Annotated in this window: 49 protein-coding genes and 2 tRNA genes (1 of these 51 running past the window's edge); 41 read left to right on the top strand and 10 right to left on the bottom strand. The window is 64.9% G+C overall.

Translation table 11 applies throughout. The features are described from left to right. Positions 1 to 113 precede the first annotated feature (113 nt). Positions 114 to 497 carry a Co2+/Mg2+ efflux facilitator ApaG/CorD gene (gene apaG, locus AC6H0N_RS13270; protein WP_497574587.1) on the bottom strand — a complete coding sequence of 128 codons (384 nt, stop codon included), beginning with the start codon at positions 495 to 497 and terminating at the stop codon, positions 114 to 116. A 92-nt stretch (positions 498 to 589) separates the two neighbouring features. Here apaG and purB point away from each other — a divergent pair, with 92 nt between their 5' ends. After that, positions 590 to 1,957 (top strand): adenylosuccinate lyase, encoded by a 1,368-nt coding sequence (gene purB, locus AC6H0N_RS13265; protein WP_497574586.1) that lies wholly within the window; start codon positions 590 to 592, stop codon positions 1,955 to 1,957. 26 nt (positions 1,958 to 1,983) lie between these two features. After that, positions 1,984 to 2,301, top strand: coding sequence for a DUF2322 family protein (locus tag AC6H0N_RS13260; protein WP_497574585.1), 318 nt, complete (start codon positions 1,984 to 1,986; stop codon positions 2,299 to 2,301). Positions 2,302 to 2,363: 62 nt separating this feature from the next. On the opposite strand, the gene secF is transcribed toward AC6H0N_RS13260, so the two are convergent. From secF to queA, 5 genes are all read right to left on the bottom strand, one after another. Next, the gene (gene secF / locus AC6H0N_RS13255; protein ID WP_497574584.1) at positions 2,364 to 3,296 is read right to left on the bottom strand and encodes a protein translocase subunit SecF; all 933 of its coding nucleotides are present in this window, start codon (positions 3,294 to 3,296) and stop codon (positions 2,364 to 2,366) included. A gap of 24 nt (positions 3,297 to 3,320) precedes the next feature. After that, complete coding sequence (gene secD, locus AC6H0N_RS13250) at positions 3,321 to 5,159, bottom strand: protein translocase subunit SecD (protein ID WP_497574583.1); 1,839 nt, start codon at positions 5,157 to 5,159, stop codon at positions 3,321 to 3,323. 99 nt (positions 5,160 to 5,258) lie between these two features. Beyond that, positions 5,259 to 5,579: a preprotein translocase subunit YajC gene (gene yajC, locus AC6H0N_RS13245; RefSeq protein ID WP_497574582.1), complete on the bottom strand. Its 321-nt coding sequence runs from the start codon at positions 5,577 to 5,579 to the stop codon at positions 5,259 to 5,261. Positions 5,580 to 5,640: 61 nt separating this feature from the next. After that, a complete protein-coding gene (gene tgt, locus AC6H0N_RS13240; RefSeq protein WP_497574581.1) occupies positions 5,641 to 6,768 on the bottom strand; it encodes a tRNA guanosine(34) transglycosylase Tgt in 1,128 nt (375 codons plus the stop codon). Then, positions 6,758 to 7,798 carry a tRNA preQ1(34) S-adenosylmethionine ribosyltransferase-isomerase QueA gene (gene queA, locus AC6H0N_RS13235; RefSeq protein ID WP_497574580.1) on the bottom strand — a complete coding sequence of 347 codons (1,041 nt, stop codon included), beginning with the start codon at positions 7,796 to 7,798 and terminating at the stop codon, positions 6,758 to 6,760. Before queA ends, tgt begins: the two co-directional genes overlap by 11 nt. Before the next feature lie 49 nt (positions 7,799 to 7,847). Here queA and AC6H0N_RS13230 point away from each other — a divergent pair. From AC6H0N_RS13230 to tilS, 5 genes are all read left to right on the top strand, one after another. Further along, positions 7,848 to 7,934: transfer RNA gene (locus tag AC6H0N_RS13230), tRNA-Leu, on the top strand. Positions 7,935 to 8,021: 87 nt separating this feature from the next. Further along, positions 8,022 to 8,858, top strand: a complete 837-nt coding sequence (locus AC6H0N_RS13225) for a DMT family transporter (protein WP_497574579.1) — start codon at positions 8,022 to 8,024, stop codon at positions 8,856 to 8,858. 100 nt (positions 8,859 to 8,958) lie between these two features. Further along, the gene (locus tag AC6H0N_RS13220) at positions 8,959 to 9,624 is read left to right on the top strand and encodes a Bax inhibitor-1/YccA family protein (RefSeq protein ID WP_497574578.1); all 666 of its coding nucleotides are present in this window, start codon (positions 8,959 to 8,961) and stop codon (positions 9,622 to 9,624) included. Between the two features lie 198 nt (positions 9,625 to 9,822). Then, positions 9,823 to 10,791 (top strand): acetyl-CoA carboxylase carboxyltransferase subunit alpha, encoded by a 969-nt coding sequence (locus AC6H0N_RS13215; RefSeq protein ID WP_497574604.1) that lies wholly within the window; start codon positions 9,823 to 9,825, stop codon positions 10,789 to 10,791. Continuing rightward, positions 10,760 to 12,085, top strand: coding sequence for a tRNA lysidine(34) synthetase TilS (gene tilS / locus AC6H0N_RS13210; protein WP_497574577.1), 1,326 nt, complete (start codon positions 10,760 to 10,762; stop codon positions 12,083 to 12,085). Before AC6H0N_RS13215 ends, tilS begins: the two co-directional genes overlap by 32 nt. Here the strand turns inward: tilS and AC6H0N_RS13205 are convergent. Next, positions 12,082 to 12,687 (bottom strand): response regulator transcription factor, encoded by a 606-nt coding sequence (locus AC6H0N_RS13205; protein ID WP_497574576.1) that lies wholly within the window; start codon positions 12,685 to 12,687, stop codon positions 12,082 to 12,084. The two genes, tilS and AC6H0N_RS13205, sit on opposite strands and share 4 nt — an antisense overlap. Then, complete coding sequence (locus AC6H0N_RS13200; protein ID WP_497574575.1) at positions 12,684 to 14,669, bottom strand: sensor histidine kinase; 1,986 nt, start codon at positions 14,667 to 14,669, stop codon at positions 12,684 to 12,686. Before AC6H0N_RS13200 ends, AC6H0N_RS13205 begins: the two co-directional genes overlap by 4 nt. 74 nt (positions 14,670 to 14,743) lie before the next feature. On the opposite strand from AC6H0N_RS13200, the gene AC6H0N_RS13195 reads away from it, so the two are divergent. The 17 genes from AC6H0N_RS13195 to AC6H0N_RS13115 all read left to right on the top strand — a co-directional run bounded on the left by AC6H0N_RS13195 (position 14,744) and on the right by AC6H0N_RS13115 (position 31,258). Further along, a complete protein-coding gene (locus tag AC6H0N_RS13195; protein ID WP_497574603.1) occupies positions 14,744 to 15,739 on the top strand; it encodes a TRAP transporter substrate-binding protein in 996 nt (331 codons plus the stop codon). Between the two features lie 114 nt (positions 15,740 to 15,853). After that, positions 15,854 to 16,279 carry a nucleoside-diphosphate kinase gene (gene ndk, locus AC6H0N_RS13190; RefSeq protein ID WP_497574574.1) on the top strand — a complete coding sequence of 142 codons (426 nt, stop codon included), beginning with the start codon at positions 15,854 to 15,856 and terminating at the stop codon, positions 16,277 to 16,279. Between the two features lie 42 nt (positions 16,280 to 16,321). Beyond that, positions 16,322 to 17,437, top strand: coding sequence for a dual-specificity RNA methyltransferase RlmN (gene rlmN, locus AC6H0N_RS13185; RefSeq protein WP_497574573.1), 1,116 nt, complete (start codon positions 16,322 to 16,324; stop codon positions 17,435 to 17,437). 11 nt (positions 17,438 to 17,448) lie between these two features. Continuing rightward, positions 17,449 to 18,267, top strand: coding sequence for a type IV pilus biogenesis/stability protein PilW (gene pilW, locus AC6H0N_RS13180; protein WP_497574572.1), 819 nt, complete (start codon positions 17,449 to 17,451; stop codon positions 18,265 to 18,267). Beyond that, a complete protein-coding gene (locus AC6H0N_RS13175; protein WP_497574571.1) occupies positions 18,264 to 19,241 on the top strand; it encodes a RodZ domain-containing protein in 978 nt (325 codons plus the stop codon). The genes pilW and AC6H0N_RS13175 overlap by 4 nt, the downstream gene beginning before the upstream one ends. A 3-nt stretch (positions 19,242 to 19,244) precedes the next feature. Beyond that, positions 19,245 to 20,510, top strand: a complete 1,266-nt coding sequence (ispG, locus tag AC6H0N_RS13170; protein WP_497574570.1) for a flavodoxin-dependent (E)-4-hydroxy-3-methylbut-2-enyl-diphosphate synthase — start codon at positions 19,245 to 19,247, stop codon at positions 20,508 to 20,510. Continuing rightward, positions 20,507 to 21,808 carry a histidine--tRNA ligase gene (hisS, locus tag AC6H0N_RS13165; protein ID WP_497574569.1) on the top strand — a complete coding sequence of 434 codons (1,302 nt, stop codon included), beginning with the start codon at positions 20,507 to 20,509 and terminating at the stop codon, positions 21,806 to 21,808. Before ispG ends, hisS begins: the two co-directional genes overlap by 4 nt. Next, on the top strand, positions 21,795 to 22,442 hold the full coding sequence (locus tag AC6H0N_RS13160) for a YfgM family protein (protein WP_497574568.1): 648 nt from the start codon (positions 21,795 to 21,797) through the stop codon (positions 22,440 to 22,442). Before hisS ends, AC6H0N_RS13160 begins: the two co-directional genes overlap by 14 nt. A 3-nt stretch (positions 22,443 to 22,445) precedes the next feature. Further along, positions 22,446 to 23,588 carry an outer membrane protein assembly factor BamB gene (gene bamB, locus AC6H0N_RS13155; RefSeq protein ID WP_497574567.1) on the top strand — a complete coding sequence of 381 codons (1,143 nt, stop codon included), beginning with the start codon at positions 22,446 to 22,448 and terminating at the stop codon, positions 23,586 to 23,588. 20 nt (positions 23,589 to 23,608) lie between these two features. Continuing rightward, a complete protein-coding gene (der, locus tag AC6H0N_RS13150) occupies positions 23,609 to 24,937 on the top strand; it encodes a ribosome biogenesis GTPase Der (protein WP_497574566.1) in 1,329 nt (442 codons plus the stop codon). Positions 24,938 to 25,024: 87 nt separating this feature from the next. After that, complete coding sequence (hfq, locus tag AC6H0N_RS13145; RefSeq protein ID WP_497574565.1) at positions 25,025 to 25,261, top strand: RNA chaperone Hfq; 237 nt, start codon at positions 25,025 to 25,027, stop codon at positions 25,259 to 25,261. 20 nt (positions 25,262 to 25,281) lie between these two features. Next, positions 25,282 to 26,415: a ribosome rescue GTPase HflX gene (gene hflX / locus AC6H0N_RS13140; RefSeq protein ID WP_497574564.1), complete on the top strand. Its 1,134-nt coding sequence runs from the start codon at positions 25,282 to 25,284 to the stop codon at positions 26,413 to 26,415. Positions 26,416 to 26,444: 29 nt separating this feature from the next. Further along, positions 26,445 to 27,713, top strand: a complete 1,269-nt coding sequence (hflK, locus tag AC6H0N_RS13135; RefSeq protein WP_497574563.1) for an FtsH protease activity modulator HflK — start codon at positions 26,445 to 26,447, stop codon at positions 27,711 to 27,713. Then, the gene (hflC, locus tag AC6H0N_RS13130; protein ID WP_497574562.1) at positions 27,713 to 28,594 is read left to right on the top strand and encodes a protease modulator HflC; all 882 of its coding nucleotides are present in this window, start codon (positions 27,713 to 27,715) and stop codon (positions 28,592 to 28,594) included. The genes hflK and hflC overlap by 1 nt, the downstream gene beginning before the upstream one ends. Positions 28,595 to 28,597: 3 nt before the next feature. Next, a complete protein-coding gene (locus AC6H0N_RS13125) occupies positions 28,598 to 28,780 on the top strand; it encodes a DUF2065 domain-containing protein (protein WP_497574561.1) in 183 nt (60 codons plus the stop codon). A 5-nt stretch (positions 28,781 to 28,785) separates the two neighbouring features. After that, the gene (locus AC6H0N_RS13120; protein WP_497574560.1) at positions 28,786 to 29,943 is read left to right on the top strand and encodes an ATP phosphoribosyltransferase regulatory subunit; all 1,158 of its coding nucleotides are present in this window, start codon (positions 28,786 to 28,788) and stop codon (positions 29,941 to 29,943) included. A 4-nt stretch (positions 29,944 to 29,947) separates the two neighbouring features. After that, positions 29,948 to 31,258: an adenylosuccinate synthase gene (locus tag AC6H0N_RS13115; RefSeq protein ID WP_497574559.1), complete on the top strand. Its 1,311-nt coding sequence runs from the start codon at positions 29,948 to 29,950 to the stop codon at positions 31,256 to 31,258. A 140-nt stretch (positions 31,259 to 31,398) separates the two neighbouring features. Here the strand turns inward: AC6H0N_RS13115 and AC6H0N_RS13110 are convergent. Continuing rightward, positions 31,399 to 31,483, bottom strand: a tRNA-Leu gene (locus tag AC6H0N_RS13110). A 38-nt stretch (positions 31,484 to 31,521) separates the two neighbouring features. Between AC6H0N_RS13110 and rnr the strand changes: the two genes are divergently transcribed. The 14 genes from rnr (at position 31,522) to AC6H0N_RS13040 (ending at position 48,707) form a co-directional block, all read left to right on the top strand. After that, complete coding sequence (gene rnr / locus AC6H0N_RS13105; protein WP_497574557.1) at positions 31,522 to 33,942, top strand: ribonuclease R; 2,421 nt, start codon at positions 31,522 to 31,524, stop codon at positions 33,940 to 33,942. After that, the gene (gene rlmB, locus AC6H0N_RS13100; protein WP_497574556.1) at positions 33,942 to 34,703 is read left to right on the top strand and encodes a 23S rRNA (guanosine(2251)-2'-O)-methyltransferase RlmB; all 762 of its coding nucleotides are present in this window, start codon (positions 33,942 to 33,944) and stop codon (positions 34,701 to 34,703) included. Before rnr ends, rlmB begins: the two co-directional genes overlap by 1 nt. An 88-nt stretch (positions 34,704 to 34,791) precedes the next feature. Continuing rightward, complete coding sequence (locus tag AC6H0N_RS13095) at positions 34,792 to 36,066, top strand: nitrate- and nitrite sensing domain-containing protein (protein ID WP_497574555.1); 1,275 nt, start codon at positions 34,792 to 34,794, stop codon at positions 36,064 to 36,066. 128 nt (positions 36,067 to 36,194) lie between these two features. Further along, complete coding sequence (locus AC6H0N_RS13090; protein ID WP_497574554.1) at positions 36,195 to 36,476, top strand: hypothetical protein; 282 nt, start codon at positions 36,195 to 36,197, stop codon at positions 36,474 to 36,476. Between the two features lie 340 nt (positions 36,477 to 36,816). Then, positions 36,817 to 38,790 (top strand): FAD-dependent oxidoreductase, encoded by a 1,974-nt coding sequence (locus AC6H0N_RS13085; RefSeq protein WP_497574553.1) that lies wholly within the window; start codon positions 36,817 to 36,819, stop codon positions 38,788 to 38,790. A 9-nt stretch (positions 38,791 to 38,799) separates the two neighbouring features. Then, positions 38,800 to 40,242 carry a cytochrome c3 family protein gene (locus tag AC6H0N_RS13080; protein ID WP_497574552.1) on the top strand — a complete coding sequence of 481 codons (1,443 nt, stop codon included), beginning with the start codon at positions 38,800 to 38,802 and terminating at the stop codon, positions 40,240 to 40,242. 24 nt (positions 40,243 to 40,266) lie between these two features. After that, entirely contained in the window at positions 40,267 to 40,836 is a 570-nt protein-coding gene (locus AC6H0N_RS13075) for a Tll0287-like domain-containing protein (protein ID WP_497574551.1), read from the top strand. 11 nt (positions 40,837 to 40,847) lie between these two features. After that, positions 40,848 to 41,192: a c-type cytochrome gene (locus AC6H0N_RS13070; RefSeq protein ID WP_497574550.1), complete on the top strand. Its 345-nt coding sequence runs from the start codon at positions 40,848 to 40,850 to the stop codon at positions 41,190 to 41,192. Between the two features lie 24 nt (positions 41,193 to 41,216). Further along, positions 41,217 to 41,591: a group I truncated hemoglobin gene (locus AC6H0N_RS13065; protein ID WP_497574549.1), complete on the top strand. Its 375-nt coding sequence runs from the start codon at positions 41,217 to 41,219 to the stop codon at positions 41,589 to 41,591. 397 nt (positions 41,592 to 41,988) lie between these two features. Beyond that, the gene (cobA, locus tag AC6H0N_RS13060) at positions 41,989 to 42,741 is read left to right on the top strand and encodes a uroporphyrinogen-III C-methyltransferase (RefSeq protein ID WP_497574548.1); all 753 of its coding nucleotides are present in this window, start codon (positions 41,989 to 41,991) and stop codon (positions 42,739 to 42,741) included. A 35-nt stretch (positions 42,742 to 42,776) separates the two neighbouring features. Next, positions 42,777 to 45,524 carry a nitrate reductase gene (locus AC6H0N_RS13055; protein WP_497574547.1) on the top strand — a complete coding sequence of 916 codons (2,748 nt, stop codon included), beginning with the start codon at positions 42,777 to 42,779 and terminating at the stop codon, positions 45,522 to 45,524. Between the two features lies 1 nt (position 45,525). After that, the gene (locus tag AC6H0N_RS13050) at positions 45,526 to 46,719 is read left to right on the top strand and encodes a methyl-accepting chemotaxis protein (RefSeq protein WP_497574546.1); all 1,194 of its coding nucleotides are present in this window, start codon (positions 45,526 to 45,528) and stop codon (positions 46,717 to 46,719) included. A 9-nt stretch (positions 46,720 to 46,728) separates the two neighbouring features. After that, positions 46,729 to 47,628, top strand: coding sequence for a nitrate- and nitrite sensing domain-containing protein (locus AC6H0N_RS13045; RefSeq protein WP_497574545.1), 900 nt, complete (start codon positions 46,729 to 46,731; stop codon positions 47,626 to 47,628). A 62-nt stretch (positions 47,629 to 47,690) separates the two neighbouring features. Further along, positions 47,691 to 48,707, top strand: coding sequence for a zinc-binding alcohol dehydrogenase family protein (locus tag AC6H0N_RS13040; protein ID WP_497574544.1), 1,017 nt, complete (start codon positions 47,691 to 47,693; stop codon positions 48,705 to 48,707). Between the two features lie 38 nt (positions 48,708 to 48,745). Here the strand turns inward: AC6H0N_RS13040 and AC6H0N_RS13035 are convergent, their stop codons facing one another. Then, positions 48,746 to 49,168 carry a hypothetical protein gene (locus AC6H0N_RS13035; RefSeq protein WP_497574543.1) on the bottom strand — a complete coding sequence of 141 codons (423 nt, stop codon included), beginning with the start codon at positions 49,166 to 49,168 and terminating at the stop codon, positions 48,746 to 48,748. A gap of 107 nt (positions 49,169 to 49,275) precedes the next feature. Between AC6H0N_RS13035 and AC6H0N_RS13030 the strand changes: the two genes are divergently transcribed. The 3 genes in view from AC6H0N_RS13030 to AC6H0N_RS13020 are tightly spaced (at most 56 nt apart) and all read left to right on the top strand, a layout consistent with a single transcriptional unit that may run on beyond the window. Next, entirely contained in the window at positions 49,276 to 49,746 is a 471-nt protein-coding gene (locus tag AC6H0N_RS13030) for a hypothetical protein (RefSeq protein ID WP_497574542.1), read from the top strand. Between the two features lie 38 nt (positions 49,747 to 49,784). Further along, the gene (locus AC6H0N_RS13025) at positions 49,785 to 50,357 is read left to right on the top strand and encodes a hypothetical protein (RefSeq protein ID WP_497574541.1); all 573 of its coding nucleotides are present in this window, start codon (positions 49,785 to 49,787) and stop codon (positions 50,355 to 50,357) included. A gap of 56 nt (positions 50,358 to 50,413) precedes the next feature. Beyond that, a protein-coding gene (locus tag AC6H0N_RS13020) for a hypothetical protein (protein ID WP_497574540.1) crosses the window boundary here: on the top strand, positions 50,414 to 50,733 show its 5' portion. It continues 166 nt past the right edge of the window; the window shows 320 of its 486 coding nt (coding positions 1-320); the start codon lies at positions 50,414 to 50,416; the stop codon falls past the right edge of the window.

Raw genomic sequence — 50,733 nt, 5'->3', positions numbered from 1 at the left:
GATGATAGTGCAGATACCTGTGTGAAAGTAGGTCATCGTCAGACTAACCCCATATGCAAAAAGCCCGCTCAAATCGAGCGGGCTTTTTTGCGTCCACCGCAACCGAAACACAGTCAGTTCAGCGCCCGTGGCATCGCAAGCGTGAAGACCGGAATCACGCCAGCGAACGAAACACCGTCTGATGAAAGGAACTGGTAGCTTCCGCGCATGCTGCCAACCGGAGTTTCGAGTACCGCTCCGCTGGAGTATTGGTAGTGCTCGCCGGGCGCCAGTTCAGGCTGTTCGCCGACGACGCCATCGCCCCGCACTTCTTCGACCTGACCTCCGCCGTCGGTGATGATCCAGTGACGACTGAGAAGTTTGGCCGCTTGTGTGCCGGTGTTGGTGATCGTGATGTGGTACGCGAATGTGTAGCGCTTCGCATCTGGATTGGACTGGCCGGGAAGGTACTCGGCTATCACGGAAATCTGCATCGAATGCGTGTTCGAATTGCTCATCGCTTCATGTGGTTCGGGACCGGTCAGTGGATTGCCTGCCGAAGTGGAGGCATTGGGCTGTAAAATACCAGCTTTTCTCCGGAAGTACCGTCATGTCCGTTTCCCCGCTGACCGCGCTGTCTCCGCTGGATGGCCGCTATGAAGGCCGCGTCGCCGCCCTGCGTGAGCATTTTTCCGAGCACGGTTTGATCCGCAATCGCGTGCGCGTTGAGATCGAGTGGCTCAAGGCCCTTGCGGCAGAGTCCAGTCTGGTGGAGATTCCTGCCTTTTCGGCTGCAGCCGTCGATGAGCTAGATGCCGTGATGGCTGTTTTCTCGCCGGCTGACAGTGAAGCCGTGAAGGACATCGAAGCGGTGACCAACCACGACGTGAAGGCGATGGAGTATTGGCTCAAGCGTCGTCTCGCGCACAACGACGAAGTGATGAAGGTGTCTGAGTTCATTCACTTCGCCTGCACTTCGGAAGACATCAACAATACCTCGCACGCGCTGATGCTGCGTGAAGGGCGCGACCTGGTACTGCTTCCGGTGCTGGATCGTGTCACGGCTGCGCTGCGGGCGCACGCTCATGCATTGGCGGACGTGCCGATGCTGTCGCGTACGCACGGCCAGCCGGCCAGCCCTTCTACCATGGGCAAGGAACTCGCCAACATTGTGGCCCGACTCGAGCGTGCACGTCGTTCGATTGCGGCGGTTTCGCTGACGGCGAAGTTCAACGGGGCGGTTGGCAACTACAACGCTCACCTGTCGGCCTGGCCCGAGTTTGACTGGGAAGGCTTCAATCAACGCTTCATCGAATCTCTGGGCCTGGAGTTCAACGCCTACACCATCCAGATCGAACCGCATGACGCGATGGCCGAGTTGTTTGATGCCATTGGCCGCTGCAACACGATCCTCATCGACGCTTGCCGTGATATCTGGATGTACATCGCTCTGGGCTACTTCAAGCAAAGGCTGAAGGAGGGCGAGGTCGGCTCTTCGACCATGCCACACAAGGTCAACCCGATCGACTTCGAGAACGCCGAGGGCAACTTCGGTGTCGCAAACTCAGTGTTGCGCCATTTTTCGGAGAAGCTGCCGATTTCGCGCATGCAGCGCGATCTGACCGATTCGACGGTGTTGCGCAACATGGGCGTCGGCTTCGGCCATACGGTGCTGGCGCTCGACAGCATGCTCAAGGGCATCAGCAAGCTTGAGGCCGATCCGGCGAAGATTGCCGCGGATCTGGACGAGAGCTGGGAAGTGCTCGCTGAGCCGGTGCAGACCGTGATGCGTCGTTTTGCCATCGAGAACCCCTACGAACAACTCAAGGCCATGACCCGCGGCAAGGGCATCACGCGCGAAGCGCTGCAGGCCTTCATTGCGCAGCTGGCTATTCCGGAGTCGGAACGCCGCCGCCTGCTTGAAATGACTCCGGCCAGCTATATCGGCAAGGCTGCCGAGTTGGCTCGCCGGATCTGATCCAGAACCAGGTTACGGACGCACAAATGAGTTTTGCAGAACACCTCAAACAAATGCCCAAGGTGTCGCATCTGGCTTCGATCGAGTTGCTGGATGACAACGACGATGTTTTGGCGCTGATCGAGAACAAGCCCGGCCAGGCGGGTTCTCTCGTGGTTTTCAACCATCTGGCGCAGTTGCATGGCGCGATTACGCCCGATGCGGCGCGCAAGGGGCTGGAACTGTATGCCGAGCACACCGAAGACGCGCGTGCGAACCCAGGCAAGCACCCAAACATCGACAGGCTGTTCGGCCTGATCGAGCGCAATGAGACCTTGCGGGTGAAGCACCACTTCGCGGTCTGAACTGCACCACGCCAACAAAAAGCCCCGCATGCGGGGCTTTTTGTTGGGTGAGCGTCCTGCGCTCAGACGACCGCTTCTTCCTTGTCCTTCTTGGGCTTCACGAACTGCTCACGTGACACGCCAAGCCACATCACGAGCGGGCTGGAAACCAGCACCGACGAGTAGATGCCGAACACGATGCCGATGGTCAGCGCCAGCGCGAAGTAGTGCAGTGTCTCGCCGCCGAAGATCAGCATCGACAGGACCACCATCAAGGTGCTGCCGTGCGTGATCGCAGTGCGCGACATGGTACGCGTGATGGCGTGGTCGATGACTTCCGGTGTGCTCATGCCGCGGCGCTTGCGGAAAGTCTCGCGGACACGGTCGAAGATGACCACGGTCTCATTCACCGAATAGCCCAGCACGGCAAGCACTGCAGCCAGCACGGCGAGCGAGAACTCCCACTGGAAGAATGCGAAGAAGCCGATGATGATGATCACGTCGTGCATGTTGGCAACGATGGCCGACAGCGAGAAGCGCCATTCGAAACGCATTGCGAGATAGGCCATGATGCCGACCAGCACGAAGAGCAGCGCCATGCCGCCGTCCGCAGCCAGTTCTTCGCCGACCTGCGGCCCGACAAATTCGGCGCGACGCAGATTCGGCTCAGGCCCGTCGATGCCTTTGAGCGTCGCCAGTACTTGCTCGGACACCCGATTGGTGTCGAGGTCGTCGCGGTTGGGCAGGCGCACGAGGATGTCACGCGAGCTTCCGAAATTCTGCACCTGGGCATCGGGGTAGCCGTCCTGGGCCAGCGCCTGACGGATTTCCTCGATGCGCGGGGGCTCCGCGTAATTGACCTCGACCAGCGTGCCGCCGGTGAACTCCACCGACAGGTTCAGCCCGCGCGTCACGATGAACAGCACGGCCAGCAGGAAAGTGACCAGCGAAATGATGTTGAACTTCAGCGCATGGCGCATGAAGGGGATGTCGTTCTTGATTCTGAACAGTTCCATGACTACGACCTCTGCTTGTCCGGGTTAGCCGATCGCCAGTTTGTCGAGCTTGCGACGGCGGCCGTAGATGAAGTTCACGAGCATGCGCGAAACCAGAATGGCGCTGAACATCGACGTCATGATGCCCAGACAATGCACCACGGCAAAGCCGCGCACCGGTCCGGAACCGAAGACCAGCAATGCGATGCCTGCGATCAGTGTGGTGACGTTGGCGTCGAGAATGGTGCCGAAGGCGCGCTCGTAACCGGCGGTGATGGCCGCCTGCGGGCTCACCCCGTTGCGGATCTCTTCGCGAATGCGCTCGTTGATCAGCACGTTGGCATCAATGGCCATGCCCAGCGTCAGCGCCATGGCGGCGATGCCGGGCAGCGTCAGGGTGGCCTGCAGCAGTGACAGCAGCGCAATCAGCAGGCCGAGGTTCGCCGTCAGGGCAATCACCGAAACCAGACCGAACAGCGTGTAGTAGATGATCATGAACACGGCGATGGCGACGAAGCCCCACAGCACCGAATTGAAGCCCTTGGATATGTTTTCGGCGCCGAGGCTGGGGCCGACCGTGCGTTCCTCGATGATTTCCATCGGTGCGGCAAGGCTGCCGGCGCGCAACAGCAGCGCGACGTTGTTGGCTTCATCAACCGTCATGCGGCCGGAAATCTGAACGCGTCCGCCGCCGATCTCGGTGCGAATCACCGGCGCAGTCACGACTTCACCCTTGCCCTTCTCGATGAGCAGGATGGCCATGCGTTTGCCGACGTTGTCGCGAGTCACGTCGCGGAAGATGCGCGAGCCGGCCGAATCGAGCGTCAGGAACACCGCCGGTTCATTGTTCTGGCCATCGAAGCCGGGCTGGGCGTCGGTCAGCCGGTCACCGGTCAACACAACGTCGTTCTTGACCAGCAGCGAGCTGCCGCCGCGTTCAGTGTAAAGCCCGGTGCCGAAGGGCACCTGACCGGCGAGCGCATCTTCGAGCGCGCCGGGTGAGTCGTCCACCATGCGGATTTCCAGGGTCGCAGTGCGGCCCAGGATGTCTTTGGCGCGCGCGACGTCCTGCACGCCCGGCAGCTGAACGACGATGCGGTTGGCGCCTTGCTGCTGGATGATGGGTTCGGCGACGCCGAGTTCGTTGATGCGGTTGCGCAGCGTGGTGATGTTCTGCGTCATCGCGAACTCGCGAATCGTCTGCTCGGCGGTCGGCAGCAGGGTGGCCACCAGGCGCAGATCAGTTTCGCCAAGATCGCGGTCTGAAAGTTGCAGGTCCCTCAACTCGGAGCTTATTGCGCGGCGGGCGGCTTCGCGTTGATCTGCGTCGCGGAAGCTCAGGACCACGCTGTTGCCCTCGCGGCCGATGCCGGCGTGACGTACGCGCTCGGAGCGCAGCAGCGTGCGCAGATCACCGGAGGTGGAGTCTAGGCGGTTGGTCACCGCACCTGCCATGTCGACTTCCATCAGGAAGTGAACGCCACCGCGCAGGTCCAGGCCGAGGTACATAGGCAGGGCGTTGATGGAGGTGAGCCAGTTCGGTGTGGCCGGCAGCAGGTTGAGCGCGACGATGTACGACGGGTCAGACGGATCCGGATTGAGCTGCCGCTCGATCACGTCGCGCGCGCGCAGCTGATCTTCAGTACCGCCGAAGCGGAAGCGGATGCTGTTCTCGTCGGCAAAGGTCGCCGTCGGCGGGATGCCGGCGGTGGTCAGCGTCTCGGTCAGGCGCGGGATCAGCGAGCTGTCGAGCTGAACCGTGGCCTTGCCGCTGGAGACCTGAACGGCGGGCACCTCGCCATAGAAGTTCGGGATGGTATAGATCAGGCCGAACAGCAGCACCAGGCCTATCAGGATGTTCTTCCAGAGCGGGTAACGGTTCATGAGGTGGTCAGGACTCGTGTCGGAAGCTTGGCGCGGCGATGTAGGCCGCAGCGGAGAGCGCCGCGCGCGGCGATTGCCCGCGCGCGGCGTGATGCGGCATCAGACTGCGCGCAGCGTGCCCTTGGGCAGAACGGTGGCGATGGCGCCACGCTGGATGACGATGTCGACCTTGTCGGCCACTTCGAGGTGCACGAAGTTCTCGTCGATTTCGGAGATACGGCCGGCCATGCCGCCCTGGGTGATGACTTCATCGCCTTTGGCGAGCGCGGCAACCATGGCCTTGTGCTCCTTCGCGCGCTTCATTTGCGGGCGAATCATCAGGAACCAAAGGATCAGGAACATCAGGACGAGCGGCAGCAGGCCCATGAGGCCGCCGGTGGCCGACTCGGCCGCCTGCGCATATGCGTTGGAAATGAACACTCTAGTCTCCGGGTGAGGTTGTCGAACGGGGCATTATAGCAACATGAATTTGCGCGGGACGTCAGGGGATTCCGGGGGATCCGGCGCCTCGCCCACGTTCGGTGTGGAAGCGCAGCGTATAGCCGGCCAGATCGTCCTGCTCGATCGCTTCGCGCAGTTCGCGCATCAGCGTCTGGTAGTAGTGCAGGTTGTGCACGGTGTTGAGCATGCTGCCGAGGATTTCGCCGGTGCGATGCAGGTGGTGCAGATAGGCTCGGCTGAAGTTGCGGCAGGTGTAGCAGTCGCAGCTTGCGTCGAGCGGGCTCGTGTCGGCCTTGTGGAAGGCGTTCTTGATCTTGACGTCGCCAAAACGCGTGAACAGCCAGCCGTTGCGAGCGTTGCGGGTGGGCATCACGCAGTCAAACATGTCGATGCCGGCGGTGACGCTGGCGACCAGATCTTCCGGCGTGCCGACCCCCATCAGATAACGCGGCTTGTCGGCAGGCAGGCGCGGCGCCGTGTGGGCCAGGATGCGACGCATGTCTTCCTTGGGCTCGCCGACCGACAGGCCGCCGATGGCGTAGCCGGGAAAGCCGATCGCTTCGAGCCCGGCCAGCGACTCGTCGCGCAGGTCTTCATACATGCCGCCCTGGACGATGCCGAACAGCGCATTGGTGTTGCCGAGCGCGTCGAAAGAGTCGCGCGAGCGACGTGCCCAGCGCTGCGACAGCTGCATGGATTTGGCAGCCTCGTCGCGCGTGGCCGGATAGGGCGTGCATTCGTCGAAGATCATGACGATGTCGGAATTGAGCACCGTCTGGATGCGCATCGACTCTTCCGGCGTGAGGAAGAGCTTTGCGCCGTCGATGGGCGAGGCGAACTTCACGCCTTCTTCGGTGATCTTGCGCAGCGCGCCGAGGCTGAACACCTGGAAGCCGCCCGAATCGGTGAGGATCGGCTTGTCCCACGCCATGAAGCGGTGCAGGCCTTCGTGCGCCGTGATCACCTCCAGGCCGGGGCGCAGCCACAGGTGGAAGGTGTTGCCGAGGCAGATCTGCGCGCCGATGTCGTTGAGCATCTGCGGCGTCATGGCCTTGACCGTGCCGTAGGTTCCGACCGGCATGAATACCGGCGTTTCAACCGTGCCGTGGGCAAGCGTCAGGCGGCCGCGGCGGGCTGCGCCGCTGGTGGCGAGAAGATCAAACTGCATCGTTGCGGTGGGCGATGAACATGGCGTCGCCGTAGCTGAAGAATCGGTATTCATGGGCGATGGCATGAGCGTAGGCGCGGCGGATTGGCTCCATGCCGGCAAAGGCCGACACCAGCATCATCAGCGTCGATTTGGGCAGGTGAAAGTTGGTGATCAGTGCATCGACGACCTGAAAGCGGAAACCCGGCAGGATGAAGATGCCGGTATCGTCCGCGCCTGCGCACAGCGTGCCGTCCTGGGCCGAACCTTCCAGCGCACGCAGGCTGGTGGTGCCGACCGCGATCACACGCTTGCCGGCGGCGTGCGTGCGACGAATTGCTTCCACCGTGTCGCGCGGGATGACGTAGCGCTCGCGGTGCATGCGATGCTCGCCGAGGTCGTCCACACGCACCGGCTGGAAGGTGCCGGCGCCCACGTGCAGCGTGACGTAGGCAATGCCGGCGCCGCGTTCGCGCAGGCGTTCGAGCATGGCTTCGTCAAAATGCAGGCCGGCGGTAGGCGCCGCCACCGAGCCTGGCTCGCGGGCATATACAGTCTGGTAGCGCGATTCGTCCGTGTCGTCGGCGGCGCGTTCGATGTAGGGCGGCAGCGGCACCTTGCCGTGACGTTCGAGCAGCGTGAACAGATCTTCATCCGCCGGAAAGCGCAGATGAAAGAACTCGCCGACGCGGCCCACGACGGTGACGTCAAAGGCGTCGGCCAAATTCAGAACGGTGCCCGCGGCGGGGGATTTGCTTGCGCGCACCTGGGCCAGCGCCTCGTGCGTGCCGATGGCGCGCTCCACCAGCACTTCCACGCGCCCGCCGGTATCGCGCTTGGTGCCGAGCAGGCGTGCATGGATGACGCGCGTGTCGTTGAACACCAGCAGGTCGCCCGGTTCGATCAACACGGGTAGGTCGCGGAACATGCGATCTTCAAGCGCGCCGTCGTCGAGCAGCAGCAAACGGCTGGCCGAACGGTCGGGCAGCGGTTGCTGCGCGATGCGTTCCGGCGGCAGCGGATAGTCGAAATCTTCGAGAGTCAGTGGCATCGTATTGCCGCTCGGGGCTGGGGCATGGATAATACGCGGCTCTTTCCCGGCCGGGATGGCGGAATCGGTAGACGCAGCGGATTCAAAATCCGCCGCTGGCAACAGCGTGAGGGTTCGAGTCCCTCTCCCGGCACCACTCGAATTCATTTCATCAGGCCCGGCGCTGCAGGGGCCGGATGATAGCATTCGCGGCAACAGGCATCACGCTTCCCCCGGAGGTCGCATGGCTCGCATCCTTGCGCTGACCGCGTTGGCGATGGCCGCTTTCGCTGCGAACTCCCTGCTGTGCCGTCTGGCCTTGCGCGACACGGCCATCGACCCCGCTTCCTTCACGTTGATCCGCATGCTTTCCGGCGCCTTGATGCTGTGGGTGATCCTGCGTTTGCGCACTTCCGTGGCCCATCAGTCACATGGCGACTGGCGCTCCGCGGCAGCGTTGTTTGCCTACGCGATTGCCTTTTCATACGCGTACGTCGGCCTGTCGGCCGGTGCCGGTGCGCTGCTGTTGTTCGGTTCCGTCCAGGCCACGATGATTCTTTACTCGCTGTGGCGTGGGGAGCGTTTCGGCTCATGGCAATGCCTTGGCTTCGCGTTGGCGATCGGTGGATTGGTCGCGCTGGTGGCGCCCGGCGCCACGGCGCCGCCGTGGCTGGCAGCGGTGTTGATGGTCCTGGCCGGCATGGCCTGGGGTGTGTACTCACTGCGCGGGCGCGGCAACACCGACCCGCTGGCCACGACCGCCGGCAATTTCCTGCGCAGCGTGCCGATGGCGCTGGTTGCAGCCCTGCTGGCCCTGCCGTGGCTCGCCGTCGATGGGTTTGGGGCAGTGCTGGCCGCGCTCTCCGGTGCGCTGGCGTCGGGCGTCGGCTACGCCATCTGGTATGCGGCGCTGCGTGGCCTCAGCGGTACGGCAGCGGCGACCGTTCAGCTCAGCGTGCCGGCGCTCGCCGCGCTCGGCGGCGTGGTGTTGCTCGCCGAGCCGTTGAGCTTGCGCCTGGTACTGGCCTCGGTTGTCACACTGGGCGGCATTGCGTTGGTCATCCACGGGCGGCGAGCGTAGAAATGACGCGGAACTCGGTTATCATCGCTCGGTCTTAGTGAGCACATGGCCGACCCCGTCGCGCCAGCAGAACTGACTAACATCAGGAGGAAGTGATTCCATGATCGATCGCACCATTCCGGGCAACCGCAGCGAAACGTCGGTGCTTGCCACCAACAAGGTCATTCGCAATACCTACATCCTGCTGTCGCTGACGCTGGCTTTCTCGGCCGTCACTGCCGGCATGTCGATGGCGCTGGGCCTGCCCCATCCGGGCATGATCCTGACGCTGGTCGGTTACTTCGGTCTGCTGTTCCTGACCACCAAGCTGCGCAACAGCACCGGCGGCATCTTCGCCGTGTTCGCGCTGACCGGCTTCATGGGCTACACCCTCGGCCCCATCCTGTCGTACTACCTGGCACTGCCCAACGGCGGCATGGTTGTGATGCAGGCCATGGGCGGCACGGCTGCGATCTTCCTCGGCCTGTCGGGCTATGCGCTGACCACCCGCAAGGATTTCTCCTTCATGGGTGGCTTCCTGATGGTCGGCATCCTGGTGGCGTTCCTGGCCGGTCTGGCGGCGATTTTCTTCCAGATGCCGGCACTGTCGCTGGCCGTTTCGGCGATGTTCGTGCTGCTGATGTCCGGCCTGATCCTGTATCAGACCAGCGCCATCATCCACGGCGGCGAAACCAACTACATCATGGCGACCGTCACGCTGTACGTTTCGATCTACAACCTCTTCACCAGCCTGCTGCATCTGCTGGGCGTGATGAACAGCGACTGACGCCTGTTCGCGCCTCCAATGGCGTGAAACGGCAGGACACAACGGGCGCCGATGGCGCCCGTTGTCATATCGGCAGGGTGCTCGCAGCATGCGTGCATCGAAGCGATGTGTTTACAATGCGAGGTTTCACGGTCATGCGCGCTGCCGACTCGGGCAGCTCGATGCAGGCCGCCAACCGGACATGCTGGGGCAGCAATGATGAAAACCACCTTTCTGGAGTTCGAACGGCCGATTGCCGAACTCGAAGAAAAGATCGCGCAACTGCGTTTCGTGCAGGACGATCCCGCGGTCGACATCTCGGGGGAGATCGCGCGGCTTGAGAAGAAGAGTGAGTCGCTCACCCGCGAGCTCTACGCCAAGCTGCAACCCTGGCAGATCTCGCAGGTCGCCCGTCACCCGCAGCGGCCGTATACCTTCGATTACGTGCAGCACATGTTCACCGACTTCCAGGAGTTGCATGGCGACCGCGGCTTTGCCGACGACAAGGCCATCGTCGGTGGTCTGGCGCGCTTCAATGGTCAGGGCTGTGTCGTCATCGGCCACCAGAAGGGGCGTGACACCAAGGAAAAGATTGCGCGCAACTTCGGCATGCCGCGCCCCGAGGGCTATCGCAAGGCCTTGCGTCTGATGCGACTGGCCGAGAAGTTCGGGCTGCCGATCTTCACCTTCATCGACACCCCGGGTGCCTACCCGGGTATCGGCGCCGAAGAGCGTGGGCAGTCCGAGGCCATTGGCCGCAATCTGTATGTGATGGCAGAGCTCAAGGTACCGATCATTTCCACCGTGATCGGTGAGGGCGGTTCGGGCGGAGCGCTGGCCATCGCGGTCGGCGATCAGGTGCTGATGCTGCAGAACGCCACATATTCCGTGATCTCGCCCGAAGGCTGCGCTTCCATTCTGTGGAAGAGTGCGGAGAAGGCCTCGGTTGCGGCCGAAGCCATGGGCATTACCGCGGATCGTCTGCTCGGCTTGGGTCTGATCGACACTGTCGTGCCGGAGCCGGTCGGCGGCGCGCATCGCGACCACGTTGATACGGCTTCGCGTCTGCACAAGGCGCTGCAGGAGGCCCTGCGCCAGGTCGCCGACCTGACTGCCGAAGAGCTCGTCGAGCGACGTTTCGAACGCCTGATGAGCTATGGCCGCTTCAAGGACGCAAGCGCCGCCTGAGGCCCCGCTCGCCGCACGCGTTGCGGCGGTGCTGGGTGAGGCCGGCATTGTTGCCGGCAGCCGGTTGTGCGTCGCCCTCTCGGGCGGTGTCGATTCCGTCGTCCTGCTGCATGTGCTGGCCGGCCTGCGTTCTGCGGCCGGCTTTTCTGTTTCTGCCGCTCACGTTCATCACGGCCTCAGCCCGCATGCCGATCGCTGGCTGACGCATTGCGCCGCGCTGTGCAGGCAGCTTGAGATTCCGTTTTCGGCATTGCACGTTACGGTCGAGCGCGATCACCCGGATGGCCTTGAGGCAGCGGCGCGCACGGCGCGCCATGCCGCCCTTGCGGGGGTATCGGCTGACTGGCAGGTGTTTGGCCATCATCAGGATGATCAGGCCGAAACGGTGCTGTTTCGGCTGCTGCGTGGCGCCGGCGTGCGCGGTGCGGCGGCAATGAGCGCCATCGAGGCAAGGCGGTTGCGGCCGCTGCTCGGTACGCGCCGGACGGAGATCCTCGATTACGCGCGGGCGCATGCCCTGCAGTGGGTTGAGGACGAGAGCAATGCCGATCCGCGCCACACCCGAAACTTCCTGCGTCACGACATCCTGCCGCGCATCGAATCGGCGTTTCCGGCCGCCTCGGCCATGCTTGCGCGCTCGGCCGTCAATTTCCGCGAGGCCGATGCCCTGCTGGCGGAACTCGCTGGCCTGGATGCTGCCGCCTGCGGTGGTGAGCGGCTGCGCATCGATGCCTTGCGGGCCTTGCCCGAGCCGCGGCTGCGCAATCTGATCCGCGTGCGCATCCATGCACTGGGTCTCGAAGCCTCGTCGCGCGCACGTCTGGTCGAGACCGCGCGCCAGCTGCGTGAAAGCGCCGCAGGCTCGCTCTATCTGCCGTTGGGCGAGGCTGCGTGCTGCGTGCACCGAGAAGAGGTGTGGATCGAGCCGGGGCTGGGCGCAGAGCCAAGTGCCGTGCGCTGGCTTGGCGAGAGGGAGCTGCCGTGGGGTGCGGGCCGGTTGCGGTTGCTTGAGCGACCTGGCGAGGGGCTGAGCCTGTCGCGTCTGCATGCCGCGTCCGAGGTGCTGTTCGATGTGCGTCGCGAAGGGCTGCGCATGTGCAGCGCCGCAGGCCGGCCGCGACATACCTTCAAGAACCTGTGCCAGGAAGCCGGCGTGCCGGCCTGGTTGCGAGGGCGGCTTCCGGTGCTGTATCTCGACGGCGACCCGGTGTGGATCGCCGAGATCGGCTTCGCGCCGGAAGCCGCTTGCGCGGCGGGAGAGGCCGGTCTGCTACCGGAGTGGGTGCGAGGCTAGAGCGCCGCGCCCTTGAGCATCTGCGCCAGCTCTACCGCCGAGCGCACCGACATCTTCTCGAAGATGCGCGAGCGATGGGCCTCGACGGTACGCATCGAGATGTTCAGTTCGTCCGCGATGACCTTGTTGTACTTGCCTTCGAGAATCAGCGTCATGACTTCACGCTCGCGCGTGGTGAGCAGCGTGAGCCGCTCGCTCACGACCTGACTGGCGCTCTGAGCCTGGCGGTGCTCGGCGTCGATTTCCATGGCGCGCTGGATGACCGCGATCAGATCGCCATCGTTGAAGGGCTTCTCGATGAAGTCGTGGGCGCCGTTCTTGAGCGCAGCCACCGCCATCGGCACGTCGCCGTGGCCGGTGATGAAGATCACCGGCAGGGTGTTGCCGCGGCTTCGGAGTGCGTCGAAGCACTCCAGGCCGCTCATGCCCTCCATGCGGATGTCGAGCACCACGCAGCCGGCCCAGTCGTGGCCGATGGCGCCGAGAAACTCTTCGGCGCTGGCCCATGTGGTGCAGGGCATCTTGCGGGTCTTGAGCAGCCATTGCAGGGCGTCGCGGATGGCTTCGTCGTCGTCAACGATGTGTGCGCAGGGTGTATTCATGCCGGGGCGGGTTCCAGTTCGACGGGTAGGGTGAGGACAAAGACGGCGCCGCCGTCTGTGCCGGCCTCGAAGGCGAGACGGCCATGATGCAGTTCGGCAATGGAGCGGCAGATGTTGAGCCCCATGCCCATGCCTTCCTGCTTGGTCGAGAAGAATGGCTCGAACAGGCGCTTGGCGTGGTCAGGGTCGATGCCGGGGCCGCGGTCGGCCACGCGCATGATCAGGTTGCCGTTCTTTTCCTGAGTGGTCACGGTGATGCTGCGGCGCTCGGCCGGCAGGCCGGCGACGGCGTCCATGCCGTTGCGCACGAGATTGACGACGAGCTGCTCGATCATCACCGGGTCTGCGGTGAGCGTGGGCATGCCCGGCGCCAGATGCAGCACGATGCGCATCTGGCGCTTGCGGGCGTCGGCGTCCATCAGCTCGATGGCTTCGCGGATGACCTCGTTGAGGGTGATGCGCTCGCGCTTGGGTTCGGAGCGGCGCACGAAGTCATGCACGCGATGGATGATGGCGGCCGCGCGATAGGCCTGACGGGCAATCTTCTCGTGCACCTCGCGCAGTTCCTCGATGTCGGCATCGCCTTCGGCCAGGCGGTTTAGGCAGCCGCTGTTGTAGGTGTTGATGGCGGCTAGCGGCTGGTTCAGTTCGTGGGCCAGGGTCGAGGCCATTTCGCCCATGGTGATCAGGCGCGAGGTGGCCTGCAGCCGGTCGTCCTGCTGGCGCGCGAGTTCCCGGGCGCGCTTGCGCTCGGTGATGTCCATGATCGAACCCATCCAGCCAGTTTGCCGCCCGGAAGCGTCGATCAGCGGCGCCTCGAAGATCAGGGCGTCGATGTCTTCACCGTTCTTGCGCCGCAGCTTGACCTCGACGCCGGCGCGCGGGCCCTGGCCCGACAGGATCATGTCGTGGATCTCCTGCAGGCGTTCGATGTGATCCGGGTGCCAGTAGGGCATTGGCGGGCGCAGGCCGATGAGTTCCTGCGCGCTGAACCCGACCATGTTGCAGAAGGCCGGATTGACGTAGGTGATGCGCCCGGCGAGGTCGCGCGCGCGCAGGCCGGTAAGGAGTGAATCCTCCATGGCCTTGCGGAACAGCGTCTCGCCGCGCAGCGCCTGTTCGGCGGCGAGTCGGCGCTTGAGCTGCAGCCGAAGTTGCCAGAAGCTCCACAGCAGGATGATGGCCAGCGCGAGTATCGAGCTGATCAGAATGACCGGAATCCAGCGGATATCGCCTTTGTAGGCCGTGATCTGCAACATCAGCCCGTGACCCGGCGGGTCGAACGGCATGGTGTAGGAATGGGTGTCGGAGAGTGGTGCTACGCGGGAGCGCGCGGTGATTTCGCGGCCTTCCGAATCGGAGACGCTGACCCGGTATTTTTCCGTGAACCACCACGGCAGTTCGCGCGCGAGCAGGCCTTCGAGCGAGTACACTCCGACGCTGATGCCGAGCAGGCCGGAGTCGGAGAACGCCGGGATATGCACTTCAAACTGGTGACCGCCGCCTGCTGACGAATAGACTGGCCCGTAGACCGGGCGCCCGATGGTGCGGGCGAGGCGGGATAGGTCGGGGTCGATGACGGCTTGCAGGCCGATGCTGGCACTGCCGTCCGGCGCTTCCGATAGCGGTGGCAGGACGCCGAGGATATTGCCCGCTTCGTCGAGCCAGACCACGCGGGTCAGACCGTTTTCGGCGCGCAGCATCTGGCGCAGGCGGGCATCGGTCTGGGGGGCGATGTCGCTGACAACCAGCTCCGGGCCAAGCTGTGCGAGTTGCGCGGCGTTGCGGTCGAGCTGGAACTGCAGGCTCTGTTCCATCCACAGTACGTCGCTGATCAGCGTGTGACGCTGACTGTCCACGTCGTGCATGCGGGTGAGCCAGATGAGGGCGCCGATCAGCAGCACGAACAGCACCAGCGCCGCATAGGGCAGGCGTGCTGCCCAATGATGGGCGGGGCTGACAGACGGCGTGCTGGTGTCCATGTATCCGGGGCGCTTCGGTATCGTGGTCATTGTGCGGCCTGACGGCCGCAGGAGGCAAAGCAGTGAGATATCTCATGCCGCTCTTGTTGTCCATGTGTTTCGGCGCCCTGGGGGCGTCGGCATGGGCGGAAGAGCCGATCATCATTCGGTTCAGTCATGTCGTTGCGCCCGATGCGCCGAAAGGCAAGGCGGCTGAATTCTTCGCGCGTCGCGCGCAGGAGCTGACCGAGGGCCGCGTAAAGGTCGAGGTCTATGCCAACAGCTCGCTGTATGCGGACCGTGAGGAAATGGAAGCCTTGCAGCTTGGCGCCGTGCAGATGCTGGCGCCGTCGCTGGCCAAGTTCAGTGTCCTGGGTGCAACCGCATTCGAAGTTTTCGATCTCCCTTATATCTTCGAAAACCGCGAAGCCTTGCGTGCGGTGACCGAGGGCGATATCGGCGAGCGCCTGCTCGAATTGCTGGAAGTCCGTGGCATCAAGGGGCTGGCGTTCTGGGATAACGGTTTCAAGTCTTTCTCGGCCAACACGCCGATCCATACACCGGCTGATCTGGTCGGAAAGCGTATGCGCATCCAGTCGTCGCGCGTGATCGAGGAGCAGATGCTGGCGCTTGGTGCGGTGCCGCACATGATGGCCTTCTCCGACGTGTATGAAGCACTGCAGGTGGGAGTCGTCGATGGCACTGAGAACCCGCATTCCAACCTCTACACGCAGCGCATGCATGAGGTGCAGGAGCATCTGACGCTGACCGAGCACGGCTATCTCGGCTATGCCGTGATCGTGAACAAGCGTTTCTGGGACAACCTGCCGCGCAGCCTGCGACGTCAGCTCGAGCGCGCCATGCGCGAAGCTACCTACTACGCCAACCACATTGCCCGCGAGGAAAACATGGCGGCGCTGGCGGCCATCCGCGCGGCTGGCACGACCCGGATTTACGAATTGTCGGCGGCCGAGCGCGAAGCTTTCCGGCGTGCCTTGCTGCCGGTGCACCGTAGCGCGGCACAGCGGATCGGAGCGGATCTGTTGCGCGACATCTATCAGGCGACCGGCTTTCATGCAGAGGGCGGTTGACGGGGTCGCGCTGGCGCCGAAAGCGCGTGAGAAAGCGAGGCTTCGCTGTTAAACTACAGGGCTTTATCCACACCCTCTGTCCACGACGACAGACCAGCTCACCGGAGATTCCGCATGGCCATCGAACGCACTCTTTCCATCATCAAGCCCGACGCCGTTGCCAAGAACGTGATCGGCCAGATCTACCAGCGCTTTGAAGGCGCCGGCCTGAAGGTTGTGGCTGCCCGCATGATGCACCTGTCCGAGCGTGAGGCTGCCCAGTTCTACGGTGTGCACAAAGAGCGTCCGTTCTTCAAGGACCTGGTGTCGTTCATGATTTCCGGTCCGGTCATGGTGCAGGCTCTGGAAGGTGAAGGCGCCATCGCCAAGAACCGCGACCTGATGGGCGCGACCGATCCGAAGAAAGCCGACGCCGGCACCATCCGCGCCGACTTCGCCGACTCCATCGACGCCAACGCTGTGCATGGTTCTGATGCGCCGGAAACGGCCGCGGCGGAAATCGCCTTCTTCTTCCCGGGCCTGAACGTCCACAGCCGCTGAGGATGCTGGCCGGCACCCGCAGGGGTGTTGGCCTCGCCACTTATGAGTACGCCGGTCAACCTTCTCGATTTTGATAGCGACGGCCTCGTCGCCTGGTTCGCCGAAATGGGCGAGAAGCCCTTCCGCGCGCGTCAGGTGATGCGCTGGATTCACCGCGAAGGCTGCGATGATTTCGACGCCATGACCGACGTTGCCAAGTCCTTGCGCGCCAAGCTCAAGGATCTGGCGGTGATCGGTGCGCCGCAACCGGTGCGCGACAGTGTGTCGACCGATGGCACGCGCAAGTGGCTGCTCGATGTCGGTAATTCCAACGCTGTCGAGACGGTGTTCATCCCCGAGACCAGCCGCGGCACGCTGTGCGTGTCGTCGCAGGCCGGCTGCGCGCTCGACTGCGCGTTCTGCTCGACCGGCAAGCAAGGCTTCAACCGCAATCTTTCGGCGGGCGAGATCATCGGTCAGCTGTGGCTGGCCAACCGCCTGCTCGGCGCAGCCCGTGATGCCGCGCCAGATCTGGATGCGGGGGAGAAGGACAACGGCCGCATCATCAGCAACGTCGTGATGATGGGCATGGGCGAGCCGCTGACCAACTTCGACAACGTGGTCACCGCACTGCGTCTGATGCTCGACGACAACGCCTACGGCCTGTCGCGCCGTCGCGTGACGGTGTCGACTTCGGGCATCGTGCCGGCCATGGATCGTCTGCGCGATGAGTGCCCGGTGGCGCTGGCGGTGTCGCTGCATGCGCCCAATGACGCGCTGCGCGACCAGCTGGTGCCGATCAACAAAAAGTATCCTCTGGTCGAACTGATGGCTGCCTGCCGCCGCTATCTTGAGCGTGCGCCGCGCGATTTCATTACCTTCGAGTACGTCATGCTCGATGGCGTCAATGACGACGAGGCGCACGCCCGCGAACTCGTCGAGTTGGTGCGCGACGTGCCCTGCAAATTCAATCTGATACCGTTTAACCCATTCCCGGGTACGGATTTCCGACGCTCGTCGGCCGACCGTATCCGGCGTTTTGCGGCCATTCTGATCGACGCCGGCATCGTCACCACTACGCGTCGCACGCGTGGGGACGATGTCGATGCCGCTTGCGGTCAGCTCGCCGGGCAGGTGCAGGATCGTACGCGGCGCACGTTGCGACTGATCAATACATGAGGGGGTTCGGGATGAAGCGCACTTGGGCGGTGATGGCGGTGTCGGCAGTTGTGCTGTTGGGCGGTTGCGCGACCGGCGGTGGGGGTGGAGACAGCAGCGGTTTCGGTGGCGGCTCACCGGTAGCGGCGCGTCCGGTGCTCGACTTGCCGCCCACCTCCGAATCCGAGCGTGGCGCGATGGTGCACGTCGAGCTCGGCACCGCTTATTTCGATATCGGCCGCTACGACATCGCGCTCGACGAGGCGCGAGTCGCCTTGGCCCATATGCCCAGCTTTTCTCCTGCGTTTCATCTGATGGGCATGGTCTATATGTTTCTGGGCGACGACGGCGCTGCTCGTGAGAACTTTCGACGTGCCCTCAGTGCCGCTCCGGACGACCCCGATTTCAACAACAGTTACGGCTGGTTTTTGTGCGTGAACGGCGAGGAGCAAGAGGGGTTGCGGCGCCTCGACGTTGCCGCGCGCAATCCGTATTACCGTTTCCCGGTGCGGCCGCAGATCAATGCCGGCTTGTGCCATCTGCGGACCGGCGAAGTCGAGGCCGCGGAGCAGCGCTTCCGGCGTGCGTTGGCCTTGCAGCCCGACAGCCTTACGGCGCAGTACGGCATGGCCGAGGTCGCGTATCGCAAAGGTGCGTTTGCTGAAGCACGGCGATTGCTGATCGCCTTGCATCAGCAGGCAGAGCCGACGGCCGAGTCGGTGTGGCTCGGCCTGCGCGCCGAGCGCAAACTGGGCAATCGCGCGGCCGAGGCCAGTTATGCGGCCCAGCTGGAAGGCCGCTTCAAGAGTTCGCCGCAATACCTTTTGATGAAGAAGGGTGACTACGAGTGAGTGAGTACGATACGGACGGCAACGAGATCGGCGAACAGACGGGGAACGAGGTTCCGCCGCTGGGCGCCGTGTTGCGCGCTGCACGCGAGTCGCGCGGCGAGTCGCTGTCCGATGTTGCGAGGGCGCTGAAGCTGTCGGTGCGGCAGCTTGAAGCGATCGAAGACGAGCGTTTTGCCGAACTGCCCGGACCGGCTTTCGTAAAGGGCTTCGTGCGCAATTACGGACGGCACCTCGGCGTCGACGTCGACTCCATGGTGGCTGCGCGCTGGGGCGCCGGTGCGTCGGTGATCGAACTGGCGCCGATGACCAATGCCGAAGGCATTCTGCCGATGTCGGGCGAGCGTTCGCGCATGGGCAGGCTGGTGGTGCCGGGCTTGTTCGTGTTGGTGCTTGTCGGCGCACTCGCGTGGTATTTCGACGGCTTTGATCCGAATCCGGATGCGGCAGACGGCGAGCAGGTTTCCGACGTTGCCCCGGCTCCCGTGACCGAGCCCGAAGCGGAGGGTTTCGCACCACCGTTCGACGAGGATGCTGTCGAAGGCACAGACCAACCGCAGCCCCCCGAGCTGGTAGCACCTCTGTCGGCCGACGAGCCGCTGCCGATGCAATTGCCCGAGCAGGTGTTGCCGGTCGAGCCGCCCGCTCTGGATGCAGGCTCTGTCGCGCCAGCGGCCGAAGCCGTGTCGGAAGCGCCCGCCGCCAGCAGTGAAGCTGAGACGGCGGTGACGTCCGGTCCCGGGCGCCTCGTTTTCCGGTTGAAGGGGGAATCCTGGCTGGATGTGCGGGACAATCGCGATCGCCGCCTGTATGCGGGTGTCAGCGGCGCAGGCTCTGTGCGTATCGTGCAGGGCCAGCCGCCGTTCACGATCGTCATCGGCAACGCGGCCGGGGTGAGGCTAGAGCACGCAGGGCGCGACATTGAGCTCGCGCCGCATACGTCTTCGGGCGGAGTCGCCCGCTTGACGGTGGAGTAAGACATGAGTGAACTCGTCTCGTCCGCAGCGCGTCGGCTGACGCGCCAGGTGCGCATCGGCGGCGTTCTGATCGGTTCCGATGCCCCGATCGTCGTGCAGTCGATGACCAACACCGATACCGCCGATGTGCTCGGCACCGCGATGCAGGTGGCTGAGCTTGCACGCGCCGGCTCGGAACTGGTGCGCATCACCGTCAACAACGAAGAAGCTGCGAAGGCCGTGCCGCACATTCGCGACCGCCTGCTCGCGCTGAACATGGACGTGCCGCTGGTCGGCGACTTCCACTACAACGGTCATACGCTGCTCACCAAGTACCCGGCCTGCGCCGAGGCGCTGGCCAAGCTGCGCATCAACCCCGGCAACGTCGGTGCTGGCACCAAGCGCGATCCGCAGTTCGCGGCCATCGTCGAGATCGCCTGCAAATACGACAAGCCGGTGCGCATCGGCGTGAACTGGGGCAGCCTCGATCCGTCGGTGCTGGCGCGCATCATGGATGCCAACGCCAAGCTGGCCGAACCGCGCGACGCCGGAGCGGTGATGCGCGAGGCGCTGATCGTTTCCGCCCTCGAATCCGCTGCCAAGGCCGAGGAATACGGCCTGGCGGGCGACCGCATCATCCTGTCTGCCAAGGTCTCCAGCGTGCAGGACCTGATTGCGGTGTATCGCGATCTGGCGCGTCGCTGTGATTACCCACTGCATCTGGGGCTGACCGAAGCCGGCATGGGTTCCAAGGGCATTGTGGCTTCGACGGCGGCGCTGGCAGTGCTGCTGCAGGAAGGCATCGGCGACACCATCCGCGTGTCGCTGACGCCCGAGCCTGGCGGCAAGCGCACCGAAGAAGTCATCGTCGCGCAGGAGATCCTGCAGACCATGGGCCTGCGGGCCTTCACGCCGATGGTCACGGCCTGCCCCGGTTGCGGGCGCACCACCAGCACCTTCTTCCAGGAGCTGGCCTCCGGCATCCAGAACTACGTGCGTGAGCAGATGCCGATCTGGCGCGAAGAGCGCGACGGCGTCGAGAACCTCACGCTGGCGGTGATGGGCTGTGTGGTCAACGGCCCGGGCGAGAGCAAGCACGCCAATATCGGCATCTCGCTGCCCGGTACCGGCGAGAGTCCGGCCGCGCCCGTGTATGTGGATGGCGAGAAGGTGGTGACGCTGCGGGGTGACAACATCTCCGCAGAATTCCGCGCCCTCGTCGACGACTACGTCGCCAAAAAATATCCGAAAAAGGCGGGGCAGACCCGCTCCAGCGAAAACATTCAATGAGTCAGAACAATCTTCAGTCCGTGCGCGGGATGAACGACATCCTGCCCGGCGACGCCGAATTGTGGGAGCACTTCGAGGACATCGTCCGCGATTGGCTGCGCAGCTATGGCTATCGCCCGATCCGCATGCCCATCGTCGAGCACACGCCGCTGTTCAAGCGCGCCATCGGCGAGGTCACCGACATCGTCGAGAAGGAGATGTACTCCTTCGAGGACGCACTCAACGGCGAAAACCTCACGTTGCGCCCGGAGGGTACGGCTTCCTGCGTGCGCGCCGCGATCCAGCACGGTCTGCTGCACGCCGGTGGCCAGCGTTTGTACTATCACGGGCCGATGTTCCGGCACGAGCGTCCGCAGAAGGGGCGTTACCGCCAGTTCCACCAGATCGGGGTCGAGGCGCTGAACTTCGCTGGGCCGGACATCGACGCCGAGCTGATTCTGATGTGCGCGCGGTTGTGGGACGACCTGGGCATCCAGGACGTCGAACTGCAGCTCAATTCATTGGGCTCGGCTGACGAGCGCAAGGCGCACCGTTCGGCGCTGATTGCCTATCTGGAGCAGCATCAGGACGTGCTCGACGAGGACGCCAAGCGCCGTCTGCACTCCAATCCGCTGCGCATTCTCGACACCAAGAATCCGGCGCTGCAGGAAATCGTCGAGGCCGCACCGAAGCTGTTCGACCACCTCGGCGCTGAATCGCTTGAGCATTTCGATGGCGTGCAGCGCGTGTTGCGCGACGCCGGCATTCCATACCGCATCAATCATCGCCTGGTGCGCGGGCTCGATTACTACAACCGTACCGTCTTCGAATGGGTGACGACGAAGCTCGGTGCGCAAGGTACGATCTGCGCTGGCGGCCGTTACGACACGCTGGTTGAGCTGCTTGGCGGCAAAAGTGTGCCGGCGGCCGGTTTCGCAATCGGCATCGAGCGCCTGCTGGCCTTGTGGCAGGAGTCCGGCGGTCAGGCTGATATCCCGCAGCCCGACGTCTACGTCGTGGCGTCTGGTGCCGAGGCGCAGCGTGTGGCATTCCGTGCCGCCGAGGCCTTGCGCGGATTCGGATTTGCCGTGCTGATGCACTGTGGTGGCGGCAGCTTCAAGTCGCAGATGAAGAAGGCCGATGCCAGCGGTGCGATGCTCGCCGTGATCATCGGCGATGACGAGGCCGCAGCGGGCGAAGTCGGGCTCAAGCCCCTGCGTGGGCCGGGTGCGCAACAGCGCATCGCGCTCGATTCGTTGGCCGATGCCGTAGCCGAATATCTATTCAAGGAAGACGAGGAAGACGATGGCGCACTATGACCTCGAGGAACAGGAACAGCTCTCCCAAATCAAGGCCTGGTGGGAGCAGTACGGCAAGTACGTGACTGCCCTGATCGTGTCGGCCGCTGTGGCCTCAGTCAGCTGGCAGGGCTGGAAGTGGTATCAGGACAAGCAGGCGACCGAAGCCGCTGTCTTGTACTTTGACGTGCAACAGGCCGCCTCCGCCGGTGACGCTGCGCGGGCGCGCGATGCCGCCGGTCAGTTGGTCGAGCGCCACTCCGGCTCGTCTTACGCCGCGCTGGGCTCGCTGTTGTCGGCTGCGGTCCAGGTGGATGGCGGCGACTCGCGCAATGCACGCGCTCAGCTGGAATGGGTCGTCGACAACAGCGGGGATGCAATTCTGCGCGATCTGGCGCGTCTGCGTCTGGCCGTGTTGTTGTTTGACGAAGGCAGCCTTGATGAGGCGCTGGCACGTCTGTCGGTGGCGCCGGAAGCTTCGCTGTCCGCGCGCTATGACGATCTCAAGGGTGACGTGCTGCGCGCCGCCGGCCGAGGTGACGACGCGCGTGCGGCCTATGACGCGGCGTTGGCTGCGCTCGGCACCGAGAGCGGGCAGGCGGCGGACATGGCGCGCTCGATCATCCGCATCAAGCTCGATTCCCTGGAGTCCTGAATCATGAGGTCCATCCCCACGTCTGTGCTGTTGCTGGTTGCCGGAATCGCCCTGTCCGGTTGCTCTTCGCTCAACCCCTTCGCGGCCAAGGCGCCAAAGCCGGCCGAGCCGCCGGAGTTCCAGCCCAAGGTCGAGATGCGCTCGCTGTGGCAGGCGCGAGTGGGTGGCAGCGACGGGTATTTGTTTCAGCCGGCCGTGGTGGGGGGCTCGGTGTACGCCGCAGGTGCTGGCGGAACCGTTGCACGCATTGATGAAGGCGGTCGCACGCGCTGGAGCCGCGATGTCGGCAGCGACCTGACGGCCGGTGTCGGCAGCGATGGCCGCAACGTCGCCGTGGTTTCCTCACGCGGCGAGCTGATCGTGCTCGACGCCGAAACCGGCAACGAGAAGTGGCGCAAGCCGGCCGGCGTCGAAGTGCTCGCGCCGCCGGGAGTGTCCGAACGCACCATCGCGCTGCGCGCATCCGACAGCCGCATCCTGGGCTTCAACGCGGCCGACGGTGAGCGCCGCTGGATCTACTCCCGCAGCGTGCCGCCGTTGTCGCTGCGCGCGACAGCCGGCATGCAGGTCGAGGGCAACTTTGCCATCGTCGGTTTCCCGGGCGGAAAGCTGCTTGCGGTCAACCTCGATAATGGCGCCCCGCTGTGGGAACTGACGGTCGCGACGCCGCGCGGTGTGACCGAGCTTGAACGGGTTACCGACATTGCCGGCACCGCCGTGCTCAACAGCAGCGAAGCCTGCGCAGTGGCCTATCAGGGGCGCGTGTCGTGCTTCGATCTGCGCTCGCGCAACGTGATCTGGACGCGCGAGTTTTCGAGCAGCACGGGCCTGGATCGTGACGGCGGTATGGTCGTCATCACGTCTGCCGACGACGCCGTGCATGGTCTCGACGCCCGTAGCGGTGTCAGCCAGTGGAAGCAGGGCCCGATGTTCATGCGCCGCCTGTCGCGTCCGCTGATTGTCGGTGATGCCGTTGTATTCGGCGACTTTGAAGGCTACGTGCACGTGCTCGATCGCACTCAGGGTGGCTTCATTGCCCGTGGCCGCGCCGACGGCGCCATCGAGGCCGCGCCGCGCCGTCTGGGCGAGCGCAGCTTCGTCGTGCAGACGCGCGACGGTTCGGTGCAGGCCTTCGAGATCCAATAAGAACAACACACAAGGTCAACGTGAAACCCACCATCGTCCTCGTAGGACGCCCCAACGTCGGTAAATCGACGTTGTTCAACCGCCTTACCCGAACCCGCGACGCACTGGTTGCGGACATGCCGGGTCTCACACGCGACCGCCACTACGGCATCGGCCGAGTCGGTGAGCGCGATTATCTGGTCGTGGATACGGCCGGTTTCGATCCGGTCGTGAAGGCCGGCATCATGCATGAGATGGCGCAGCAGGCTGAGCGCGCCATCGAGGAAGCCGACGTCCTGCTGTTCCTGGTCGACGGCCGCGTCGGTCTGACGCCGCACGACGAGCAGATTGCAGCGCGTCTGCGCCGTTCGGGGCGCCCCGTGCATCTGGTCGTGAACAAGGCCGAGGGCATGCGCCGCGAAGTGGTCGCTGCCGAATTTCATTCGCTCGGGCTGGGCACACCGCTGCCGATTTCGGCAACCCATGGTGACGGCGTCACCCAGGTCATCAATGATGTGCTGGCGCCGTTCCCGGTGGATGGCGAGGGCGACGAGGATCCGTCCCGCGGGCCACGCATTGCCATCGCGGGCCGCCCCAACGTCGGCAAGTCCACGCTGATCAACGGCCTGCTTGGTGAAGAACGCGTCATCGCCTTCGACCTGCCGGGGACCACCCGTGACGCCATCGAAATTCCGTTCGAGCGTGGTGGCCGCCATTACACACTGATCGACACGGCCGGCCTGCGCCGCAAGGGCAAGGTCTTCGAGGCCATCGAGAAGTTCTCGGTGATCAAGACCCTGCAGGCCGTCGAGGAAGCCAACGTCGCGGTGCTGGTGCTGGACGCCGCGCAGGACATTGCTGACCAGGACGCCCACATCGCCGGTTTCATCGTCGACGCCGGTCGTGCGCTGGTGGTGGTCGTGAACAAGTGGGATGCCATCGACGATTACCGTCGCGAGACGGTCAAGCGCGATATCGAGCGCAAGCTCGGCTTCCTGTCGTTTGCGCGCTTCCACTATGTGTCGGCGCTCAAGGGCAGCGGTCTGGCCGCGGTCATGAAGTCCGTCGATGCCGCTTACGCGGCCGCCATGGCCAAGCTCGCCACGCCGCGCCTGACTCGCGTGCTGCAGGCCGCCCTCGTCAAGCAGGCGCCGCCGCGTGCCGGCGTGTTCCGCCCCAAGCTGCGCTATGCCCACCAGGGCGGCAGCAATCCGCCGATCGTCGTGGTGCACGGGTCTGCGCTCGATAAAGTGCCGGCGGCGTATGTGCGCTATCTTGAGCGGACGTTCACCGAAGCCTTCAAGCTTCAGGGCACTCCGTTGCGGGTGCAGTTCAAGACCGCTCACAACCCGTATGCGGACAAGACCTGAACTCCTGCGGGGGGACGCTGTCATTGTGGTGCGGCGCACCATGCTATGCTGCAGCCTCATAACAAAACCAATGCTCAAGGAGCAAAAATGAGTAACAAAGGGCAGCTACTACAAGACCCGTTCCTGAACACTCTGCGGCGTGAGCACATTCCCGTGTCCATCTATCTGGTCAACGGCATCAAGCTGCAGGGGCAGATCGACTCCTTCGACCAGTACGTCGTACTGCTCAAGAACACCGTTACCCAGATGGTGTACAAGCACGCCATTTCCACCGTTGTGCCGGCCCGTCCCGTCAGTATTCAGCAGGACGGCAGTGACGCCTGATTCCGTTCTGAGCACTTCCCATGTTTGATCGGCCTCAGTCCGGCGAGCGGGCCATTCTCGTCCAGCTCGATCTCGACCAGGGCATGCTCGAAGATCGCCTGGCCGAAACCCGTCTGTTGATCGAGAGTGCCGGCGGCAGCGTCGAAGGCGTTGTCGGCGGCCGGCGTGCGCGGCCCGATCCGGCACTGTTCGCAGGCAAAGGCAAGGTCACCGAGATCGAGCTTGCACTGACTGCCGCCAAGGGCGACCTGGTGGTGTTCAACCACATCCTGTCCCCGGCGCAGCAGCGCAACCTCGAGCGCGTTCTGCAGTGCCGCGTCATCGACCGCACCGCGCTGATCCTCGACATCTTCGCGCTGCGTGCGCGTAGTCACGAGGGCAAGCTGCAGGTCGAGCTGGCTCAGCTCAGTCATCTGGCGACGCGCCTGGTGCGCGGCTGGACTCACCTCGAGCGCCAGAAGGGTGGTATCGGCCTGCGTGGTCCGGGCGAGAAGCAGCTCGAGACCGACCGCAGACTGCTCGGTGTGCGCGTCAAGGCACTCAAGGAGCGCCTCGCCAAGATCGAGAAGCAGCGCAAGGTGCGCCGCCGTGGCCGCGATCGTCGGGAAGTGCTGTCGGTATCACTGGTGGGCTACACCAATGCCGGCAAATCAACCTTGTTCAATTCGCTGACCAAGGCCGGCAGTTATGCCGCAGACCAGCTCTTCGCAACACTCGATACAACCTCGCGGCGCCTGTACGTCGGGCCGGTCGGCGATGTCGTGCTGTCGGATACCGTCGGCTTCATCCGGGATCTGCCGCACGCGCTGGTTGCTGCATTTCATTCCACGCTGGAAGAGACTGCCAGCAGTGATCTGCTGCTGCACGTGGTGGATTCCGCGAGCCCCGAGCGCGAAGCCCAGATCGATGCGGTGAACGACGTGTTGCGCGAGATCGGCGCGGGCGATGTTCCGCAGATCATGGTCTTCAACAAGATCGATCTGACCGGCGCCCCTGCGGCGGTCAATCGGGACGAGTGTGGTAACATCGTGGGCGCTTTTTTGAGCGCAGCAAGCGGCGAGGGCGTGCCCCTGCTGCGCGATGCTTTGGCCGAAGCAGCGCAACGCGTCAGTGCTGCAAATGACCGGAACGCAGTTCCGGACATGATGGTCTGAACGCCTTTCAATCTGATACGGGTCTCCCAATGTCACTGAATGATCCTCGCTGGGGTAACAACCAGGGGAACGACGACGATCGGCGCGGCGGTGACCGCGGCCGTGGCGACAATCAGGGTCCGCCGGACCTCGAAGACGTCTGGCGCGACTTCAACCAGAAACTGTCGGGCATGCTTGGTGGCAAGCGCGGCGGTGGTTCCGGTGGCAACGGTGGAAACGGAAGTGGTCCGAAGATGCCGAATTTCGGGTTCCGCCAGATCGGCGGCGGCCTGAGTGCCCTGCTGGTTTTGCTGGTGGTGGTGTGGCTGGCGAGCGGTTTCTATACCGTCGATGCCGCCGAGCGAGGCGTGGTGCTGCGTTTCGGCAAGCATATCGAAACCACCGAGCCTGGCCTGCGCTGGCGTATCCCGTATCCGATCGAGACCCACGAGATCGTGGACCTGTCGGGTGTGCGTACGGTCGAGGTGGGCTATCGGGGATCGGACCGCAACAAGGTCCTGCGCGAGGCGCTGATGATCACCGAGGACGAGAACATCATCAACATCCAGTTCAGCGTCCAGTACATCCTCAAGTCGCCGGAAGATTACGTATTCAACGTCCGCGTGCCGGACGAGTCCGTCATCCAGGCTGCCGAAACCGCAATGCGCGAGATCGTCGGCAAGAGCACCATGGACTTCGTGCTGTATGAAGGGCGCGAAGAGATCGGTGCGACGGCCCATGCGCTGATGCAGCAGATTCTCGACCGCTATCAGTCCGGCATCCTGATCAGCCAGGTGATGATGCAGAACGCCCAGCCGCCCGAGCAGGTCCAGGCCGCGTTTGAGGACGTCGTGCGGGCGCGTCAGGACCGTGAGCGCCTGCGTAACGAAGGTGAGGCCTACCGTAACGATGTGGTGCCGCGTGCGCGTGGTACGGCCGCACGTCTGTTTGAAGAGGCCAGCGCCTACCGCGAACGCGTGATCGCGAATGCCGAAGGTGAGGCGTCGCGCTTCACGCAGGTCTATGAGCAGTACGCCAAGGCGCCGCGCGTGACGCGTGAGCGTATGTACATCGAGACCATGCAGCAGGTGCTGTCGAACACCAGCAAGGTGATGATCGATGCCGACAACGGCGGCAATCTGCTGCTGATGCCGCTCGACAAGCTGCTCGGGCAGAGCGGAGGCTCGGCCGCGATGAGCGAGAGCCAGCGCTCGCAGCAACCCACCAGTCCGGTAGCCGGCGTACACCAGAGCCAGCCGATTCCGCTTGATCCGCGCGATCGCGATGCCATGCGCACGCGCGATCTGGGAGGCCGTTGATGAACAACCGCATTCAAATCGTCTTCGGCGCACTGATTCTTGCTGGCGTGCTCGCCTCGATGACGCTGTTCACCGTCGATGAGCGCCAGTACGCAGTGGTGTTCCAGCTCGGCGAGGTCAAGGAAGTCATCGACGAGCCGGGCCTGAACTGGAAGATGCCGCTGATCCAGAACGTGCGCTTCTTCGATCGCCGCATTCTGACCATCGATACGCCTGAGCCCGAGCGCTTCATCACGGCCGAGAAGCAGAACGTGCTGGTCGACCATTTCGTCAAATGGCGCATCATTGATCCGCGCCTGTACTACGAGTCGGTGGCCGGCGATGAGACGCGTGCGCGCACCCGTCTGCTGCAGACCGTGAATTCCGGCCTGCGTGAGGAATTCGGTCGTCGTACCGTGCCGGAGGTTGTCTCGGGCGAACGCGATCTGATCATGGAAAACATGCGCGTGCGGGCCGATACCGATGCGCGGCTGATCGGCGTGCAGATTCTCGACGTGCGTCTCAAGCGGGTGGATTTTCCGACCGAGGTTTCCGAATCGGTATACAGCCGCATGGAAGCCGAGCGTAAGCGTGTCGCCAACGAACTGCGTTCGGAAGGTGGTGCGACGGCCGAGCAGATTCGCGCCGACGCCGATCGTCAGCGCGAAGTCATCATCGCCGAGGCTTACCGCGAAGCGCAGAAGGTCATGGGTGAGGGCGATGCCAGTGCAACCCAGATCTACGCCAATGCCTTCCAGAAGGATTCCGAGTTCTACGCCTTCTACCGTAGCCTTGATGCCTACCGCAGCACCTTCACCAACAAGAGTGACGTGATGGTGGTCGACCCCAGTTCGGAATTCTTCAAGTACCTGAAGAATTCGGGCGGAGCGAGACGTAACTGATCCATGGGCACGTCCCTGTTGATGGCCTTCGCGCTGATGTTGATCCTCGAAGGCCTTCTTCCTTTCGTCGCGCCGGCTCGCTGGCGCGAAGCTTTTTTGCAGATCGCCCGTCTTGCTGACGGGCAGATCCGCTTCGTCGGCCTCACCGCGATCGCGGCCGGCGTATTGATCCTGATTCTGGTGTGACAACGATGCGCTGGGTTCTCCCCGACTACATCCAGGACGCGCTGCCCGAAGAGGCCGGCGCGATTGAGCAGCTGCGCCGCAGCATGCTCGACGCCTTCCGTCTGCGCGGCTATCAGCTCGTGCAGCCGCCGCTGCTCGAGTATCTCGATTCGCTGACCACTGGCGCTGGCCAGGATCTGAGTCTGCGCACCTTCAAACTGGTCGATCAGCTCTCCGGTCGGACCATGGGGGTGCGTGCCGACATGACGCCGCAGGTCGCGCGCATCGATGCTCATCTCATCAACCACAGCGGCGTGACGCGGTTGTGCTACTGCGGCAGCGTACTGCACACCTTGCCGCACTCGCTGACCGCAACGCGCGAGCCCATCCAGCTCGGCGCTGAGCTGTATGGCCACGCCGGCATCGAAGCCGATGTCGAGATCATCCGGCTGCTCGCCGATGTGATGACGCTGGGCGGCGTCGCGGCCCAACGGATCGATGTCGGGCACGTTGGGCTGTTCCGCGCCCTCGCGGCCGGCGCCGGGTTCGACGCTGCGCGCGAAGAGGCGCTGTTCGATTTGCTGCAGGCCAAGGATGTGCCGGGGCTGGCCGAGATGCTTGCCGATGTCGCCGAACCTCAGCGCTCTGCGCTGCTGGCGCTGCCGCAGCTCTATGGCGGGCGCGAGGTGTTGGGGCGCGCGGCCGAAGTGCTGCCGGCCCTGCCCGAGGTGCGCGCGGCGCTGGCCGAACTGGCCCGGCTTGCCAGTCAGCTCGGCGATCTGCCCTTGTCCTTCGATCTGGCCGATCTGCGCGGTTATCACTATCACAGCGGCGTCGTGTTCGCCGCCTACGCCGGCGGCTCGGCCGCGGCGCTGGCGCTGGGCGGGCGTTATGATCGCGTCGGTGAGGCTTTCGGGCGCGGCCGTCCGGCCACCGGATTCAGTCTGGATTTGCGCGAGTTCGCGCATCGCATGCGCGGCGAAGCGATGGCGAGCGCCATTCTTGCGCCGCTCGATGGCGATGCTGCACTGATCGAAAAAGTCGCTGCGCTGCGTGCGAGCGGCGAAATAGTCATCAATGAACTGCCCGGCCACACGGGCACTTGGAAAGCGGCCGGCTGCGACCGGCAGCTGGTCAGGGGTGCGGACGGCTGGACCGTTACCGCCCTGCAGGGAGAAAGGTAAGAACATGGCAAAGAACGTAGTCGTCGTCGGTACCCAGTGGGGCGACGAGGGCAAGGGCAAGATCGTCGACTGGCTGACCGATCACGCGGATGGCGTGGTGCGCTTTCAAGGCGGCCACAACGCCGGTCACACGCTGGTCATTGGCGACCAGGAGTACAAGCTCAACCTGGTGCCCTCGGGCATCGTGCGCGAAGGCAAGGCCTGCTACATCGGCAATGGTGTGGTGCTTGATGCGCACCACCTGCTGTCCGAGATCCGCAAGCTCGAAGCCGGCGGTCTCAAGGTGCGTGATCGCCTGCGCATCAGTCCGGGCTGCCCGCTGATCCTGCAGTATCACGTCGCGCTCGATCTGGCGCGCGAGGCCGCGCGGGCGCCGGCCGACAAGATCGGCACGACCGGCAAGGGCATCGGCCCAGCCTACGAAGACAAGGTCGCGCGCCGTGCGCTGCGCGTGTACGACCTGTTCGACCGCGAGCGTTTTGCCGCCAAGCTGCGCGAAAACATCGAGCACCACAACCACGTACTGGTCGGCCAGCTCGGCCAGCCGCCGGTGGAGTTCGAGCCCGTATTCGAGCAGGCCATGGCGGATGCTGACGAGATCCGTCCGATGGTCGCCGACGTTTCGGCCGAGCTGTATGCGGTCAACAAGAACGGCGGCAACCTGCTGTTCGAAGGCGCACAGGGCGTGCTGCTCGACATCGACCACGGCACCTACCCCTTCGTGACCTCCAGCAACTGCGTGGCCGGTCAGGCCTCGGCCGGTTCGGGCGTAGGGCCGGGGCGTCTGCATTACGTACTGGGCATCACCAAGGCCTATTGCACGCGTGTGGGTGCGGGCCCGTTCCCGACCGAGCTGGACATCGAAACTGCTGCCACTCCGGGCGAGCAGATGTCGACCAAGGGGCGTGAATTCGGCACGGTCACCGGGCGCAAGCGTCGTTGCGGCTGGCTCGACATGGCGGCGCTCAAGCGCTCGATCATCATCAACGGCGTGACCGGTCTGTGCATCACGAAGCTCGACGTGCTCGACGGCATTCGTGAGTTGCAGATCTGCACCGGCTACATGCTCGACGGCAAGCGTATCGACCTGCTGCCGATGGGGGCAGATGAAGTCAGCCGTTGCGAGCCGATTTTTGAATCCATGCCGGGCTGGACGACCTCGACTTTCGGCGCCAAGACCTGGGAAGCGCTACCGCAGGAGGCGCGTGCCTATCTGCACCGTATCGAGGAAATCTGCGAGATTCCGATCGACGTGATCTCGACCGGACCCGAGCGGGACGAAACCATTCTGCGTCGCCATCCGTTTGGCGCGTAACGCAGAAACGCGAAAGCCGGTCGCAAGACCGGCTTTTTCACTTTAAGCTCAACTGAAATTTACTTGAACACTTACCACTGTATGCAGCAAGCGTCGCACCAAAATGAAAAGCCGACCTTTCGGTCGGCTTTCATCAGAACTGGTGCCCAGAAGAGGACTCGAACCTCCACGTCTTGCGACACTGGTACCTGAAACCAGCGCGTCTACCAATTCCGCCATCTGGGCAAGAGCCGCGCATTATAAGCACTCAAAAGAAACTGTCAATGACGAGAAAACCGAAAAATTCAAAAACACCCGCGGCCGGGCTTTCCGCTGTCCGCCGTGCCGACCCGTTCTTCGAGCGCGAGAGCGCCGATTACGAGCAGCCGCTGCCCAGTCGCGAGTACGTCGAGCAGATCCTCGCCGAGCGTGGCGTGCCGCTGAGCTTCGAGGAGCTGTGCGAGGCGCTGGACGTGGCTGAGCACGAGGAGGAGCTGTTCGAGCGCCGTGTGCGTGCCATGGAGCGCGACGGGCAGGTCATGCGCAACCGTCGCGGCACCTTCATCCTGCCGAACAAGGCCGACCTGATCCGCGGGCGCGTGCAGGGTCACGCCGACGGCTTCGGCTTTGTCGTGCGTGACGACAAGCAGCCCGACCTGTTCCTCGGCCCCAAAGAGATGCGCGAAGTGCTGCACGGTGATCGCGTCATCGCACGCATCATCGGCACAGATCGCCGTGGCCGTCCCGAAGGCAAGATCGTCGAGATCCTGGAGCGCGGCAACACGCGTGTCGTCGGCCGCGTGCTCGACGAGCACGGCGTGCTGCTGGTGGTGCCGGAAGACCGCCGTATCGCGCAGGACATCCTTGTCGCGCCGGGCGGAAAGCGCCCGAAGGCCGGGCAGGTGGTCACGGTCGAACTGATCGAGCAGCCGACCAAGGTGTCGCAGCCGATTGGCCGCGTGGTCGAGGTCATCGGCAACTACGCCGACCCCGGCATGGAAATCGAGATCGCGCTGCGCAAGCATCAGTTGCCGTTCGAGTTCTCGTCGGAAGCCAAGGCCCAGGCGCGCAAGCTGCCCGATGCGGTGCGTCGCAAGGACCACGCCGGACGCGAGGACATCACAGAACTGCCGCTGGTGACCATCGACGGTGAAACCGCCAAGGATTTCGACGACGCCGTGTATTGCGAGCGCACGCGCGACGGCTACCGCCTGATCGTGGCGATTGCCGATGTGTCGCATTACGTCGAGCCGGGCAGTGCGCTGGATGTCGACGCGCAGGAGCGCGGCAACTCGGTGTACTTCCCGCGCCGCGTCATCCCGATGCTGCCCGAGAAGCTGTCCAACGGCCTGTGTTCGCTGGTGCCGAAGGAAGAGCGCCTGTGCATGGTGTGCGACGCCAACATCAGTTCCACCGGGGACATCGTCGATTACCGCTTCTATCCGGCGGTGATGTTCTCGCACGCGCGCCTGACCTATAACCAGGTCGCCGCCGCGCTGTACGAGGACGACGCAGATATGCGTCGCGAGCTCGCGCCGCTGCTGCCGCATCTGCAGGATCTCGACCGTCTCTTCCGCGTGTTGCTCAAGGCGCGCGCCAAGCGCGGTGCGATCGATTTCGAGACCACCGAAACGCGCATGATCTTTGACGACAACGGCAAGATCGAACGCATCATCCCGGAGACGCGCAACGACGCCCACCGCCTCATCGAGGAATGCATGCTGGCCGCCAACGTGTGCGCCTCGGACTTCCTGCAGACACGCAAACAGCCTGCGCTGTATCGTATCCACGAAGGCCCGGCGCCGGACCGCCTGGAGCGCCTGCGCGGCTTCCTCGCCGAGTTCGGTCTGGGTCTGGGTGGGGGCGACGAGCCGCGCGCCAAGGACTACGCCAAGCTGCTCGAGTCGGTGAAGACGCGCCCGGACGCAGCCCTGCTGCAGACGGTCATGCTGCGTTCGCTCAAGCAGGCCATGTATAGCCCCGACAACGTCGGTCACTTCGGTCTGGCCTACGAGGCCTACACGCACTTCACCTCGCCGATCCGGCGCTACCCCGACCTGCTGGTGCATCGCGCCATCAAGGCCGCGCTGGCCGGCAAGCAATACACGCCGGGTGATTGGGAACAGGTTGGCCTGCACTGCTCGGGTACCGAGCGCCGCGCCGACGAGGCCACGCGCGATGTGGTGGCCTGGCTCAAGTGCTGGTTCATGCAGGACCGTGTCGGCGAGGAATTCACCGGCAGCGTGTCCTCGGTCGTGCCGTTCGGCCTGTTCGTGGCGCTCGACAACGTCTTCATCGAAGGCCTGATCCACATCTCCGAGCTCGGCACCGATTACTTCCACTACGACGAAACCCGCCACGAGCTGGCCGGCGAGCGCACCAACATGCGCTACCGCCTGTCCGACCGCGTGCGCGTTCAGGTTGTGCGCGTCGACCTGGAAACCAGCAAGATCGATTTCCGCATGATCGACGGCGAGGGCGAGCGTCCGACCGAGCGGCGTGGTAAAACGTCGCGCGAACGCGAAGCCGCTGCTCCGCGCCCCGAGGACGCAGCACCGACCCCGCGCAAGGGTCGAGGCCGTTCGCAGAGCACCGCCTCGCGCGGCAAGGCGGCCGCAGCGCCGGCAGCGCCTTCTCCCAAGGGGGCAGAACCCAAGAAACGTAGCCGTCGCGCCGGATCGCGCGCTGGCAAGAAAGGAAACTGATGGCTGACAACGAACATACGCGCGCGCGCGAAAGCCGCCTCATCTACGGCTTTCATGCCGTACTCGGCAAGCTGCGGCGCGACGCCGGCGGCGTCTTCGAGCTTTATCTGGCCGACAGCCGCACCGACATCCGTGCGCGCGAGGTCAACAAGATTGCCGAAGCCGAAGGCGTGCGCATCATCCAGGCCGACAACGAACGCCTCGAACGCATGGTCGGCACGCGCCGTCACCAGGGCGTGGTCGCGCGCGTCGACGCCAAGACGCGCGAGATCAAGCTGGCCGACGTCCTCGACACCATCGAAGGCGACGCCCTGCTGCTGGTGCTGGACGGCGTACAGGACCCGCACAATCTTGGTGCATGCCTTCGTGTTGCCGACGCAGCCGGCGCGCATGCCGTGATCGCCCCGAAAGACCGCGCTGTCGGCCTCAACGCCACCGCCATCAAGGTCGCCAGCGGCGCGGCCGACAGCGTGCCCTACGTCACCGTCACCAACCTCGCCCGTGCCCTGCGCGGGATGCAGGACGCTGGCGTGCGCGTCATCGGCACCACGGGGGATGTCGACAGGTCCCTGTTCCAGGCCGATCTTTCCGGGCCACTGGCCCTGGTGCTCGGCTCCGAGGGCGAGGGCATGCGTCGCCTTACGCGCGAAACCTGCGACGAGCTGGTGGCCATTCCGATGCACGGCAGCGTCGAGAGCCTCAACGTATCGGTAGCGAGCGGCATCTGCCTGTTCGAAGCCATTCGTCAGCGCGGCCGCTAACCCGGCACGCATATTGCTGAGGCCGGGTATTCCCGATACATGATCGGGCGTGTCCGGCCATGCCGTTCCGCCCCGGAGGTTTGCCGGCATGCCTGCCGCGCTCAAATTCCTGCTTGCCGCCCGCCGCTGTGAAATTCACGGCCTCGAACAGCTCGCGCTGACCTGCGAGCTGGTCAGTGCCATTGGCCAGCTCATTCACATGCTGCAGCGTGAGCGCGGCGTGTCCAACGTGTTCGCGGTGTCCCGCGGCGCGCGTTTCGACGATCAGATCGCCAGCCGCATCGCGGATAGCGAGGCCGTCGAGGCCACCGTGCGCGCCGGCTTCGACCGGCTCGATACCGAGACCGGCCTGTTGCCGGGCGGCGCGCGCCTGTTCAGCCGCATCGCTGCCGTCGTGCACTGGCTCGACGCGCTGCCCGACCTGCGCCAGCGCGTGAGCGCGCTTGAACTCACCCCGGAAGAAATCATCGAGGCCTACACGCGCCTGATCGGGGGGCTGCTGGCCGTGGTGTTCGAAGCGGCCGACAGCGCCGGTGACCCGGACGTATCGCGGGCCCTGGTGGCGCTGTTCAACTTCATGCAGGGCAAGGAGCTGGCCGGTCAGGAGCGCGCCACCGGCGCGGCCGGTTTTGCGCTGGGCGATTTCGACACCGCCCGTCAGCACCGGCTGGTGCATCTGATCGAGGCCCAGCAGCGCTGCTTCGATGTTTTCTCGGAATTCGCCGATGCGACGACGGTGGCGATCTGGCGCGATGCGCTGCCCGCCACCGAACTCGCCGAGCTGGAACGCCTGCGTCGCAAGGCGGTGTCGCCCTCCGTGCAGGCCGATGTCAGCGACGGCAGCGAGATCTGGTTCCAGCTCACGACCCGCCGTATCGACGTCATGAAGCAGATCGAGGATCGGCTTGCCGTCGAGTTGTTGCATCTGGCCGAACGCAAGACCGCCGAGGCCTGCGCCGCGCTGGACGACCACGCTGCCGTGCTGGACACCTTCATGCGCGAAGATGCGCCCACGGCCGCGTCAATGAGCATGTTCCCGCCTGCGCAAGAGGCCGAGAGCGAAGCCGAGGCCGGCCGTGTCGGGCTCGGCCGTTCGGTGTTCGACCTGTTGCACGAGCAGTCACGTCGCCTGCAGGAGATGGGCGATGAACTGGCGCGCGCGCGCGGCGCGCTGGCCGAACGCAAGATCATCGAGCGCGCCAAGGGGTTGTTGATGGAGCATCGCGGCCTGACCGAGGATCAGGCCTACCGCATGTTGCGCCAGACAGCGATGGATCAGGGGCGGCGTCTGGTGGAGGTGGCCGAGGCCGTGATCGGTTTCTCCGGCATCCTCGGCAACGAAGGCTCGGCGCGGCGCGGCTGACCCGGCCCGCAAGCTGCACACACTCGGTGCGTCGAGCGTGCGGAGCGCCCGCTGCGGGTGCATGGCCGTTTGTCTGAAATATAAATATGTTTAGTAATCAACGGCTTGTGTTCTGGCACGCATGATGCATGAAGGGTGTCGACCGGATCTACATCGTTCGGTCGGGTGGCGGTCCCCCAGACCGCTTCGGCACCGGAATGCAGATGCTTCGATTTACTCCTGCTCAGCGCGTCCACGCCGTCTGCGCTTTCGTTGTCCCCATCGTGCTCGTGCTGATGGTGGCCTGGAATGCGCCGCGCCCGTCTGCTGATCAAACCGACGACTGCGCAAGCCCGATGAGTCAAGCCGACGATCCGCAGTTGATGCAGTCGCATTGCCTTGAAGCGCCGCAAACTGGCGCGCGTCTCTGACGCCGGTTCTCCAGCAGTCCTGTCACGAAAGGCCGCACCGCTCGCGTGCGGCCTTTTTGTTTTTGCACTGCAGCAGTGCGAAAAAGATCGTCTTGTCACATCAAACACGCTCCTGAAATTCTGGCGACTTCGCCTCGAAGCCGCTTCTGTAGCTGCGTTTGAGGTGTAACGCGGTATTTCTGGCATGCAAACTGCTAGATATGCAGCGAGCAGGATCAATGTGGATCGTGCATCGCAGCAGTACCCGGTAGTAACAGGACAACGGCGTCCATCCTTCAGTCGGCCACTGCGCGCCGGCCGCGGATGGTCGCCGTTTTTTCATTCCGGCAGGAGCTCGTAGATGAATGCCCGCCAGTCAGTGCCCGACAGTCCGTCTGTGAGCGCCCCCGTCGTTGTCATCGGCGCGGGCCCGGCCGGCGTGCGCGCGGTGCAGGAGCTGGTGCGCTGGCAGCCGGATGCGCCGATCGTGTGGTACGGCGACGAGAGCTGGCTGCCGTACAACCGCATCAAGCTGTCCTCTCTGCTGGCTGGCGAGATTTCGTGGGACGCACTGGTCGATGGCGGTAACGGCGGAGCGCCCGTGCCGCCCAACGTCGATTGCCGTTTTGGTCTGCGCGTGGCGTCGATCGACCGCGAGACGCGCAGCGTGCGTGATGCCTCCGGCGGCGAGCAAGCCTATTCCAGCGTTGTGCTGGCAACCGGCTCGTCGCCGCATGTGCCGGCCATTCCGGGTATCGAGCTGTCGGGCGTATTCACCTTCCGCGATCTGGCCGATGCCCAGCGTCTGCAGGCGCGCCTGGTGCGCTCGCGTGTGACGGTGGTCATCGGCGGCGGGCTGCTCGGGCTGGAGGCGGCGCGTGCCGTGCGCCGCTTCAACACCGAAGTGTGGGTGATCGAGCAGGACGACCGGCTGATGCCGCGGCAGCTCGACATCGGCGCCGCCGAGGTGCTCAGCGCCGAGATGCGCGAGATGGGCCTGAACATCCGCGTCAGCGATGGCGTGCGCGCCATTTTGGGTGACGGGCGTGTTGCCGGCGTGCGCTTGCGCGACGGCAGCGAGATCGCCTGTGACACGGTGATTGTCGCCACCGGCATCCGCCCGCGCGTCGAGCTGGCGGTCGCAGCCGGACTGCCGGTGGGCAATGGCATCCGTGTCGATGACCGGCTGCGCACGGCCGACCCGCACATCTTTGCGGTCGGCGAATGCGCGGAACACCGCGGCAAGGTGTACGGGCTGGTCGCGCCGGGTCTGGAGCAGGCGGCTGTTGCGGCCGGCGTCATCAGTGGCGTGTCGGCCATCTATGAAGGCTCGGTGTCGGCCACCAACCTCAAGGTCATGGGCTGCAAGGTCTTCAGCATCGGTGAGGTCGACCCGGTCAGCACCGCCTCGCTGACGCATTCCGTCGTGTATCGCGCGGCCGGGGTGTACCGGCGCCTGAGCCTGCGTCAGGGGCGGTTGGTCGGCGCCATCGGCGTCGGTGACTGGCCCGAGCGCTCGCGCGTGCAGGAAGCCGTGCGCAGCGCGCGCATGGTGTGGCCGTGGCAGCGCAGCCGCTTTGCGGCCGAAGGGCGCGTGTGGGCGGATGACGCCGGCGACGAAGTCGCGCTGTGGCCGGCCAGCGCCACCATCTGCAACTGTACGGGCGTGACCAAGGGGCGACTCGAAGCGGCCTGTCGCAGTGGCTGCAGCAGCGTCGAGGCGCTGTCGGGCGAGACCGGCGCGGGCAGCGTGTGCGGCTCCTGTAGACCCTTGCTCGCGCAGCTGCTCGGCGGCGCGGCCGTGCCGGCCGTGCGCGCGGCCAAAGCCCTGGCGGTGGTCACGCTGGTGGCGCTGCTCGGCGCGCTGTTCTATGCGCTGGTCGGCATTCCCTTTCCCGAATCCGTCGATCCCGATTTCCGCTGGGATCTGATCTGGCGCGACAAGGACATCAAGGAAATCAGCGGTTACGTGGTGCTCGGCGTGATGGCGGCATTGGCCGTCATCACCCTGCGCAAGCGCGTCGAGCGGGTGCGCGTGGGCAGCTTCGATGTGTGGCGTCTGGTGCACGTCGTCATCGGCGTCGTGCTCATCGCCGGCCTGCTGTTCCACACCGGCGGGCGGCTTGGCTACAGCCTTGATCTGGTGCTGAGCCTGTCGGTGGTCGCTGCGCTGCTCTCGGGTGTCGTCATCGCCGCCGTGCTGGCACGCCAGCACGTGCTCACGCCGGGGCTGGTGCGACGCACCCAGCGCGCGGCGACGCTGGCGCACATCCTGAGCCTGTGGGTCCTGCCTGCGCTGCTCGGTTTCCACATCTTCAAGTTCTACTACTTCTGAGCGGCAGCCATGAGCGCATCGAAACGCAAACTCCGGATGTGGCTGCTGTGGGGCGGTGTGACGCTGGCGCTGGCGGGCCTGGTGTTCGCGGCCGTGGCAAGCATTGCCTACGGGCGGGTTGATCCGCTCAGCCTGCAGTTGCGCGAGCTGATCCTGCCCGGACAGACCACGCACGGCCACCACCAGATCGAACTGGCCTGCGATTCCTGTCACACCGGCGGTTTTGCGGATCGCGACGAGGTGCAGGCCTCGTGCGAGGGCTGTCACGCCGCCGGCCTCAAGGCGGGGCAGGATTCGCACCCGCGCAAGAAATTCACCGATCCGGCCAACTTCGAGCGGCTGGAGGCCATCGACGCGACCTACTGCGTGAGCTGTCACGTCGAGCACAAACCGGACATCGCGCACGCCGGCGGTGTCACGGTGCCCAAGGATTTCTGCGTGTTGTGCCATGCCGACATCGCCGAGACGCGCCCCAGCCACGCCGGCATGGAGTTCAACACCTGTGCCAACAGCGGCTGCCACAGCTATCACGACAACCTGTCGCTGAAGGAAAACTTCCTGCTCGACCACGCCGACGTCGGCTTTCTGAAGGACGACCCGCGTGTGCGTGAGCGCCGCCTGCTGCAGGTGCTCGAAGAGTCCGAAAGCTACCCGTGGGACGACTACCCGATCGAGCAGCTGTCTGCATCGGATGCCGACCACGACGCCTCGTTGGCCGACCCACATGCTGAGGCCGCGTGGCTGGCCTCGAAACATGCCGGCGCCGGCGTCAACTGCAGCGCCTGTCACCAGGTTGGATCGAAGCGTGAACCGGAATGGGTGGCCAAGCCCGATCACACGCCGTGTGCCAACTGCCACGGTCTGGAGGTCGAGACCTTCCAGACCGGCCTGCACGGCATGCGGCTGAAAACCGACCTCGGGCCGATGACGCCGGCGGATGCACGCCTGCCGATGAAGGGCGATGCCGCCCACTTCGAACTCGGCTGCACGAGCTGCCACGGCGCGCATGACTTCGACACCGGTCGCGCCGCCGCCGAAGCCTGCATGACGTGCCACAACGACGAGCACACGCAGGCCTACCGCGACAGCCCGCACCACGCGCTGTGGCAGGCCGAGCTGGCCGGCACCGCCCCGGCCGGCAGTGGCGTGTCGTGCGCGAGCTGCCACATGCCGCGCATCGAGCACATCGGCGACGACTTCTCGCGCCGCACCCTGGTGCAGCACAACCAGAACGCCACGCTGTTCCCGGCCAGCAAGATGGCCCGCAGCGTGTGCCTGAACTGTCACGGACTCGGCTTCGCGCTTGATGCGCTGGCCGACCGTGGCCTCGCGCAGCGCAATTTCAACGGTCGCCCAGCGGACGCGGTGGACAGCATCCGCATGGCCGTCGAGCGCGATCGCCAGCTCACGCAGCAGCGCGAGGCACAGAAAGAAGCACCCCCCGAGCAGTAACCATCCTTGATCAGGAGAGCCACCATGAAAGCCATGCAACTGAAGAAAGCCGCGGTCGTCGTCAGTGTTCTTGCCGCCGTCACCGCGCCCGCCATCGCCCAGCAGAAGGGCTGGACCTACGAGCAGGTTGCCGATGCACTGCACCTGGTGCTCGAAACCGACCGCACCGTCTACACCCGCCTCATCGTCAACCGCCTGGCCAACCAGGAGAAAGTCATCGAGGCGCACGAAGACTGGTTGGAGAAGAAGGCGCTGGTGCTGCCGGCGCAGATGTTCCGTGCCGGTTCCGAGATGGTCGCCGAGAAGGGCGCGAAGTGGAGCTACCGCCTGATCTCCGAGTGGCCGATCAACGACCAGAACGTCGCCCGCACGCCGGCCGAGACCGAAGGCCTCAAGGCCGTGGCGGCGAATGGCGCCAAGCCCTTCTACAAGGAAGAGACCATCGGCGGCACCAAGTACTTCACCGCCGTGTACGCCGACCGCGCGATCGCCAAGGCCTGTATCAGCTGCCACAACGACCACAAGAGCAGCCCGCGCACCGATTTCAAGATGGGTGAAACCATGGGTGCGGTGGTGCTGCGCCTGCCGATGTAAGAGGCGCCGCGATGACTGCCACCGCTTCCGCCCGCCTTGTCGGCGTCGCGCTGGCCGCATCGTCCCTGCTCGCCGCCTTTCCCGCCGCCGCCGAGGTGTCGGGAAAGGCGGTGTGGGAGGGCACTTGCGCGCTATGCCACACCGAACCCCTGTCCGGCGCACCGCAATTCGGTGACGCCAGCGCCTGGGCACCGCGCATCGCCAAAGGGCGCGAGGCCTTGTATGCCAGCGCGCTCAACGGTTTCTTCGGCCCCATGGGTGACGAGATGCCGGCGCGCGGCGGCAACGACAGCCTCAGCGATGTCGAGGTGCGTGCTGCCGTTGATTACATGCTCGCGTCTGCCGGCGCGAAATAAGCACTTTAATTCCAAGGAGCCATCATGGCCGAAGCCAGTCTGTACCAGAAACTAGGCGGCATGCCTGCCGTCAATCTCGCCGTCGACAAGTTCTACGACAAGGTGCTTGCCGACGACCGCATCAAGCACTTCTTTGTCGGCGTCGACATGAACCGCATGCGCGAACACCAGAAGAAGTTCCTGACCTTTGCCTTCGGCGGAAGCTCCGGCTACGACGGCAAAAACATGCGTCAGGCTCACGCTGGTCTGGTCGCCAACATGGGCCTCAACGACACGCACTTCGATGCCGTGGTCGAGAACCTTGCCGCCGTGCTTACCGAACTCGGTGTGCCTTCTGAATTGATCGGTCAGGTCGCCGATGTTGCCGAATCGGTGCGCGACGACGTGCTGTGCCGCTGAAGTACCACTGCGGCGCCAAAGCCCCGTCCCAGGACGGGGTTTTTTTTTGCGTTCTGCACCTGACGGGTGCAGGGCGTGGCCGGTCTGCACTGCATGCGTGCGCGCAGCCGCTTCACCGCTGCGAGAGTGGCGGAGCGAGCAGCGGGATGAGCGTTCGAATGAGAGCGCGTGCGTAAGCGCCAATGCTGGCACGCCTCATGCTTTGATGAATTCAAGCGCGGGTCGAAGTCGACCTGCTGCAGGGAACAGGACAACGGCGTCCATCCCGGTGCTGCGGCGACAAGCTGCGGTTCCGTGATGCGGCGCCTTTTTTGTTTTGTTGCCGTGCCGACGATCTGAGCATCGAAACGAATCATCCAGGCCTGCGTGAAATGCGCAGGCTGTGCGGGAGAAACACATGAACAAGGTCTACCTGGTTGGAGCCGGTCCCGGAGCGGCCGATCTGCTGACATTGCGGGCCGCGCGTCTGCTGACGGAGGCTGCCGATGTCGTGCTGGTCGACGATCTCGTGTCGGACGAGGTGCTGGCCATGGTGCGTCCCGGCGCGCGCGTGCTGCGCGTAGGCAAGCGTGCCGGCCGGCCGTCGACGCCGCAGGCCTCGATCCATCGCCTGATGGTGCACTTCGCCAAACGTGGGCGGGTAGTGATCCGGCTCAAGGGCGGCGACCCCTGCGTGTTCGGTCGTGCCGGCGAAGAGATCGAGGCGCTTGCCGCCGCCGGCATCGGTGCCGAGATCGTGTCCGGCCTGACGGCCGGCATCGCCGTGCCGGCGGTGGTCGGTATTCCGGTCACGCACCGCGCCCACACCCACGGTGTGACGCTGGTTACCGCTCACTGCGCCGATGGCTCCGGGCCGGACTGGCGGGCCTTGGCGGCGGCGGGCACGACCTTGGTGATCTACATGGGGCTGGCCCGCGTGCTGACCATCGTTGCACGTCTGATCGCGGCCGGGCTGTCGCCGCGTCTGCCGGCCGCGGCCATTGCGTCGGGCACGCTGGCCGCGCAGCGCACGGTCACCAGCTGTCTGGCCGAGCTGCCCGAGCGCATCGCGGCCGAGGGGCTCACGGCCCCCACCATTCTCGTTATCGGCGAAGTCGCCGCCTTCGCGCACAGCGCCCATGACCATGCCCGTATGGGCGTGGCGGCGTGAGGAGCGTGACGATGGATCGAGCGGAGATCATTTTGATGAAACCCGAACACAAGGCGGGCGAGACGCGTTCCACCTGCTGTTACTGCGGCACCGGCTGTGGTGTCGTCATCGAACATGCGGCAGGCGTCATTACCGGCGTGCGCGGCGACCCCGAACATCCGGCCAACTTCGGCCGTCTGTGCACCAAGGGCGCGACCCTGCACCTGACCTCAGGCACGGCCGGCCGGGCGTTGCACCCCGAGCTGCGCACCTCGCGCGACGCGCCGCGGGTGCGCACCGACTGGGACACCGCGCTCGACACCGCCGCCGACCGCTTCGCCGACATCATCCGTGAGCACGGTCCGGATGCCGTGGCCTTCTACATCTCCGGCCAGTTGCTGACCGAGGATTACTACGTCTTCAACAAGCTCGCACGTGGTCTGGTCGGCACCAACAACATCGATTCCAACTCGCGCCTGTGCATGTCGAGCGCGGTGGCCGGCTACAAGCACACGCTCGGTGCCGACAGCGTGCCGACGAGCTACGAAGACCTTGCGCTGGCCGACCACCTGCTGATCGCCGGCTCGAACACCGCGTGGGCGCACCCCATCGTGTTCCGCCGCATCGAGGACGCCAAGCGGGCCAACCCCGATCTGTTCATCACCGTGGTCGACCCGCGCCGCACCGAGACGGCCGACTTCGCCGATCTGCACCTGCAGATCGCGCCCGGCACCGACCTGCTGTTGTACAACGCGATGCTGCACGTGCTGCTGTGGGACGACCTGATCGACCGCGACTTCATCCGCAACCACACCAGCGGCTTCGACGATCTGCGCACGCAGTTGGCCGAATATTCCCCCGGCAACGTGGCCGCAGCCTGTGGCGTGGATGCCGCGCACATCATCGAAGCCGCGCGTCGCTTCGGCAAGGCCAAGGCCGCGCTGTCGATGTGGTGTCAGGGCCTCAACCAGTCGCATCACGGCGTAGCCAACAACGCCGCGCTGATCCACCTGCATCTGGCCACCGGGCAGATCGGCCGCCCCGGCGCCGGCCCGTTTTCGCTGACCGGCCAGCCCAACGCCATGGGCGGGCGCGAGGTCGGTGCGCTGGCTTCGATCCTGCCGGCCCACCGCGACCCCAAGAACGCCGAAGACCGTGCCGAGGTCGCCCGCCTGTGGGGGGTCGAGTCGCTGCCCGAGAGCCCTGGTCTGGCGGCGGTGGGTCTGTTCGACGCCATTCACGCGGGCAAGGTCAAGGCTGTGTACATCGCCTGTACCAACCCCGCGCAGTCGCTGCCCGACCTCTCCGGCGTACGTGCGGCGCTGGAAAAGGCCGAGTTCGTCGTCCTGCAGGAAGCCTATGCCGACACCGAAACCTGCGAGTTCGCCGACCTCTTGCTGCCGGCCGCGGGCTGGGGCGAGAAATCCGGCACCGTGACCAACTCCGAGCGCCGCGTCACACGCGTGCGTCCGGCCATCGAACCGCCGGCCGAAGCGCGGCCGGACTGGGCCATCACCGCCGATTTCGCGCGTCGTCTCGCCCAGCGGCTGGACAAGCCCGCAGCGCTGTTCGACTTCGCTTCCGAGGCCGAGATCTTCGCCGAACACGTTTCGCTCACCGCCGGGCGCGATTGCGACATGAGCGGCCTGAGTCACGCGCTGCTCGAAGCGCAGGGGCCGCAGCAATGGCCCTTTGTCCCCGGCGCGACGTCCGGCAGCGTGCGGCTGTTCGAGGATGGCGTGTTCCCAACGCCGGACGGCCGCGCGCGTTTTGCGCCGATCGGCTTTCCGGTCAAGCATTCGCCCACCCCCGAGGCAGCCTCCGCGCGTCGTCCCTTCATGCTCACCACCGGGCGTCTGCGCGATCAGTGGCACGGCATGAGCCGCAGCGGCAAGGTGCCGCAACTGTGGGGGCACACGCCGCGCGCGGCGATCGGCGTGAACCCGGTTGATCTGGTGCGCCGCAACCTCAACGCCGGCGAGCTGGTGCGCATCACCGGCGAACGCGGCGAGATCGTGCTGCCACTGGACGCAGATGAGGGCGTGGCGCCCGGCCAGGCGTGGATTCCGATGCACTGGGGCGCGTCGACGCTGGCCCATGCCGGCCCCAACGTGCTGACCTCAAAGGCCGTCGACCCGGTGTCCGGTCAGCCCGCGCTCAAGCAGGCCGCGGTCGGCATCGTGTCGGCCAACCTGGAATGGCGCGCGGGCTGGGCTGCCGTAGCCGTCGATGCGGCCGAGGCGGTGGCGTGGATGGGCGCGGTGCGTCCGCATCTGGCGCAGTTCGGCTATGCGGCACTGAGCCTGACCGGGCGTGAGCGGCCGGTGGTGGTGCTGCGCGTGGCCAACGGCTGGGCGCTGCCCGAGGCCATGCTGGCGCCGCTCGATCGCGTTTTTGGCTGCGGCGAGGCGGACCCGATCCTGCGCCTGTCCGACCACAAGCGGGGCATCGACAAGCGCGCCCGCATTGCCGACGAACGCCTGCTGGCGGTGCGTCTGGCCGGCGAGGCGGCGGCCTTCGAGTGGCTGGTGGACACCATGGTGGCGAATGCCGACATCGGCCCGCTGCGGCCGTGGCTGTTCGCGCCGCTGGCCAAACCGCCGCAGGGCGCCGCCGCCACCGGGCGCACCGTGTGCAACTGCTTCGGCGTGTCGGAGAGCGCGATCAAAGAGGCTGTTGCTGGCGGTGCCGACCTCGGCCGCCTGCAGGCCGAACTCAAGTGCGGCACGTCCTGCGGCTCGTGCCTGCCCGAACTGCGGCGCATCGTGCGCGCCGGCGAACCACAAACGACGTCAAGGAACTGACATGGACGACTCGACCGTTGTCGAAGGTGGCGCCGTGCGCGCCGGCAGCAGTCACCGCTCGCTGTTGCGCTGGGCCTGCATGACCTGGGGCGCGGCTGGGCTGGGGCTGGGGCTGGCCTTTGCTGCGGACGACTGGGCCTTGCGCGGCGTAGCGCTGGGGCTGGCGCTCAGCGCAGCGGCGTCCGGCGTGATGGTGGCCAACGCGGTGCGCCGTCGCCTGGCGGAGCTGGCGCACTTTGCCAACGAACTGGCCGAGGGCAAGCTCACCGCGCGCTTGCCGACTGCCGCCGCGGACGAGTTCAGCGCGCTGGGCGAGTGTTTCAACCGCGCCGCACGCCGCATTGCCACGATGCTCACCGAACTCGGTCGCGCCACCGCCGAACTGCGCAGCGTGTCGGGTGAAGCGGCCTCCAACGCCGCCGCGGGCGAGCACGGCGTGTCGGCGCAGCGTGACATCACCGTGTCGTCGGCCGCCACACTCGAACAGCTCATCACCAGCCTGAGCCAGACGCGTGACGGCGCGGCCGAAGCCGCCCAGTCCGCCGGGACCTCCACGGCCGAAGCGGTGCGTGGCACCGAAATGGTCGGTGGCGTGGCCTCGGCCATGCAGGCGCTGGCCGTGGATGTGCGCGGTGCAGCCAGCGCCGCGGCGACGCTGACCGAGCGCTCACGCGAGATCGACGGCATCGTCGCCACCATCGCCGACATTGCCGGTCGCACCAATCTGCTGGCGCTCAACGCCGCCATCGAGGCCGCACGGGCCGGCGAGGCCGGGCGCGGCTTTGCCGTGGTGGCCGACGAGGTGCGCCAGCTTGCCGAACGCACCACCGAGGCCACGCGCAGCATCTCCGCGCTGATTGCTTCGGTGCATGGTGACGTGGCGGTGCTCGGCGGCGCCGTGCGCTCGGCCGACGAGAAGGCGCGCCTGAGTGCCGAGGCTGCCGCGGACGCTTCGGCCGCGCTGTCGTCGATCCGCAGCGCAGCCGAAGCGGCGCTGCTGCACATGAACGACATCGCCGCCGCCAGCCGCGAGCAGAGCACCGCCGGGGAACGCATCGGTGGCGACATCGAGCGCGTTGCCCGCCTGGCGGACGAGAACGCCCAGCGTCTGGCCGAAAGCAGTGAACTGGCCACCTACCTGAAGCATCTGGTCGGCCGGCTTGAAGAACACCTGCAGCACTATCGCTACGAGTAGGAGCGGATCATGGAAACGGGAATCCTGTGGCTTGTTGTCCTCGTCGTACTCGCCGTTGCCATGCCGCTGTGGCTGATGCTCGCGCGCGGGCTGTCGTGGCGCCCCGAGCGTGCTTGTCGCTCGCTCGCCGCCTCGGCCGAAATCGTCGTGCTGCTGCAGAACGTTCAGCAACACCGCGGCATGAGCGGTGCGTGGCTGGCCGGTGACCAGAGCTTCGGCGCGAAACTGCCGCAGAAGCAGGCCGTCATCGAACGCCTCTTCGAGTCGCTGGAAGTCGCCGCCCGTGTCGAATCCGGCGAGGCCTATCCGTGTTTCCGCATTGCCGACGTGCGCGCCCTGCATGGCCAGTGGCACAGCCTGACGGCGGGTCTGTCGGCGAGCACGCCGGAGATGAGTTTCCAGGACCACTGCCAGATCGTCGCGAAGCTGCTCGACTGGCTGCGCACGCTTGGCGAGGCGCGCATCGAACAGCCCGGCGGCACCTCGTCAGTCGGGCCGGCCGTGCGCAACTTCTCGTTCCGTCTGCCGACGCTGGCCGAATGCCTCGGTCAGGCGCGTGCGCTGTCCAGCGCAGCGGCCGCGCGCAGCCACGTTGCGCCGGTCGTGCGTGTGCGTCTGGTGTTCCTGTTGTCGCGCGCGGAATCCCTGCTGATCACTGCGCAAGGCGCGGCCCGCGGCGCATCCGCGCCCGAAGAGGACCAGGCCCAGCTCGCCGTGCAGACCTATGTGCGCACGATGCGCGAGCGTCTGCTTGGTGCCGACGGCGTGCGTATTCCGGCCACCGAGTGCTTTGCGCTCGCCACGCAGGCGGTGGACAGTGTCTTCGCCTGGCAGGATCTGGAGCGACGGCGCATCGCCGTGGCGCTGGGTGCGCGCGGCGCAGCGCAGGAAGCGGTGGTGGTCGGCTGAGCTTTCGCAAAGCGTCGTGATCGCCGATGATGACGCTCCCGGATCACTTGCGGAGCGCTCTCATGAAAGCCATCGGCTACCAGAAATCCCTGACCCTCGACCACGCCGACGCGCTGGTCGACATCGAGTTGCCCGAGCCGGTGGCGGGCGGGCGCGACCTGCTCGTCGAAGTCCGCGCCGTTGCGGTCAACCCGGTCGACGCCAAGGTGCGTATGCGCGCCCAGCCCGCAGCGGGCGAGTGGCAGGTGCTGGGCTGGGACGCCACCGGTGTGGTGCGCGCAGTCGGCCCCGAAGTGACGCTGTTCAAGCCGGGCGACCGCGTGTGGTACGCCGGCTCGGTTGCCCGCCAGGGCAGCAACAGCGAGCTGCAGCTGGTGGACGAGCGCATCGTCGGGCCGATGCCGACCTCGCTCGACTTTGCCACCGCCGCCGCGCTGCCGCTGACCAGCATCACCGCCTGGGAGATGCTGTTCGACCGCCTCACCATCGAGCGCGGCAGCCGCAGCAACGGCAAGTCCCTGCTCGTCATCGGTGCGGCCGGTGGCGTTGGCTCGATCATGGTGCAGCTTGCGCGCCGCCTGACCGGGCTGAGCATTGTCGCCACCGCTTCGCGTCCGGAAAGCCAGGCCTGGATTCGCGAGCTTGGCGCCCACCACGTCATCGACCACAGCCAGCCCTTCGCGCCGCAATTGCAGGCCGCCGGTGTGCCCGCGCCCGACTACGTGGTGAGCCTGACCCACACCGAGCAGCATTTCGATCAGATCGCCGAGGTCATCGCGCCGCAGGGCAAATTCGGCCTCATCGACGACCCCACCGTGCCGCTCGACATCATGAAGCTCAAGCGCAAGAGCGTGTCGCTGCACTGGGAGCTGATGTTCACCCGCGCGCTGTTCAACACGCCCGATCTGCAGGCCCAGCACCACATCCTCTCCGAGGTGTCGGCGCTGGTCGACAACGGCGTGCTCCGCAGCACCGTGGCCGAGAATTTCGGCCGCATCAACGCCGAGAACCTGCGCCGCGCGCATGCGCTGCTCGAATCCGGCAAGTCGCGCGGGAAAATCGTGCTGGAAGGGTTCTGAAGGAGGCCGCTGTCGCGGAGGCTGACGGGCGGCAGTGCCTAGGTAGCTTCGTTGTTCGTGTTCCAGAGGTGAGGGCTGCGATAGGCGTACTGATGCATCGCGAAGAGATGCGGTAGTGCCAACGCCGTCGAACTCAGGGGTACCAGCGCCAGCACTGACGGGGCAGGTACGAACACGTAAAGAAGCAGTCCTGCCGCAAACACGCCACCCAGCACGTAGATCACAAAAACGGCTTTCCAGAGCCAGAGCGGATCGTAGCGTCGTTGCCTGCAATACCCATAAAGGATGCGAAAGCCGAGCAGCGCTAATACCACACCGATGAGGGATGCAATGCCCAGCCGCTCGGGTCGCCAGAACAACTCCCAGGCAATGTTGAGCCCCCAAATCAGAGCCGACAGCACGTAGTAATACAGCCAGAATCTGGGGTACTCCCGGGCATAGTTCCTTGGGGGCTGGTTCATGCGCGAAAATGTACAGGCATTCCCTCACGAGGACACAGGCATTCTCGTGCAAGCCTTGGCGCAGTGGCCACTAGAATGTGCGGGTATGCATTTCTGGTGAGCCGTCGATGTCCGAATCCCCCGATCCAGCGGCACCCAATGCCTGCCCCGGCGGCGTCGTTCATGCTGCTGTATGCGGTGAGGGTGGCAAGCACTGGCGCATGCTCGCTAGGGTAGCTCCTGAGTTTGCCACGGGGGGAGGATGCCTTGCCGTGGTGCTCTATCTGACGGGCGCCTTGTACCCATCAAAGTTCATTTTCGGGTTGATTCTCGGCGTGCTCGGGGTCATCTCTCAGCACGCACACCTCGCGGGCAGAGTAGGCATGAGCCTCGTAATACTTGCCGGCGGTTTCCTGCTATTTGCGCCCATTTTTTTAGGGGGCGGCGAGGCGCGCTACAGCGTGCTGGGCTTTGTGGCAGGGCTCGTGCTGACAGAAGGCCTGCTGATTTGGTTGATTCACCGTCAGTACCGCCGCGTCTGCACCTGCAAACCCCCTATTGCAGCGTATGACGCAACGTGGATGCGTCGTCGAAAGTAGGCACGTCGCTCTTAACCATTTCTCGCAAGGAGTGCGGAATGCCGCTCAGGATAAATCTGATCCTTCTGATTTCAACGCTGGTACTGACAGCGTGCTCCGGACTTCCCATTCAGGAGGCTTCCGACAACCTGCGCGCCAAAGGAGACTGCTGTAGTGATTATGCGAATTTCATGTTTCAGCCGCTGGAGACCGAAAAGCGGACCAAATTTGAGCTGACGGCGGCCTCACCTATCTACACGTTTCCTAATGGGAAGTCATATTTCCAGGCGTTTGAGCTTCCGTCAGGAAGCGTGAAGATGGAGATCCAGTCCCTTTCGGTTGAGTACCTGCCAGAGACCTCCTATGTTGATCCGGCGCTTGTCTTCCTGGATGGGGATAAAAATCCGATGGTACAGATTTCCAGACTTCCTCTCGTCACCCTGCGACACATGGGAATAATGCTTGTTGAGTGGTATTTCGGGACCTTGGTCCAAGTTCCCCCGGGGTCTCGATACGTGGTGGTTTACGCCGATCCGCGGTCTCAACGTGTCCAGCGCGCAGTCTCGGACAACGGGACCGTGTGGCCGGCCCCTCCGGCGCCTATTGGGCAAATGGCGATTGTGGCCCGCTAGTCGGATGGACGGTGCGACTGTCGAGTCTGAGGGGCCTCTATGACGGAGATGAAGGGATGAGAGTGCTGGCACTAGTGATGATTGTTTTTCTTTCCGGCTGTGCAGCAACAGTAGTGAGGCTACACCCTGCCTCCGACGCTAAGCTCGCAGTCATAAGCGGGGCGAAGGAACGCGAAGCGATGACGAAATGGCGAGCGTATTCCCTGCTGTCCGTGGACGGCGCAAGAGTGCGGCACGGATTCATGGCGGATGAGACAGCTACTTTGGTCATTGTCGCGCCTGGAAAACGTCGAATCTTGGTAGAGGCTGCGTTCAATGACGGTTCGCGTAGCGCGGGTGCACGACACGTGTTTGTCATGGTGGATGCAGAGGTCGA

The organism is Pseudazoarcus sp. NS34, from assembly GCF_059703725.1.
This window is presented reverse-complemented; position numbering and strand designations above follow the sequence as displayed.

Coding starts and splice junctions, on each gene's coding strand:
- apaG (WP_497574587.1), bottom strand. CDS start 497: ATGAGCAATTCGAACACGCATTCGATGCAGATTTCCGTGATAGCCGAG.
- purB (WP_497574586.1), top strand. CDS start 590: ATGTCCGTTTCCCCGCTGACCGCGCTGTCTCCGCTGGATGGCCGCTAT.
- AC6H0N_RS13260 (WP_497574585.1), top strand. CDS start 1,984: ATGAGTTTTGCAGAACACCTCAAACAAATGCCCAAGGTGTCGCATCTG.
- secF (WP_497574584.1), bottom strand. CDS start 3,296: ATGGAACTGTTCAGAATCAAGAACGACATCCCCTTCATGCGCCATGCG.
- secD (WP_497574583.1), bottom strand. CDS start 5,159: ATGAACCGTTACCCGCTCTGGAAGAACATCCTGATAGGCCTGGTGCTG.
- tgt (WP_497574581.1), bottom strand. CDS start 6,768: ATGCAGTTTGATCTTCTCGCCACCAGCGGCGCAGCCCGCCGCGGCCGC.
- queA (WP_497574580.1), bottom strand. CDS start 7,798: ATGCCACTGACTCTCGAAGATTTCGACTATCCGCTGCCGCCGGAACGC.
- AC6H0N_RS13225 (WP_497574579.1), top strand. CDS start 8,022: ATGGCTCGCATCCTTGCGCTGACCGCGTTGGCGATGGCCGCTTTCGCT.
- AC6H0N_RS13220 (WP_497574578.1), top strand. CDS start 8,959: ATGATCGATCGCACCATTCCGGGCAACCGCAGCGAAACGTCGGTGCTT.
- AC6H0N_RS13215 (WP_497574604.1), top strand. CDS start 9,823: ATGAAAACCACCTTTCTGGAGTTCGAACGGCCGATTGCCGAACTCGAA.
- tilS (WP_497574577.1), top strand. CDS start 10,760: ATGGCCGCTTCAAGGACGCAAGCGCCGCCTGAGGCCCCGCTCGCCGCA.
- AC6H0N_RS13205 (WP_497574576.1), bottom strand. CDS start 12,687: ATGAATACACCCTGCGCACACATCGTTGACGACGACGAAGCCATCCGC.
- AC6H0N_RS13200 (WP_497574575.1), bottom strand. CDS start 14,669: ATGGACACCAGCACGCCGTCTGTCAGCCCCGCCCATCATTGGGCAGCA.
- AC6H0N_RS13195 (WP_497574603.1), top strand. CDS start 14,744: ATGCCGCTCTTGTTGTCCATGTGTTTCGGCGCCCTGGGGGCGTCGGCA.
- ndk (WP_497574574.1), top strand. CDS start 15,854: ATGGCCATCGAACGCACTCTTTCCATCATCAAGCCCGACGCCGTTGCC.
- rlmN (WP_497574573.1), top strand. CDS start 16,322: ATGAGTACGCCGGTCAACCTTCTCGATTTTGATAGCGACGGCCTCGTC.
- pilW (WP_497574572.1), top strand. CDS start 17,449: ATGAAGCGCACTTGGGCGGTGATGGCGGTGTCGGCAGTTGTGCTGTTG.
- ispG (WP_497574570.1), top strand. CDS start 19,245: ATGAGTGAACTCGTCTCGTCCGCAGCGCGTCGGCTGACGCGCCAGGTG.
- hisS (WP_497574569.1), top strand. CDS start 20,507: ATGAGTCAGAACAATCTTCAGTCCGTGCGCGGGATGAACGACATCCTG.
- AC6H0N_RS13160 (WP_497574568.1), top strand. CDS start 21,795: ATGGCGCACTATGACCTCGAGGAACAGGAACAGCTCTCCCAAATCAAG.
- bamB (WP_497574567.1), top strand. CDS start 22,446: ATGAGGTCCATCCCCACGTCTGTGCTGTTGCTGGTTGCCGGAATCGCC.
- hfq (WP_497574565.1), top strand. CDS start 25,025: ATGAGTAACAAAGGGCAGCTACTACAAGACCCGTTCCTGAACACTCTG.
- hflX (WP_497574564.1), top strand. CDS start 25,282: ATGTTTGATCGGCCTCAGTCCGGCGAGCGGGCCATTCTCGTCCAGCTC.
- hflK (WP_497574563.1), top strand. CDS start 26,445: ATGTCACTGAATGATCCTCGCTGGGGTAACAACCAGGGGAACGACGAC.
- hflC (WP_497574562.1), top strand. CDS start 27,713: ATGAACAACCGCATTCAAATCGTCTTCGGCGCACTGATTCTTGCTGGC.
- AC6H0N_RS13125 (WP_497574561.1), top strand. CDS start 28,598: ATGGGCACGTCCCTGTTGATGGCCTTCGCGCTGATGTTGATCCTCGAA.
- AC6H0N_RS13120 (WP_497574560.1), top strand. CDS start 28,786: ATGCGCTGGGTTCTCCCCGACTACATCCAGGACGCGCTGCCCGAAGAG.
- AC6H0N_RS13115 (WP_497574559.1), top strand. CDS start 29,948: ATGGCAAAGAACGTAGTCGTCGTCGGTACCCAGTGGGGCGACGAGGGC.
- rnr (WP_497574557.1), top strand. CDS start 31,522: ATGACGAGAAAACCGAAAAATTCAAAAACACCCGCGGCCGGGCTTTCC.
- rlmB (WP_497574556.1), top strand. CDS start 33,942: ATGGCTGACAACGAACATACGCGCGCGCGCGAAAGCCGCCTCATCTAC.
- AC6H0N_RS13095 (WP_497574555.1), top strand. CDS start 34,792: ATGCCTGCCGCGCTCAAATTCCTGCTTGCCGCCCGCCGCTGTGAAATT.
- AC6H0N_RS13090 (WP_497574554.1), top strand. CDS start 36,195: ATGAAGGGTGTCGACCGGATCTACATCGTTCGGTCGGGTGGCGGTCCC.
- AC6H0N_RS13085 (WP_497574553.1), top strand. CDS start 36,817: ATGAATGCCCGCCAGTCAGTGCCCGACAGTCCGTCTGTGAGCGCCCCC.
- AC6H0N_RS13080 (WP_497574552.1), top strand. CDS start 38,800: ATGAGCGCATCGAAACGCAAACTCCGGATGTGGCTGCTGTGGGGCGGT.
- AC6H0N_RS13075 (WP_497574551.1), top strand. CDS start 40,267: ATGAAAGCCATGCAACTGAAGAAAGCCGCGGTCGTCGTCAGTGTTCTT.
- AC6H0N_RS13070 (WP_497574550.1), top strand. CDS start 40,848: ATGACTGCCACCGCTTCCGCCCGCCTTGTCGGCGTCGCGCTGGCCGCA.
- AC6H0N_RS13065 (WP_497574549.1), top strand. CDS start 41,217: ATGGCCGAAGCCAGTCTGTACCAGAAACTAGGCGGCATGCCTGCCGTC.
- cobA (WP_497574548.1), top strand. CDS start 41,989: ATGAACAAGGTCTACCTGGTTGGAGCCGGTCCCGGAGCGGCCGATCTG.
- AC6H0N_RS13055 (WP_497574547.1), top strand. CDS start 42,777: ATGAAACCCGAACACAAGGCGGGCGAGACGCGTTCCACCTGCTGTTAC.
- AC6H0N_RS13050 (WP_497574546.1), top strand. CDS start 45,526: ATGGACGACTCGACCGTTGTCGAAGGTGGCGCCGTGCGCGCCGGCAGC.
- AC6H0N_RS13045 (WP_497574545.1), top strand. CDS start 46,729: ATGGAAACGGGAATCCTGTGGCTTGTTGTCCTCGTCGTACTCGCCGTT.
- AC6H0N_RS13040 (WP_497574544.1), top strand. CDS start 47,691: ATGAAAGCCATCGGCTACCAGAAATCCCTGACCCTCGACCACGCCGAC.
- AC6H0N_RS13035 (WP_497574543.1), bottom strand. CDS start 49,168: ATGAACCAGCCCCCAAGGAACTATGCCCGGGAGTACCCCAGATTCTGG.
- AC6H0N_RS13030 (WP_497574542.1), top strand. CDS start 49,276: ATGTCCGAATCCCCCGATCCAGCGGCACCCAATGCCTGCCCCGGCGGC.
- AC6H0N_RS13025 (WP_497574541.1), top strand. CDS start 49,785: ATGCCGCTCAGGATAAATCTGATCCTTCTGATTTCAACGCTGGTACTG.